General features: G+C 65.0%; 48 protein-coding genes, 1 pseudogene and 1 riboswitch. Of the genes and pseudogenes, 26 read left to right on the top strand and 23 right to left on the bottom strand.

Going from position 1 to position 50,432, the window contains the following annotated elements:
• Positions 1 to 236, top strand: a pseudogene (locus EN857_RS31680) (cobalamin-binding protein); the annotation flags it as partial.
• Positions 237 to 320: 84 nt separating this feature from the next.
• Here the strand turns inward: EN857_RS31680 and EN857_RS31675 are convergent.
• Positions 321 to 461, bottom strand: a complete 141-nt coding sequence (locus tag EN857_RS31675; RefSeq protein ID WP_127393868.1) for an entericidin A/B family lipoprotein — start codon at positions 459 to 461, stop codon at positions 321 to 323.
• A gap of 64 nt (positions 462 to 525) precedes the next feature.
• Between EN857_RS31675 and EN857_RS31670 the strand changes: the two genes are divergently transcribed.
• The 7 genes from EN857_RS31670 (at position 526) to EN857_RS31640 (ending at position 5,959) form a co-directional block, all read left to right on the top strand.
• Positions 526 to 1,155: a DUF1638 domain-containing protein gene (locus EN857_RS31670; protein WP_127393869.1), complete on the top strand. Its 630-nt coding sequence runs from the start codon at positions 526 to 528 to the stop codon at positions 1,153 to 1,155.
• A gap of 25 nt (positions 1,156 to 1,180) precedes the next feature.
• Positions 1,181 to 1,759 (top strand): DUF4893 domain-containing protein, encoded by a 579-nt coding sequence (locus EN857_RS31665; protein ID WP_127393870.1) that lies wholly within the window; start codon positions 1,181 to 1,183, stop codon positions 1,757 to 1,759.
• 143 nt (positions 1,760 to 1,902) lie between these two features.
• Positions 1,903 to 2,685, top strand: a complete 783-nt coding sequence (locus EN857_RS31660; protein ID WP_127311104.1) for a formyl transferase — start codon at positions 1,903 to 1,905, stop codon at positions 2,683 to 2,685.
• A gap of 239 nt (positions 2,686 to 2,924) precedes the next feature.
• Positions 2,925 to 3,227 (top strand): virulence factor, encoded by a 303-nt coding sequence (locus EN857_RS31655; protein ID WP_127285133.1) that lies wholly within the window; start codon positions 2,925 to 2,927, stop codon positions 3,225 to 3,227.
• Complete coding sequence (locus EN857_RS31650; protein ID WP_127285132.1) at positions 3,220 to 3,819, top strand: methylenetetrahydrofolate reductase C-terminal domain-containing protein; 600 nt, start codon at positions 3,220 to 3,222, stop codon at positions 3,817 to 3,819. Before EN857_RS31655 ends, EN857_RS31650 begins: the two co-directional genes overlap by 8 nt.
• A complete protein-coding gene (locus tag EN857_RS31645) occupies positions 3,816 to 4,907 on the top strand; it encodes a methylenetetrahydrofolate reductase (RefSeq protein ID WP_127285131.1) in 1,092 nt (363 codons plus the stop codon). Before EN857_RS31650 ends, EN857_RS31645 begins: the two co-directional genes overlap by 4 nt.
• 80 nt (positions 4,908 to 4,987) lie before the next feature.
• On the top strand, positions 4,988 to 5,959 hold the full coding sequence (locus tag EN857_RS31640) for a methyltetrahydrofolate cobalamin methyltransferase (RefSeq protein WP_127285130.1): 972 nt from the start codon (positions 4,988 to 4,990) through the stop codon (positions 5,957 to 5,959).
• 79 nt (positions 5,960 to 6,038) lie between these two features.
• Here EN857_RS31640 and EN857_RS31635 read toward each other — a convergent pair whose 3' ends face one another.
• Positions 6,039 to 6,299: a hypothetical protein gene (locus EN857_RS31635; RefSeq protein ID WP_127393462.1), complete on the bottom strand. Its 261-nt coding sequence runs from the start codon at positions 6,297 to 6,299 to the stop codon at positions 6,039 to 6,041.
• Between the two features lie 71 nt (positions 6,300 to 6,370).
• Here EN857_RS31635 and EN857_RS31630 point away from each other — a divergent pair, with 71 nt between their 5' ends.
• The 3 genes from EN857_RS31630 to EN857_RS31620 all read left to right on the top strand — a co-directional run bounded on the left by EN857_RS31630 (position 6,371) and on the right by EN857_RS31620 (position 10,000).
• On the top strand, positions 6,371 to 8,440 hold the full coding sequence (locus EN857_RS31630; protein WP_127393461.1) for an ASKHA domain-containing protein: 2,070 nt from the start codon (positions 6,371 to 6,373) through the stop codon (positions 8,438 to 8,440).
• Positions 8,441 to 8,624: 184 nt separating this feature from the next.
• Positions 8,625 to 8,810, top strand: a complete 186-nt coding sequence (locus EN857_RS31625) for a hypothetical protein (RefSeq protein WP_127393460.1) — start codon at positions 8,625 to 8,627, stop codon at positions 8,808 to 8,810.
• 242 nt (positions 8,811 to 9,052) lie between these two features.
• Positions 9,053 to 10,000, top strand: a complete 948-nt coding sequence (locus tag EN857_RS31620) for an alpha/beta hydrolase (RefSeq protein ID WP_127393459.1) — start codon at positions 9,053 to 9,055, stop codon at positions 9,998 to 10,000.
• A 26-nt stretch (positions 10,001 to 10,026) separates the two neighbouring features.
• Here the strand turns inward: EN857_RS31620 and EN857_RS31615 are convergent, their stop codons facing one another.
• Positions 10,027 to 10,926 carry a LysR substrate-binding domain-containing protein gene (locus EN857_RS31615; protein ID WP_127284690.1) on the bottom strand — a complete coding sequence of 300 codons (900 nt, stop codon included), beginning with the start codon at positions 10,924 to 10,926 and terminating at the stop codon, positions 10,027 to 10,029.
• A gap of 208 nt (positions 10,927 to 11,134) precedes the next feature.
• On the opposite strand from EN857_RS31615, the gene EN857_RS31610 reads away from it, so the two are divergent.
• From EN857_RS31610 to EN857_RS31600, 3 genes are all read left to right on the top strand, one after another.
• A complete protein-coding gene (locus EN857_RS31610) occupies positions 11,135 to 11,320 on the top strand; it encodes a hypothetical protein (RefSeq protein ID WP_127284691.1) in 186 nt (61 codons plus the stop codon).
• A 198-nt stretch (positions 11,321 to 11,518) separates the two neighbouring features.
• Positions 11,519 to 11,812, top strand: a complete 294-nt coding sequence (locus EN857_RS34995; protein WP_187331318.1) for a hypothetical protein — start codon at positions 11,519 to 11,521, stop codon at positions 11,810 to 11,812.
• Between the two features lie 341 nt (positions 11,813 to 12,153).
• Positions 12,154 to 13,092, top strand: a complete 939-nt coding sequence (locus EN857_RS31600) for a GlxA family transcriptional regulator (protein WP_348627112.1) — start codon at positions 12,154 to 12,156, stop codon at positions 13,090 to 13,092.
• Positions 13,093 to 13,102: 10 nt separating this feature from the next.
• Here EN857_RS31600 and EN857_RS31595 read toward each other — a convergent pair whose 3' ends face one another.
• Complete coding sequence (locus EN857_RS31595) at positions 13,103 to 14,446, bottom strand: PLP-dependent aminotransferase family protein (RefSeq protein ID WP_135859619.1); 1,344 nt, start codon at positions 14,444 to 14,446, stop codon at positions 13,103 to 13,105.
• 280 nt (positions 14,447 to 14,726) lie between these two features.
• On the opposite strand from EN857_RS31595, the gene EN857_RS31590 reads away from it, so the two are divergent.
• Together EN857_RS31590 and EN857_RS31585 are read left to right on the top strand one after the other, a co-directional pair.
• Positions 14,727 to 14,870: a DUF1127 domain-containing protein gene (locus EN857_RS31590; RefSeq protein WP_127393168.1), complete on the top strand. Its 144-nt coding sequence runs from the start codon at positions 14,727 to 14,729 to the stop codon at positions 14,868 to 14,870.
• Between the two features lie 45 nt (positions 14,871 to 14,915).
• Entirely contained in the window at positions 14,916 to 15,767 is an 852-nt protein-coding gene (locus tag EN857_RS31585) for a TSUP family transporter (protein WP_127393163.1), read from the top strand.
• A gap of 45 nt (positions 15,768 to 15,812) precedes the next feature.
• Here the strand turns inward: EN857_RS31585 and EN857_RS31580 are convergent, their stop codons facing one another.
• From EN857_RS31580 to EN857_RS31495, 18 genes are all read right to left on the bottom strand, one after another.
• Positions 15,813 to 16,160 carry a peptidase inhibitor family I36 protein gene (locus EN857_RS31580; RefSeq protein WP_127393164.1) on the bottom strand — a complete coding sequence of 116 codons (348 nt, stop codon included), beginning with the start codon at positions 16,158 to 16,160 and terminating at the stop codon, positions 15,813 to 15,815.
• 96 nt (positions 16,161 to 16,256) lie between these two features.
• Positions 16,257 to 17,102: a DUF1194 domain-containing protein gene (locus tag EN857_RS31575; RefSeq protein ID WP_127393165.1), complete on the bottom strand. Its 846-nt coding sequence runs from the start codon at positions 17,100 to 17,102 to the stop codon at positions 16,257 to 16,259.
• Positions 17,103 to 17,183: 81 nt separating this feature from the next.
• Positions 17,184 to 19,745 carry an FAD-dependent oxidoreductase gene (locus EN857_RS31570; RefSeq protein ID WP_127393166.1) on the bottom strand — a complete coding sequence of 854 codons (2,562 nt, stop codon included), beginning with the start codon at positions 19,743 to 19,745 and terminating at the stop codon, positions 17,184 to 17,186.
• 158 nt (positions 19,746 to 19,903) lie between these two features.
• Positions 19,904 to 20,662 carry a hydroxymethylpyrimidine/phosphomethylpyrimidine kinase gene (locus EN857_RS31565; protein WP_127393169.1) on the bottom strand — a complete coding sequence of 253 codons (759 nt, stop codon included), beginning with the start codon at positions 20,660 to 20,662 and terminating at the stop codon, positions 19,904 to 19,906.
• Positions 20,653 to 21,258, bottom strand: coding sequence for a thiamine phosphate synthase (locus tag EN857_RS31560; RefSeq protein ID WP_135859618.1), 606 nt, complete (start codon positions 21,256 to 21,258; stop codon positions 20,653 to 20,655). Before EN857_RS31560 ends, EN857_RS31565 begins: the two co-directional genes overlap by 10 nt.
• The gene (locus tag EN857_RS31555; protein ID WP_128275380.1) at positions 21,255 to 22,028 is read right to left on the bottom strand and encodes a thiazole synthase; all 774 of its coding nucleotides are present in this window, start codon (positions 22,026 to 22,028) and stop codon (positions 21,255 to 21,257) included. The genes EN857_RS31560 and EN857_RS31555 overlap by 4 nt, the downstream gene beginning before the upstream one ends.
• 2 nt (positions 22,029 to 22,030) lie before the next feature.
• Positions 22,031 to 22,228 carry a sulfur carrier protein ThiS gene (thiS, locus tag EN857_RS31550; protein WP_095783628.1) on the bottom strand — a complete coding sequence of 66 codons (198 nt, stop codon included), beginning with the start codon at positions 22,226 to 22,228 and terminating at the stop codon, positions 22,031 to 22,033.
• A complete protein-coding gene (gene thiO / locus EN857_RS31545) occupies positions 22,149 to 23,198 on the bottom strand; it encodes a glycine oxidase ThiO (protein WP_128346605.1) in 1,050 nt (349 codons plus the stop codon). The genes thiS and thiO overlap by 80 nt, the downstream gene beginning before the upstream one ends.
• Positions 23,195 to 25,030 (bottom strand): phosphomethylpyrimidine synthase ThiC, encoded by a 1,836-nt coding sequence (gene thiC / locus EN857_RS31540; RefSeq protein ID WP_128346606.1) that lies wholly within the window; start codon positions 25,028 to 25,030, stop codon positions 23,195 to 23,197. The genes thiO and thiC overlap by 4 nt, the downstream gene beginning before the upstream one ends.
• A gap of 103 nt (positions 25,031 to 25,133) precedes the next feature.
• Positions 25,134 to 25,250: riboswitch (TPP riboswitch) on the bottom strand.
• A 95-nt stretch (positions 25,251 to 25,345) separates the two neighbouring features.
• Positions 25,346 to 26,098 (bottom strand): FkbM family methyltransferase, encoded by a 753-nt coding sequence (locus EN857_RS31535; protein ID WP_128275080.1) that lies wholly within the window; start codon positions 26,096 to 26,098, stop codon positions 25,346 to 25,348.
• Complete coding sequence (locus tag EN857_RS31530) at positions 26,095 to 27,336, bottom strand: hypothetical protein (protein WP_127393024.1); 1,242 nt, start codon at positions 27,334 to 27,336, stop codon at positions 26,095 to 26,097. Before EN857_RS31530 ends, EN857_RS31535 begins: the two co-directional genes overlap by 4 nt.
• A gap of 18 nt (positions 27,337 to 27,354) precedes the next feature.
• On the bottom strand, positions 27,355 to 28,821 hold the full coding sequence (locus tag EN857_RS31525) for an aspartate aminotransferase family protein (protein ID WP_187331316.1): 1,467 nt from the start codon (positions 28,819 to 28,821) through the stop codon (positions 27,355 to 27,357).
• A gap of 34 nt (positions 28,822 to 28,855) precedes the next feature.
• Positions 28,856 to 29,863: an NAD(P)-dependent oxidoreductase gene (locus tag EN857_RS31520; protein WP_127393026.1), complete on the bottom strand. Its 1,008-nt coding sequence runs from the start codon at positions 29,861 to 29,863 to the stop codon at positions 28,856 to 28,858.
• Positions 29,860 to 30,294 carry an EamA family transporter gene (locus EN857_RS31515; protein WP_127283745.1) on the bottom strand — a complete coding sequence of 145 codons (435 nt, stop codon included), beginning with the start codon at positions 30,292 to 30,294 and terminating at the stop codon, positions 29,860 to 29,862. The genes EN857_RS31520 and EN857_RS31515 overlap by 4 nt, the downstream gene beginning before the upstream one ends.
• A gap of 121 nt (positions 30,295 to 30,415) precedes the next feature.
• Positions 30,416 to 31,762: an FAD-binding oxidoreductase gene (locus EN857_RS31510; RefSeq protein WP_127283744.1), complete on the bottom strand. Its 1,347-nt coding sequence runs from the start codon at positions 31,760 to 31,762 to the stop codon at positions 30,416 to 30,418.
• 2 nt (positions 31,763 to 31,764) lie between these two features.
• Positions 31,765 to 33,198: a UbiA family prenyltransferase gene (locus tag EN857_RS31505; RefSeq protein WP_127393027.1), complete on the bottom strand. Its 1,434-nt coding sequence runs from the start codon at positions 33,196 to 33,198 to the stop codon at positions 31,765 to 31,767.
• Between the two features lie 220 nt (positions 33,199 to 33,418).
• Positions 33,419 to 33,682, bottom strand: coding sequence for a hypothetical protein (locus EN857_RS31500; protein WP_187331283.1), 264 nt, complete (start codon positions 33,680 to 33,682; stop codon positions 33,419 to 33,421).
• Positions 33,683 to 33,976: 294 nt separating this feature from the next.
• Positions 33,977 to 36,466 carry a mechanosensitive ion channel family protein gene (locus EN857_RS31495; RefSeq protein ID WP_127394064.1) on the bottom strand — a complete coding sequence of 830 codons (2,490 nt, stop codon included), beginning with the start codon at positions 36,464 to 36,466 and terminating at the stop codon, positions 33,977 to 33,979.
• Positions 36,467 to 36,670: 204 nt separating this feature from the next.
• Between EN857_RS31495 and EN857_RS31490 the strand changes: the two genes are divergently transcribed.
• The 5 genes from EN857_RS31490 to EN857_RS31470 all read left to right on the top strand — a co-directional run bounded on the left by EN857_RS31490 (position 36,671) and on the right by EN857_RS31470 (position 43,470).
• Positions 36,671 to 37,930, top strand: coding sequence for a sarcosine oxidase subunit beta (locus EN857_RS31490; protein ID WP_128346366.1), 1,260 nt, complete (start codon positions 36,671 to 36,673; stop codon positions 37,928 to 37,930).
• Positions 37,931 to 37,941: 11 nt separating this feature from the next.
• On the top strand, positions 37,942 to 38,238 hold the full coding sequence (locus tag EN857_RS31485) for a sarcosine oxidase subunit delta (RefSeq protein ID WP_128274969.1): 297 nt from the start codon (positions 37,942 to 37,944) through the stop codon (positions 38,236 to 38,238).
• Entirely contained in the window at positions 38,235 to 41,228 is a 2,994-nt protein-coding gene (locus tag EN857_RS31480; RefSeq protein ID WP_127393905.1) for a sarcosine oxidase subunit alpha, read from the top strand. Before EN857_RS31485 ends, EN857_RS31480 begins: the two co-directional genes overlap by 4 nt.
• Positions 41,221 to 41,823: a sarcosine oxidase subunit gamma gene (locus EN857_RS31475; RefSeq protein ID WP_127393904.1), complete on the top strand. Its 603-nt coding sequence runs from the start codon at positions 41,221 to 41,223 to the stop codon at positions 41,821 to 41,823. The genes EN857_RS31480 and EN857_RS31475 overlap by 8 nt, the downstream gene beginning before the upstream one ends.
• A 264-nt stretch (positions 41,824 to 42,087) precedes the next feature.
• A complete protein-coding gene (locus EN857_RS31470) occupies positions 42,088 to 43,470 on the top strand; it encodes an MFS transporter (RefSeq protein WP_245493365.1) in 1,383 nt (460 codons plus the stop codon).
• Between the two features lie 25 nt (positions 43,471 to 43,495).
• On the opposite strand, the gene EN857_RS31465 is transcribed toward EN857_RS31470, so the two are convergent.
• Positions 43,496 to 44,200, bottom strand: a complete 705-nt coding sequence (locus EN857_RS31465) for a nitroreductase (protein WP_127311983.1) — start codon at positions 44,198 to 44,200, stop codon at positions 43,496 to 43,498.
• A gap of 236 nt (positions 44,201 to 44,436) precedes the next feature.
• On the opposite strand from EN857_RS31465, the gene EN857_RS31460 reads away from it, so the two are divergent.
• The 5 genes from EN857_RS31460 to EN857_RS31440 all read left to right on the top strand — a co-directional run.
• Entirely contained in the window at positions 44,437 to 45,024 is a 588-nt protein-coding gene (locus tag EN857_RS31460; protein WP_127393625.1) for an XRE family transcriptional regulator, read from the top strand.
• Positions 45,025 to 45,039: 15 nt separating this feature from the next.
• On the top strand, positions 45,040 to 47,493 hold the full coding sequence (locus tag EN857_RS31455) for an FAD-dependent oxidoreductase (protein WP_128276167.1): 2,454 nt from the start codon (positions 45,040 to 45,042) through the stop codon (positions 47,491 to 47,493).
• Positions 47,490 to 48,389, top strand: coding sequence for a homocysteine S-methyltransferase family protein (locus EN857_RS31450; protein WP_128346364.1), 900 nt, complete (start codon positions 47,490 to 47,492; stop codon positions 48,387 to 48,389). Before EN857_RS31455 ends, EN857_RS31450 begins: the two co-directional genes overlap by 4 nt.
• Positions 48,389 to 49,570, top strand: coding sequence for a pyridoxal phosphate-dependent aminotransferase (locus EN857_RS31445; protein ID WP_127284947.1), 1,182 nt, complete (start codon positions 48,389 to 48,391; stop codon positions 49,568 to 49,570). The genes EN857_RS31450 and EN857_RS31445 overlap by 1 nt, the downstream gene beginning before the upstream one ends.
• Positions 49,567 to 50,432, top strand: an 866-nt coding sequence (locus EN857_RS31440; protein WP_135859617.1) for an FAD-binding oxidoreductase, incomplete at its 3' end; no start/stop codon positions are given. The genes EN857_RS31445 and EN857_RS31440, both read left to right, overlap by 4 nt.

The following is a 50,432-nucleotide window of genomic DNA, read 5'->3' as shown; positions in this document are numbered from 1 at the left end:
TCATCGGCATGTCGGCGCTGCTCACCACCACCATGCCCTACATGAAGGTCGTCATCGACACGATGAAGGAAAAGGGCATCCGCGACGACTATGTCGTGCTGGTCGGCGGCGCGCCGCTCAACGAGGAGTTCGGCAAGGCGGTCGGCGCCGACGCCTACTGCCGCGACGCGGCGGTGGCGGTCGAGACCGCCAAGGACTTCATGAAGCGCAAGCACAATGTGCGGGCTTCGGCTTGAGCCCAGCGGCTTCGCAATGAACAATGAAAAAAGCCGCGCCTTGCAGCGCGGCTTTTTTGTTCCCAGATTCTGGAAGACCGTGGATCAGGGATTCTTGACGGTGTCCTCGACGGCATTGGCGGTCGATTTGACGTCCTTGCCGACACCGCGGATCGTATTGGCGCAGGCCGAAAGGGCCAGCGCGCAGGCAAGAATGGCGATGGGGCCAAGGCGCGACAGTTTCATGGACGGTGTCTCCCTCGTTCTGTAGGTAAGAAGATAACGCAACCAAATCGGTTCGGCTGGTTCTATGAGTGCCGTGCGAAAAGCGCAACCCGATCAAGGCGAAAGGCTGCTCGTCATCGCCTGCGGGATGATTGCGCGCGAAGTTCTGGCCGTCAAGCAGCAGCTCGGGCTCGACCATCTCGACCTGACCTGCCTGCCGGCGGAGTTCCATTTCTATCCGGACCGCATCCCGCCGGCGATGGACAAGGCGATCGAAAAGGCCAAGGCCGAGGGCTACCGGCACATCTTCGTCGGCTATGCCGACTGCGGCACCGGCGGCATGCTCGATCGCATCTGCGAGAAGCACGGCGTCGAGCGCATGGCCGGGCCGCACTGCTTCGCCTTCTACCAGGGCATGGACGCCTACGCGAAGCTCGCCGACGACGACATGATGTCGTTCTACATGACCGATTTCCTATGCCGCCAGTTCGACGCCTTCTTCATGAAGCCGCTTGGCCTCGACAGGCATCCCGAACTGATCAAGGACTATTTCGGCAATTACCAGAAACTGGTCTATATCGCCCAGACCGACGATCCGGAGCTCGACAGGGTTGCGGAGAAGGCAGCGGCGCTGCTCGGCCTGGCCTATGAGCGCCGCTCGACCGGCTATGGCGATCTGACGACGGAACTGGCCGAGGCCGCCACACGCGGCTGACCTGCTGATCAAGAGGGGGGAATCGATGCGTTTTCGGGCTTTGCTTCTGTCTGTGTGCCTGGGTGTCGGCTTGACCCTGCCAGCTCACGCCGATGGCGAGGTGCAGAAACTGATCACCGCCGCCGACAAGGCGCGGCTCGACAAATATGGCGAGACGCGCAAGGCCGCCCTCGAGGAGGCCAAGGCCGGCGACCCGGCCGAGGTCAAGCAGTTGGATACCCTCCTCGCCAAGCCGCTGGTGGCGTTTTCCGAAAAGGACCTGACCGGCACCTGGAAATGCCGCACCATCAAGGCCGGCGGCTTGAGCCCGCTCGTCATCTATGGCTGGTTCAATTGCAAGGTGAGCGATGACGGCTCCGGCTGGAGACTGGAAAAGATCAGCGGCTCGCAGCGCACCAAGGGCCGCTTCTTCGACGAGAGCGAAAAGCGCGCCATCTATCTCGGCTCGTTCACCGTCAACGAAGATCCGGCCAAACCTTATGGCAGCGGCCCGCAGAGCGACCAGGTCGGCTATGCCTTCCGCAACAGCGCCGCCGAATGGCGCATTGAATTCCCGGCGCCCTACTACGAATCGAAGCTCGACATCATGGAATTCAAGCGCTGATTCCACCCAGAGACCTTTGGTCTCGCGCCGTCACCAAGGATTAACCCCACCAGCCTAGCATGCCGCGCGTTTGCGCAGGCCGCTCCCATCCGGGCGCGCCGGGCGCTCCGACACCAGGTGTTCCCCAGGGGGTGGCACGAACCATGGCAGCGCCAATGGCAGATCCACGACCGATCGTCGTCGTCACCGAGGGCGGTCCGCACATCTGGGCGATCGTCAACGCCATCGCCGATCGGCTCGGCCCTGTCAGCGTCGTCCTCGAAACACCTGAATCCAAAAAGCAATTGCTTCTCGGCCGGGCTCGGCGCCAGGGCTGGATCTCGGCCATCGGACAACTTGGCACCATGGTGCTGACGCGGCTTGGCAAACGGTTCTTTTCCGGCCATGCGGCACGATTGATCGCCGAGCAGAAACTGGAGACCGAACCCCGCCCCGGCCAGACCATCATCGACATCCCCTCGGCCAATGGGCCGGAGTGCCTTCGGGCGATCGCCGACCTCCAGCCGGGTGTGGTACTGCTGGCCGGCTGCCGGCTGCTGTCGCGGCAGACGCTGGCGAAGATAGCCTGTCCGGTGCTTAACTATCATGCCGGCATCGCCCCCAAATATCGCGGCATGAATGGCGGCTACTGGGCGCTGGCCTCGGGCGACGCGGGCAATTTCGGCAGCACCGTGCATCTGGTCGATGCCGGCGTCGACACCGGCGGCGTGCTGCGACAGGCGCGCGGCAAGCCTGAACCGGGCGACACCATCTCAAGCTACGCGCTGCGGCAGGCGGCATTCTCGCGCGACATCTGCGTCGAAGCGGTCGGTGACGCACTGGCGGGCAAGCTCGCCACATTCGATCCCGGCCTGCCCTCGAAACAGTGGTATCATCCGACGATCTGGTACTACCTTTGGACCGGCTTGACGAAGCGCATCTGGTAGCCGGCCGGCCGCGCTATTTCACCTTTCTTTTTGCGACCTCCAATAGCGTCGCTTTTGAATGCGCGCGCGTCGTCCCATAACAAGCGGCCCCAGTGCGCATGCGGCAATGCTCGCAGCTGCTGCATCGGCCCGAAGTCGGACTCGATCTTTGGAAAGCACGATGCAGCGAAGTTAAAGTGGTAGAGCGTCCTTTGTGCGTCCAAAAAGGACGCACGGCGCTCTACGGGAGTGAGAAATTTATGGCCGATCTGATCGTCGTCTACTGGCGCGACATCCCCGCCCAGGTCATCGTCAGGAAGGGCCGGCAGAACGCCAAGCGCGAACTGCCGCTGCGCTTCACCGAGGCGATCGACATGTGCGCCATGCGCACCGGCGCTGGCGGCACCGATGACTATCTGGCCGAATGGCGCAAGGCCGACCCGGTTCCGGTCGGCGACGACCTCGAGGCCGAGGTCGAAAGGGCCTTCCACGAGCTCGACACGAAATACGACCGCGAGCGGCTGGTCGCTCTGGTCAAGGCGGGCGGAAAAGAAAATGTCTGAACAGCAACCGGCGGTTACCCAGGCCACTCTGGTCAAGAAGGCAGCGCCGAAATCCGACTACAAGCCGGCCGACGTGTCGCCGCAGCGGCGCGTCCAGCGTTCCTTCGCGGTGAGATTGTGGTCTATCCGGCACTCACGATTGCTCGAATGGTTCTACAGCCGCTTCGCCGACATCTTCCTGCTGTTGCATCCATTGTGGAAAGGCATCGGCTACGGTCGCGTCGAGGCTCCGGTCAAGTTCGTCGAGAAGCGCGTCAAGGGCTTCATGTTCGACTGTCGCATGTGCGGCCAGTGCGTATTGTCGTCGACCGGCATGTCCTGCCCGATGAACTGCCCGAAGCAGCTCCGCAACGGCCCGTGCGGCGGCGTGCGCGCCAACGGCAATTGCGAGGTCGAGCCCAACATGCCCTGCGTCTGGGTCAAGGCCTGGGAAGGTTCGCGCAACATGGTGCATGGCGACAAGATCCTCGACGTGCAGAAGCCGGTCGACCAGTCGCTGCGTGAAACCTCCGCCTGGCTGCGCGTGACCGCCCAGGCAGCCGCCGCGCGCCAGCCGGCTGACAATGCAACCAAGACCGGAGCGTCCGCATGACCATCCGCCAGCGCGACGAGAACCCGGCCGGCATCCACCTGCCGCTCGATCCCTTGCCCGGCCACACCTCGCGCGGCCGTCTGGAGCGCGTGCTGAGGCGCGGCGAGTTCGCGGTGACCACCGAGCTCAACCCGCCGGACAGCGCCGATCCGGAGGACGTATACAACCGCGCCAAGATCTTCGACGGCTGGGTCGACGCCATCAACGCCGTCGATGCCTCCGGCGCCAACTGCCACATGTCCTCTGTCGGCATCTGCGCGCTGCTCACCCGCATGGGCTATGCCCCGATCATGCAGATCGCCTGCCGCGACAAGAACCGCATCGCCATCCAGGGCGACGTGCTGGGCGGCGCCGCGATGGGCGTCGCCAACATGCTCTGCCTCACCGGCGACGGTGTGCAGGCCGGCGACCAGCCCGGCGCCAAGCCGGTGTTCGACCTCGATTCCATGTCGCTGCTCGAGACCTGCCGCATCATGCGCGACAACGGCAAGTTCCTTTCGGGCCGCAAGCTGACGACGCCGCCCCAGATCTTCCTCGGCGCCGCCGTCAATCCCTTCGCCCCGCCCTTCGACTTCCGCCCCATCCATCTCGGCAAGAAGATCGCCGCCGGCGCCCAGTTCGTGCAGACGCAGTACTGTTTCGACGTGCCGATGTTCAAAACCTTCATGCAGAAGGCGCGTGACCTCGGCCACACCGAAAAGGTCTTCGTCCTGTGCGGCGTCGGGCCGCTGGCCTCGGCCAAGACGGCCAAGTGGATCCGTTCCAACGTGCCGGGCATCCATATCCCCGACGCGATCATCAAGCGGCTGGAAGGCGCCCAGGACCAGAAGAAGGAAGGCAAGCAGCTCTGCATCGACATCATCAACGAGGTGAAGGAAATCCCAGGCGTCGCCGGCGTCCATGTGATGGCCTATCGCCAGGAGGAGTACGTCGCCGAGATCGTCGATGAATCGGGCGTGCTGAAGGGCCGCCAGCCCTGGAAGCGCGAAATCCGCCGCGACGACCAGCTTGTCGCCGACCGGCTCGATCACATTCTGCATGACGAGATTACCGAAACCCAGGTGGACATGGTGAAGACCGCGCATTGAGAGCCGGGGCGATCACCATTCGCTTGAACGAAATCAGATAACGATATAAAGAACTCTTTATATCACGACGGAGAGATTGCATGACCCGCACCATCGTCGCGTCCGCGACCAAAGAAATCATCATCGGCTTCGACCAGCCCTTCTGCGTGATCGGCGAGCGCATCAACCCGACGGGCCGCAAGAAGCTCGCCGCCGAAATGGTGGCCGGCAACTTCGAGACCGTCATCAAGGATGCGCTGGAGCAGGCCGCGTGCGGCGCCACCATGCTCGACGTCAATGCCGGCGTCACCGCCGTCGACCCTAACGCCACCGAGCCGGCGCTGCTGGTGCAGACGCTGGAGATCGTCCAGGGTCTGGTCGACCTGCCGCTGTCGATCGACAGTTCGGTCACCGCCGCCATCGAGGCGGCGCTGAAGGTCGCCAAGGGCCGGCCGCTGGTCAATTCCGTCACCGGCGAGGAAGAGAAGCTCGAAGCCATCCTGCCGCTGGTCAAGAAGTACAATGTCCCGGTCGTCGCCATCTCCAACGACGAGACCGGCATCTCGATGGACCCGGATGTCCGCTTCGCCGTCGCCAAGAAGATCGTCGAGCGCTGCGCCGATTTCGGCATTCCCGCCCATGACGTCGTCGTCGACCCGCTGGTGATGCCGATCGGCGCGCTGGGCGATGCCGGCCGCCAGGTGTTCGCGCTGCTGCGTCGTCTGCGCGAGGAGCTCAAGGTCAACACCACCTGCGGCCTCTCCAACATTTCGTTCGGCCTGCCGCACCGCCACGGCATCAACGCCGCCTTCATCCCGATGGTGATCGGCGCCGGCATGACCTCGGCGATCATGAACCCGGTGCGTCCGCAGGAAATGGAAGCGGTGCGCGGCGCCAATGTGCTCAACGGCACCGACGAGAACTGCACCAACTGGATCCGCACCTACAAGGACTACAAGCCGGCCGAGGGCGGCCACGCCGTCGCCGCCCCCGTGGCGGTTACCGCTCCTGGCGAAGGCGCCGCTGGCGGCCGCCGCCGCGGTGGCCGTGAAGCCCGGATGGCCAGGGGATAAGCGCGCAATCGTGAGCCTTTCCGCAAACCTCGCTGAACCGATCGCACCTTTGGTGTGGTCGGTTCAGTCTGCTTTGCGCTCAGGCCAGGCCCAGGATCGCGTCGAACACGGCCATCCCCGCCCACGACCCGAAAATGCCGGTCACGCCGCCAACGATGAAATCATCGTCGGCGGCAGGCCAGAAGGCGTGCAGCAGCAATGCCGCGACGATCGCGCCGACAATGCCGGACGCCAGATATTGCGGATTGCGCAGCCAGCGGCCCTTCAGCACCCGCACCATCGTGAAAGCGGTGAATATGGCGGACAGCAGGAGATCGGACATGATTGGCCTCTGGACCATCAAACACTCCACCCAACAGTGAAACGATCCGTTAAACGGCATCGACAATCATCACCGAGACCGATGCAGGCATGAACTCGCACACCAACATCACCGACCCGCTCGTGCTGTTCATGCCGTCCGGCAAGCGCGGCCGGTTCCCGGTCGGCACGCCGGTGCTCGATGCCGCGCGCCAGCTCGGTGTCTATGTCGAGAGCGTGTGCGGCGGGCGCGCCACCTGCGGACGCTGCCAGATCGAGGTGCAGGAAGGCAATTTCGCCAAGCACAAGATCACCTCCTCCAATGACCACATCTCGGCCAAGGGCGCCAAGGAAGAGCGCTACGAACGCGTGCGCGGTCTGCCCGAGCGGCGGCGCCTGTCCTGCTCGGCGCAGATCCTCGGCGACCTCGTCATCGACGTGCCGCAGGATACGGTCATCAACGCCCAGACCATCCGCAAGGACGCCGACACCAGGGTCATCGCCCGCGATACCGCGATCCGCATGTGCTATGTCGAGATCGAAGAGCCCGACATGCACAAGCCGCTCGGCGATCTCGATCGGCTGAAGATCGCGCTGATGAAGGACTGGGGCTTCAAGAGCCTCGAGTTCGACTTCTATCTGCTGCCGCAGGTGCAGGGCATCCTGCGCAAAGGCAACTGGGCGGCCACCGCCGCCATCCACAAGGATGCCGACAGCGACATCGCGCGCGTCATAGCGCTTTGGCCGGGCCTTAAGAACGAGGCCTACGGGCTGGCCTGCGACATCGGTTCGACCACCATCGCCATGCATCTGGTGTCGCTGCTGTCGGGCCGCGTCGCCGCCTCGTCGGGCACGTCCAATCCGCAGATCCGCTTCGGCGAGGATCTGATGAGCCGCGTCTCCTATGTGATGATGAACCCGGACGGCCGCGAGGGCATGACGGTCGCCGTGCGCGAGGCGGTCTCCGGCCTCGTCGACAAGGTCTGCGCCGAAGGCAATGTCCATCGCAACGACATCCTGGATTCCGTCTTCGTCGGTAATCCGATCATGCACCATCTCTTCCTTGGCATCGATCCGACGGAGCTTGGCGGCGCTCCCTTCGCGCTCGCCGTATCGGGCGCCGTGCGCATCAAGGCCTCCGACATCGGCCTGAAGCTGAACCAGGGCGCGCGCCTTTACATGCTGCCCTGCATTGCCGGCCATGTCGGCGCCGACGCTGCGGCCGTCACACTGTCGGAAGGCCCGCACCGCCAGGACGAGATGATGCTGATCGTCGACGTCGGCACCAATGCCGAGATCGTGCTCGGCAACTCGACGCGGGTGGTGGCGGCCTCCTCGCCGACCGGCCCCGCTTTCGAAGGCGCGGAGATTTCTGGCGGCCAACGGGCGGCGCCCGGCGCGATCGAGCGCGTGCGCATCGATCCCGAGACGCTGGAGCCGAAATACCGCGTCATCGGCTCGGAGCTTTGGTCCGACGAGCCGGGCTTCCTCGAAAGCGTGCAGGCGACCGGCGTCACCGGCATCTGCGGCTCCGGCATCATCGAGATAGTGGCGGAGATGTACCTTGCCGGCATCATCTCCGAGGACGGCGTGGTCGACGGCTCGCTCGCCGCGCGTTCGCCGCGCGTCGTCGCCAATGGCCGCACTTTCTCCTATGTGCTGAAGGACGGCGAACCCAGGATCACCATCACCCAGAACGACGTGCGCGCCATTCAGCTCGCCAAGGCAGCCCTTTACGCCGGCACCAAGCTACTGATGGAAAAGCAGAACACCGAGCATGTCGACCGCATCCATTTCGCCGGCGCCTTCGGCTCCTTCATCGATCCGAAATACGCCATGGTGCTGGGCCTGATCCCGGACTGCGATCTCGACAAGGTCTCGGCAGTCGGCAACGCCGCCGGCGCCGGTGCCCGCATGGCTCTGCTCAATCGCGGCTACCGCCGCGAGATCGAGGAGACGGTAAGCCGCATCGAGAAGATCGAGACCGCGCTTGAGCCGAAATTCCAGGAGCACTTCGTCTACGCCATGGCGCTGCCGAACAAGGTCGATCCGTTCCCCAAGCTTTCGGCTGCGGTGAAATTGCCGCCGCGCAAGACGGTCAGCGAGGACGGTGTTGCCGGCGACGCCACGCCGCGCCGGCGCTCGCGCGAGGGCCATGCGGCAAGGCGCGGCCGGGAATAGCAGCCTCTCGCCGCCTCCCAAAGTCTCCCATTTTCATTTGCATGCAAATGTTTCCGGATCGCCCTATCCGGAAACCGAAACGCTGTTTTCGTGAAATCCGCTGGAAACACGCCGGGCGCATTTAGGCACCCGTCGAACGGCCGGCCGGAAATGTCTTCCCGCCGCCGCTTCCGGAGGAAACACCATGTCGATGTTCGAAAGCCTCGGCCGCTATGGGGTGGCCATCAAGCTTGCGCACAGCAGGAACAAGTCGATCCGGGCCCTGAACAGTCTGCCCGTCGACATCCAGAAGGATATCGGCTGGCCGGCGTCGCCGCCGAATGATCCGCAGGCCGTGCTTTCCCAATTGCTCCTGGGCTCGGCGCGCTGATGACGTTCGCCGACAAATGCAAGCTGCTGGCCAAGCGCCGGGGCCGTGATGCGGCTCCGGCTGCCGGCGACAACAAACTGCGCGTCGCCTTGCTGCCGCGCCGCTAGACTGGACGCAGCGGCACGGCAGGATCACACAAGCGTGTTGCACCCGGCGCAAATCTTGACATTTCCGCCCAAGACACGATCTTCGGATTAGAGGGGAATTCTCTTAGTCGGCTCCGCCGAAGTTCGTGTATCCGCATGCCCAGCTTCAAAAGTCACGTCGTTTCTTTTGTCCTCAGGCATAGCCGCAAGCAGGCCTTTTCCAGTCCGGAAAACCTGCAGCGCTGGATCGCCTATGCGCGCAAGACCGAGGATCACCATCCGCCAGCCTCGCTGCGCACCCGCTTCGATATCGCCGAGCGCATGGTGAACGGCTTTCCCGTTTATGAGATCGCGCCAAGGACCGGCGAGCGCAAGCGCATGCTCTATCTGCATGGCGGCGCCTTTGTCTTCCAGATCACCTCCTACCATTGGGGCCTGATCGCCGAGATGGCCGAGCGGCTGGGCTTCGGCATCACCGTGCCGATCTACCCGATCGCGCCCGAGCACGACTTCCACGCCATGTTCGGCATGGTCGGCAAGGTCTACCGGCAGATGCTCGAGGATACGGAAGCCGCGGACATCGTCTTCATGGGCGATTCCGCCGGCGGCAACATGGCCGTGGTGCTGACCATGATGGCGGCCGAGGACGCCTTGCCGCTCCCCTCGCACCACGTCCTGATTTCGCCCGGACTCGACATGTCGCTCTCCAACCCCGAAGTGTTCGAGGCCGAGCGCAACGATCCGTGGCTTGGCATCGCCGGCGGGCTGGAGGCGATCCGGCTCTACAGTGCCGGCATCGATCGCGCGGACTGGCACATCAGCCCGCTCTACGGCGACCTTTCGGTATTGCCGAAGACGCTGCTATTGACCGGCTCGCACGACCTGCTCACCCCCGACAACCTGATCTTCGCCGAGAAGGCGCGGGCCGCCGGCGTCGAGGTGGAGGTCGTCTACGAGGAAGGCATGTTCCACGTCTGGCCGCTGATCGAGATGCCGGAGACGCGGCGCGCGCGCAACAGCATCGTTGCCTTCCTGACTGGGGAAACCAGAACGCGGCCGGTCAAGGCTCGTGGCTGGTCGCTTGAGGGTCACGCCGCGACCTGACCCTTAGCCGGACTTGCCAGCCAAGCTCAGAACTTGCCGGTTTCCTTGAACACTTCGAAAGTAGCGCGGATATGGTCCGCGACCGCCTTCACCGGCGCACTGGCGTCCGGCGTCACCACCATGGCCAGGTTGTAAGTGCCGATATCGGGCATGCCGTCCTTCGGGCTAAGCGCGACCATCTCGTCGCCGAGGAACGATCGCGGCAGCGGCGCGACCGCGAGGTCGGCCATAATGGCGGCGCGCTGGCCGGCCGTGTGCGCGCTCATATAGGCGACGCGGTAGTTGCGGCCCTCGCGGCCGAGCGCCTCGAGGGCGCCGGCCCGCCACACGCAGCCCTCCTCCCACAGCGACACCGGCAGCGGCTCGCGCAAATGCGCGCAGCCGCCCTTGGCGCCGGCCCAGACGATCGGTTCGGTCAACAGCACCTCGGCGCCGAGCGCGCTGGTCTTGTAGGAGTTGGTGAGCAGAGTGATGTCGAGCGCCCGGTCGTCCATGCGCCGGCGCAGATTGATGCTCTGGTCGATGGTGACGTCGACGGCGATCGAGGGATGCGACTGTGCGAAGCGCTTCAGGACATGCGGCAGCACGCGTTCGCCGTAGTCGTCCGGAGAGCCCAGCCGCACCACGCCGACAATGTCGGGGATGATGAACTTCGACACCACCTCGCGGTTGATCGACAACAGCCGGCGGGCATAGCCGAGCAGCATCTCGCCGTCAGTCGTCAGCGTCACCGAGCGCGCGTCGCGCGCGAAGACGGAGCGGCCGAGGATGTCCTCCAGCTTCTTGATCTGCATGGAGACGGCCGACGGCGTACGGAAGACGGCGGTGGCGGCCGTGGTGAAGCTGCCGGTTTCGGCAATTGCCACGAAGGTGCGCAGGACATCGAGATCGAGCAGCGGCAGCGGATGATTGAGTGGGGCGTTCATCGGGGTCAGCCTTCAATTTTTCTGATGCGAACGATCATTCCATTTCGTTTGATTGAACATCAGTTTGGTAGGATAGTCAACTCCATCGAAGCAGGCTGTTGCCACAAGCAGCCATCAAACGACCCCGGCACGGACCTGCATTCGACAGAAATGAAGCTGAAACAGACTGCCGCCGGGCAACTCCCGGCCCAACGCAAAGGAGAATGAAATGTCCATCCTTTCCTCCATCGGCCGGCTTGCGACCGAATTCACCGCGGCCCGCGCCCGTTACCAGACCGAACGCGCCATCCATGCGCTGCCGATCGAACTGCAGAAGGATATCGGCTGGCCGGAAGCCGCCGATGCCAGGACCGGTGCTCGCCACGGTGTGGGATCCTGGGCTGGAGCAAAGTAAATCGTGTGTATCAAAACCTGAAGGCCTGCCCGGCGGACCCAGCCCGGCAGGCCTCTCTATTTTGTCCAACCGCCTGTTTTGTTTGCATTCAAATGATTTTTCCGAGCCATGCTACGGCTGCATGACGCATATGAACCAATCGCATAACGCTGCTTTTTCGATTTAACGCGTTGTAAACAATCGTAAATCCTGGGCACATTGCCCAAAAATGTCGCAATTGGTGTCGCTTTTCATAACAAGCGCTTCGCTTTTGCGATTTCGTTTTCGTTCGCACAAGCCTATATCAACGCCAGCAAACGAGCTGCCCCACTCCATCACGCGAAGGCGACCCGTCTGAGCAACCGAATGGAGATGATTATGAAGCTTCTTGCCCGCCTGTTCCACCGCCGCGAAATGAACCTGACGACCGCGCTCGAGCGCCAGCGCCTTTCCAAGACCATGCCCGGCCAGACCGGCGCCCTGGCCGCCGCACGCCTCGGTTTCGTCGCCTGATATTGAGACTTTAGGCGCGGCGCCTCCCAGCCGACGCTGTGAAGTTGACCTCCCCGCCGCTTCGGCAAGACCGAAGCGGCGTTTCTTTTGCCCAGGGGCCGTTCTGCCCGCTCCGGTAGCACATCGGGGCCTATTCCCCAGGCGATTGCCCATTTGCGACCCATGTCGCAAATTTAATTGTCCCAAACCTCTCTAGGCGATTGACAGGAATGGTTTTTCCTGATGTCGCTATGCTATTCGCGACATCCTGTTCGCGTCATGGCCGCGTGAGGTTTCCCGTGAATGCCGTAAAGCACCCGATCAAGAGATCGTTTGTATTTTTCCTCGTCCCCGACTTCACCATGATCGCCTTCGCGACGGCGCTCGATCCGTTGCGCTCGGCCAACCGCATGCTTGGCTACGAGGCCTATAGCTGGCGCCTGGCGAGTATCGACGGCAAGCCGGTGCGCGCCTCGAACGGCGTCGAATGCGCCGTCAACACCTCGCTTGAGGAGGAGCGCAGGAAGATGGCCGGACCGGACCGGCCGAACATGGCCATCGTCTGCAGCGGCGTCAATGTGGAGCGCTACCAGAACAAGTCGGCCTTCGCCTGGCTGCGCGAGGAATACAATCGTGGCGTCGCCGTCGGCGGGCTGTGCACCGGCGCGCATATCCTTGCCGCCGCCGGCCTGTTGTCCAACAAGCGCTGCGCCATCCATTGGGAGAATCTGCCCGGCTTTTCCGAAGCCTTCCCCAAGGCCAACGTCTTTGCCGACCTGTTCGAGATCGACCAGAACATCTACACCTGCGCCGGCGGCACCGCCGCGCTCGACATGATGCTGAAGCTGATCGGCGACGATTTCGACGAGAGCCTCGTCAACCGCGTCTGCGAGCAGGTGCTGACCGACCGTGTGCGCAGCCCGACCGACCGCCAGCGCCTGCCGCTGCGCGCCCGTCTTGGCGTGCAGAATTCCAAGGTTCTGACCATCATCGAACTGATGGAAGCGAACCTCTCCGAGCCGCTGTCGCTGATCGAGATCGCCGACCATGTCGATCTCTCGCGCCGACAGATCGAGCGCCTGTTCCGCACCGAGATGGGCCGTTCGCCCGCCCGCTACTACCTGGAGATCCGGCTCGACCGCGCCCGCCATCTCTTGATCCAGTCGTCGATGCCGGTGGTCGAGGTGGCGGTGGCCTGCGGCTTCGTCTCCGCCTCGCATTTCTCCAAATGCTACCGCGAGCTCTATGCCCGCTCGCCGCAGCAGGAACGCGTCGACCGCAAGCAGCTGCTGGCGGCCTGAGGCGGAGCGGTCATTCCACGAAGGCGAAGTCCTGCTCGCTCGCGTGCAGCATGCCTGCCAAGGTGCGCAAGGCCTCCTCGAGCCGCTCGATCGGCGGCGCCGCAAGCGCCAGCCGAACGGCATTCGGCGCGTGTCCGGGGCCGACGGCGAAGGCGCTCGACGGCGTGATCGCGATGCCGCGCCTCGCGGCGACGGCGACGAAAGCCTGCGAGCGCCAGTGTTCCGGCAAAGTGAGCCACAAATGGTAGGAACGCGGGTCAGCCTGCACCTCGAACCCTGAAAGGCAGTCGGCGGCGAGACGCTGGCGACGGCTGGCATCCTCGCGCTTGGCTGCGACGAGTTCGCCGACAACGCCGTCGGCGATCAGCCGCTGCGCGGCGTTGAAGGCGAAGCCCCCTGCCCCCCAGCCGCCGGAACGGATGCAAGCCATGACGCTTTCCCTGAGCCGCGGCGGCGCACTGACGAAGCCCAGCGTCAGCCCCGGCGCGACGCGCTTCGACAGGCTGTCCAGCACCACGCAATGGTCAGGCGCCAGCGCCGCCAGCGGCGCCTCGTCGGCGAGGAAGCCGTAGACCGCGTCCTCGATCATCACCAGGTCGAGGCTTTCCGCGAGCCGGGCCAGGTCTTCGCGGCGAGCGGCGGGCATGGTGATGCCGAGCGGGTTGTGCAGCACGGGCTGCACGTACAGCGCGGACAGCCGCGCCTCGCGATGCGCCTTCTCGACGGCGTCCGGGCGCACCCCGTTCTCATCCATGGCGAGCGGCACCAGATTGACGCCGAGCCGCGCCGCGATGCCCTTGACCAGCGGATAGGTCACCGCCTCGACGCCGCAGCGCGCACCGGTCGGAACCAGGGTGGCGATCGCGGTGGCGATCGCTTGACGGCCGCCGCCAGTGAAGGCGAGCCCATCGGGCCGGGGCGACCAGCCGCCGCGGGCGAGGAAACGGGCGCTTAGCTCTCGCGCCGCCGGCGTGCCGCCGCTGGTCGCCGGCCTCAGTGCAATCTGCATTGCGTCCGTATCGCCAAGTCCGGCAAGGCTCTGCGACATCAGTTGCGCCTGCCCCGGTAGAATTGGGAAATTGAACTCCAGGTCGATGCGCGGATCGCCGGGATCCGTGGTCGCCGCGGCACCCCGGCGCGATTGCCCCGACACATAGGTGCCGCGACCGACCTCACCGACGACCAGGCCGCGCCTCAATAGCTCGGCATAGACGCGGGTCGCGGTCGATGCCGCGATGCCGCGCTGGTAGGCGAAGCTGCGCTGCGGCGGCAGCCGCTCGCCGGGCCTCAGGCGGCCCTCTGCGATCTCCAGGGCGACGTCATCCGCGAGCTTCAGGTATTCGTTTGCCGACATAATTGCACCGAGAGCAATGTTTCGATTGCACCGAGGCAATTAGCATGCGATTTCCTAGGTCGCAAGGCAAACATTGCACCGAGGTCGAGCCAGCTCGAGGACAGGTGCAGCCGAAAAACCCGGATGAACCGGCCGGACAGCGGTCAATCAGCGTCGTGCTAGCGCACGCGCAACCCCCGCGCTCGCCCGAACGGCGGCGCCGACAGCAAAGGAGACAGAGATGACCTCGATCGTTCAGGCCACCACCAATCACCATCCGCAGCACCGGCTCGCGCACTCGATGCGGCATGGCTTCGGTGCAATCCGTAAGGAGATGCGAGCGCGCAAGGCAATGCGCGCGCTGCGGCAACTCGACGATCACCTGCTGACCGATATCGGTCTGGCGCGCGGCGAGATCGCGTTCGCCGTGCGCGAGGGCCGCTAGGAGGCGCGACGTTCGACCAACCGTTCGAGAACCCGCGAGGTCGCCATGATCACCTTGCTTTTTGCCGCCGAGCTTGCCGCCGCCGTGCTCGCCACGTCGTTTATTTCCGGCATCTTCGGCATGGCCGGCGGCATGATCCTGATCGTGGTGCTGATGGCGATCATGCCGTTGACGGTGGCGATGGTGCTGCACGGCCTCACCCAGCTCACCGCCAACAGCTGGCGGGCCTGGCTCTGGTGGAGCGCGATCCGGTGGCGCATCGCTGCCTTCTATGCCGTAGGCGCACTCGCCGCCGCCCTGTTGCTGGCGGCGATCGAGCTGGTGCCGAGCAAGCCGGTCGCGCTGATCACGCTGGCGCTGCTCTCCTTTCCCGGGCTGTCCGTGCCGCGCGCCATCGCGCCCGACATCCGCCGCGGCGGCCACGGCGTCTGCTGCGGCTTCCTCTGCACGACGCTGCAGCTCACCGCCGGGGTCTCGGGGCCGATCCTCGACGTCTTCTTCATACGCACCGGACTAGACCGCCGGCAGACCGTGGCGACCAAGGCCGCCATCCAGGCGCTTGGGCACTTCCTCAAGGTCGTCTATTTCGGACAGTTGCTGGTCACCGGCACCGACGTCCTGGCGCCGACGGCGGTGGCGCTGGCTATCGCGCTGGCGGCAATCGGGACGCAGCTTTCGCGGCGCGCCCTCGATGCCATCAGCGACGCGCATTTCACGCGCTGGAGCCGGTGGCTGATCGTCGCCACCGCCGCCACCTGCCTGGTCCAGGGCATTGCCCAGCTCGGCGGACCGCGAGCGCTTGCGGCAGCGACGCCCGCGGAACAGCAGACCGACCAGAACGAGCGCATGCAGGCGGCAGTCCCAGCGCCGGGTGCAAAGGCCCGGTCGGAGTCTTGAATCTCCGCTTGACGTCGGGCAGTCTTGGCTCAGATCACGGCCGGCTCAATACCGCTCGCCGCAATAGCATTCGGCTGATGAGATGCGATCGTTCCAGCCGGTATTGCTGAAATCGCGGACCCTGCGATTGAGCTCGATCGACCGGCCTCGCATCCTCGTATCCGAATAGGCGACGAGGGTGCAGCCGCGGCTCACGATCACCGAGGAGACGCGATCGTTCCAGAACTGGCCGCCACGAAAGCTCACCGAATCGTCCGCCCCCAATTCCAGCGCGCGGCCGCGAAAATTCGAGTGCTCGAACATGACGCAGCCCGCATCGCCGTAATACTGAGCACTGGCGCTGCCGGCGCAAAACACCGATGCGGCCGCCATCAGGATTGCGACAGATTTCATGGGACGTCTCCTCGTTTGCGCATGGAAGCCGTATGATCGGCACGGCGCGACGACTTTGCATGGCCGGCACCGGACAGGCAAGCCGGGGCATGACAACTAGCGGCTGTCGAACATCCAGCTGCGGTCGCGCCACATTTTCTCGCCGACCTGACAATCCACGATCGGCTTGTCCTGGGCGAGCACCATCGGCGGATGGGCTGCCTCATCGGCCGCCCATTGCGGCGAACCGGGACCTGCAAGCTCCAGCACCAGCTTGCGGCGGATCGCTTCCGGAAACTGCGTCCAGTCGTTGACCGGGATCATGAAGGCGCCGGGACCACCGATGACGCAGTCGCTGTAGTAGCGGTCGAGATCATTGACGTCGTAGGCGCCGGTGAAGCCGCCGCGCGTCATCAACGGCAGCCCGTTGATGGTGATGCCCTGGCTCACCACGATATCGCGCGCGAGGTTGACGGGCGCGCCCTGGTTGTTGGGCCCGTCGCCGGAAATGTCGATGACGCGCTTGACGCCCTGAAAGCCGCTTTCGGCGAAAAGATCGCTGCCGAATTCCAGCGCGCCGGAAATCGAGGTGCGCCTGGCGCTGTCCGGCGGGTGGGCGTTGAGCTGCTCGACCACGCGCTCGGCATCGGCCCGGTTGGCGATCGCCGTCCACGGCACGATGACCCGCTGCCAGTTGCTGCCCGCCCATTCGACGTAGGTGACGGCGATCTTGCCATAGGCGCCGTCGGCAATGGCTCGCAGCACCAGATCGTGCGTCAGCGCCGCCGCGTAGCCATGGCGCTGGATCTCGAGCTCTTCAGGCGACATCGACAGCGAGACGTCGACGGCAAGCACCAGCTCGATGTCGACGGGTTCCGCGGAGGATGCGGGCGTCGCGCAAAGCGCCGACGCCAGCGCGGCGCCGAACGGAAGGAGATGTCTTGCACTGGCAAAAGCAGACATGCCGCGACGGTAAGCGAGAATCGCGGCCGGACAAAGCGAAAAGCCCGGCGGGAGCCGGGCTTCTCGTGCGCTAGAAAGAACTCAGCTTCGCGGCTTCAGACTCTCCGGATCGTAGAGCGGCTTGTAGCCGACGCCGGCAACCTCGACCGGATAGGTCTCGCCGAAATACTCGACCTGCAGCTTGCGCCCTTCCTGGGCGTAGGCCCAGGGCAGATAGGCAAGCGCGATGTTCTTGCCGATGGTCGGGCCGTAGGCGACCGAGGTGGTGAAGGAGCGGCGGCCGAGTTCGTCGACCAGCGTCTCGCCGGTCGCGGGGTCCAGCACCGGCATGGTGCCGACCGGATAGCGCGCGACGCCGTTCGCATCGATGTTGTCGGTCATCACCAGCGTGCACAGCATCGCCGGCTGATGCTCGCGGGCGCGATACTCCACATGCTTGGCCTTGCCGCAGAAATCGTTCTCCTTGACCTTCGGACGTGCAAGGTCGGCCTCGAGCAGATTGTACTCGGTCAGCAGGTCGGCGTTCTGCAGCCGCAGGCTCTTTTCCATGCGGCGCGTGTTGGCATAGGTCTCGACGCCGAACGGCATGACGCCGGTCGAGCGCAGCGCGTCCCAGACGGCCAGGCCATCCTCGTAGCGCATGTGCAATTCCCAGCCCTGCTCGCCGACATAGGAGATGCGGAACGCCGTCACATCCTTGCCGCCGATCCGGATCGGCTTGATCGCGGCGAAGGGGAAATTCTCCGGCGTCAGCCCGTTCGGATCCTCGACCACCTTCTGCAGAGTGGTGCGCGCGTTCGGGCCCCAGATGCCGATGGTGACGTATTTTTCGGTCACGTCGGTGACGGTGACGTCGAAGCCTTTGTCCTGCGCGGTGCGCTGCATGTAGCGGAAGTCGCGCGGACCGGCGTCGGCGCCGTCGATCACACGGCAGCGGTCGGCCATGCGGATGACGGTGAAGTCGGCGCGCACCATGCCTTCCTCGTCGAGGAAGTGGGTGTAGATGCCCTTGCCGATGTTGTTGTCGCCGCCGATCTTGGCCGCGCACAGCCATTCGAGCAGCGCGACATGGTCGGGCCCTTCGACGTCATACATCGAGAAATGCGACAGGTTGACGATACCGCAATCCTCGCTCATCGCCAGATGCTCGGCATTGGAGACGCGCCAGAAATGGCGGTTGTCCCATTCGTCCTGGCGCACCGGCACGCGGTTGCCGTATTTCTCCAGCAGATGCTCGTTGGCGGCATAACCGTGGGCGCGCTCCCAGCCGCCGAGTTCCATGAAATAGCCGCCGAGTTCCTTCTCGCGCTCCCAGAACGGCGAGCGGCGTATGTTGCGGCCCTTCGAGAACGGCTCGCGCGGATGCACAGCCGGATTGTAGACCTTCATCGCCGTCTCGGTGCAGCGCTCCCAGATGAACTCTTCCTTCGTCTGGTGCGGGTAGAAGCGCGCATAGTCGATGGCGTGATGGTCGATCGAGGTGCGGCCGTCGGTCATCCAGTCGGCGATCAGCTTGCCCATGCCGGGGCCGTCCTTGACCCAGATGGCGACGGCGTACCAGAGGCCCCTCACCTTCTGGCTCTCGCCCATCGACGGGCCGCCGTCGGTGGTCACCTGCAGCAGGCCGTTGAAGGAATGGCTCTCATTGTAGCCGAGCTCGCCCAAGATCGGCGTCAGCTCCATGGCGCGTTCCAGCGGCGCCAGGATCTGCTCCATGTCGAGATCGCGCTGCGACGGCGACAGCCGCGCCTGGTCCTTTTCGAGCAGGTCGCGCGGGTGGCAGAGACGCGGATTGTTCTCTTCGTAATAGCCCCACTCGATCTGTCCGCCCTCGGCGGTCTTCGGGTCGCCGGTGTCACGCATATAGGCCGAATTGCCCTGGTCGCGCAGCAGTGGCCAGCCGATCTCCTTGCCGGTGCCGGCGAACTCGTTGTAGGGGCCGAAGAAGGTCAGCGGATGGTCGATCGGCATCACCGGCAGGTCCTCGCCGACCAGCGCCGCGGTCAAACGGCCCCAGATGCCGGTGCAGACGACCACATAGTCGGCCATGATCGTTCCGCGCTCGGTCACCACGCCCTTGATGCGCCCGTTCTCGACGATCAGCGACTTGGCCGAGGTGTTGGCGAAAGACTGGAGCTTGCCGGAGGCCACACCCTGGTCGACGAGCTTGCCGGCGACCGTCTGCGAGCGCGGAATGACCAGGCCGGCATCCGGATCCCACAAGCCGCCCTGCACCATGCTCTCTTCGATCAGCGGAAACTTTTCCTTGATCTCGGCCGGCTCGATCAGCCGCGCCCGGGTGCCGAAGGATTTGGCGGAAGCGATCTTGCGCTTGATCTCCGCCATGCGGCTGTCGTCGCCGACGCGCGCGACTTCGAGGCCGCCAATGCGCGCGTAATGGCCCATCTTCTCGTAAAAATCGATCGAATAGAGCGTTGTCCAGCAGGACAGGAAGTCATGGCTGGTCGTGTAGCAGAAGTCGGACGCGTGCGCCGTCGAGCCGATATCGGTCGGGATGCCGGACTTGTCGATGCCGACAATGTCGTCCCATCCGCGCTCGATCAGGTGATGGGCGATGGAAGCGCCCACGATCCCGCCCAGCCCGACGATGACGACCTTCGCCTTTTCCGGAAACCCTGCCATTGCCCGTGACTCCAAAGTGGTAAAGCGGGCGGACTATAGGGCGGAGCGGTGTCGCGATTGAAGCCTGTTTGCGACATTACGAAAAGACCGAGCGACCCTAACGGCTGAACATGCTTCCTTCGGACACCACAGGCGAGGATTTTTGCCATGCGCCGGAGTCAGTCGGACCGCTCCATGAGTTTCTGGAAGACAAGCTGCTTACCTTCGCGCACGCTGTCTTCAAGCGGCTTCGCCTTCGCCAGATGCGCGGCGATCGCGCTGGCCAGCATGCATCCCGTCCCACGCATCGATACTGTAAGGCGCGGTGTGTCGAAGCGGAGTGGGTCTTGGTTCGAGCGCAACAGAATGTCGGTCGATCGCGGTCCCGATGCATGACCGCCCTTGATCAGCAGGGCCTGTGCACCTGCGCCGAGCAATTCCTGACCCTGCCTGATCGCGCCATCCTCGTCGGTAGCGCATTCCGCCGCGACAAGAAGCGCCAGCTCGATGAGATTGGGCGTGACCAAGCGGCAAAGCGGCATCAGGTCATGCTTCATGGCCGCGACCGCGTCAGCTTCCAGCAGCGCCCGGCCTGAGGTGGAGGCCAACACCGGATCGAGTATTGCCGGCACCCGCGGATTTTCGCGCAGCACGGCCGCAACGGCAACGACGGTCTCGGCAGTCGCCAGCATGCCGATCTTGATGGCGACCACCTCGTTGGCCTGCAGCGCGGCGCGCATCTGGTCGGCCACCAGGCGTGGCGATGAGCGGTGTATTTGCGCCACGCTTTCGTGCGTCTGAACTGTCAGCGCGGTGACGGCCAGGCAGGTGCGCACGCCAAGCGAAGAGATCGTCTCGATATCGCGTGCAAGTCCGGCACCCCCGCTGGAGTCGGATCCGGCAACGACAAGGACGTGCGGTTCTTGCCTCAGCGCCATCGCTCCGTCCTTGCGATCCATTCCCGCGTGCGCGCCTCGGGATCGGCATTCAACGTGATATCGGTCACAACCGCGGCGCTGTCGGCGCCCGCGTCGAGAACGCCGTCGAGCCGGTCAGGGTTGAGGCCGCCGATGGCGACCAAGGGGATGGGCGCGACCCGGCGCTTCCACTCGCCGATCCGCTCCAGCCCTTGCGGCGCCCATTTCATCTTCTTCAGGATGGTGGGATAGACGGGGCCGAGCGCGATGTAGTGGGGCTTGGCGGCGATGGCCGTTTCCAGTTCGGCATGATCATGCGTGCTGAGCCCGAGCCTCATACCGGCTGCGCGTATCGCCGAGAGGTCTGCGGTCTGCAGATCCTCCTGGCCAAGATGGATGAAGTCGCAGCCTTCCTCGATCGCCAGTCGCCAGTGGTCGTTGACGATAAGCTGGCATTGGTGCTCGGCGCACAAGGCTTTCGCCTTGCGGATTTCGGCGCGCAGTCCGGCCTCGTCCATAGCCTTGATGCGCAACTGAACCAGCCTGACGCCGAGGGGCGCCAACCGTTCGATGCAGGCGGCGCTGTCGACGATCAGGTAGAAGGGATCGAGCTTCATACGAAAACCGCCCTGCCGAATGTCGGCGTCGACGGCATCGCGACCTCGCGCGGTTCGAGCATTCCCGAGCGGAACGCCTCATGGCCGGCTTCCACCGCCTTGCCGAATGCCCGCGCCATGCCGACCGGGTCGGCAGCCTTGGCGACCGCCGTATTCAGGAGCACCGCATCGAAGCCGAGTTCCATCACGGTCGCGGCATGTGATGGCCGGCCCAATCCCGCGTCGACGATCAGCGGGATGCCAGGGAAATGTGCGCGCATCGATCGCAGCGCCGGGATGTTGACCGGCCCCAGCGCCGAACCGATGGGCGCGCACCACGGCATCAGGACCTTGCAGCCCGCCTCAAGCAGCCGTTCGGCGACGACGAGGTCGTCGGTGGTGTAGGGGAATACCGAAAAGCCGTCCTCGCTGAGGATGCGCGCCGCCTCGACCAGGCCGAACACATCCGGCTGCAGCGTGTCGTGGTTGCCGATCACTTCCAGCTTGATCCAGTTCGTGCCGAACAGTTCGCGTGCCATCTTCGCGGTCGTGACCGCTTCCTTGACGGAATGGCAGCCGGCGGTGTTGGGCAGGATTTTCGTGCCAAGCGTGCTGATCAGCGCCCAGAATTTCTCGCCGGCCTTGCCGCCCGCCATCTCCCGCCGCAAGGAGACGGTCAGCACCGATGTGCCCGAGGCCTTAACCGCATCGGCAAGGATGGCTGGCGACGGATATTGCGCCGTTCCGAGAAGCAGGCGAGAGGGAAGCGTCGTCCCGAAAAGCTCCAGCATCGCTAGCCTCCCTGCATGGGCGAGAGGATTTCGATCCGGTCACCGTCGCTCAAATGGAATTCCGCCCGATGGGCTTTGTGCACGAGGTCGCTGTTGACGGCCGTTGCCAGCCAATCGCCCTCATAGTCGAGCGCCGCAAGCAGCGCCGCCAGGGTTGTCGCCGTGATCTCGAGCGCTTCGCCGTTGACGATCAGTTTCATGTGTAGACTCCACAGGTTCGTGCTGCCTGAAGACAATTTCGGCTGCTTGCCGTGCCACGGCGGGCGCCAGAAGAAAGCCATGACGATAGAGGCCGTTGATCCTGACGGTGTCGCCGCTCGTTTCGACGCGCGGCAGGTTGTCTGGAAAGGCCGGGCGAACGCCGACGCCGGTCTCAAGGACCTCAGCCTCGCCAAAGGCCGGATGGAGCGCGCAGGCAGAGCTTAGCAACTCCATGATCGAACGGGCTGTGATCGATCCCCCGGACTGGCTTTCGATCATCGTCGCGCCGATCATGAAACGGTGGTCGGCGCGCGGCACGATGTAGAGCGGAAAGCGCGGATGAAGCAGCCGGACCGGCCGCGACAGCGAGACGTCGGGCGCACGCAGGATCAGCATCTCGCCGCGCACGCCGCGCAGCCTGTCGTCGACAGCGGCCATTCCCGTGCAGTCGATCCGGCGATCGAAACCGGAAACCTGCCTGATATCGGCGCCGAAGCGGAATGCGACGCCCATGGCCGCGAGCCGGTCATGAAGTTTCGCCATCGCCTCGCGCGGGTCGAGGTGGGCCTCGTCGGGGAAGAGCAGTCCACGACGGAAGCTGCCGGCGAGGTCGGGCTCGAGGCGCGCGACTTGGTCTTCATCGACACGCCGGTGACCCGTCGTGCGGCTGGCGAAGCGGTCGAGCTCGCCCGCATCGCGCGGCGCGGCCACGACCAGCGTTCCGGCCCGCGTCACCTGGCCGGGCGTCGCCGCATCCCACCAGTCAGCGGCGTCGCGTCCGAGATCCAGCACCGGCTGCTCGGCGCTTTCACGCTCGCACCAGGGCGCCAGCATGCCGCCGGCGAACCACGACGCATTGCCGCCAAGGCCGTGCCTTGTCTCCGCAACCGTCACCGTCGCGCCGCGCGTGGCGAGTTCGAAGGCGGCGGTGAGGCCGGCGACGCCGGCCCCATTGACCAGCACCTTCATGACGGCTCACGCCCCTGTGGTATGAGCGGTGCGCCGGTCTCGTCCGCCGGCACGTAGAGATCGCCGCCCTCACGGTATTTCGCCGCCATCGCCGCCATGCCTTCTTTCTGTGCCTCGGCGCGGATGTCGTGGGAAATGCGCATGGAGCAGAATTTCGGCCCGCACATCGAGCAGAAATGCGCCAGCTTGTGCGCCTCCTTGGGCAAGGTCTCGTCGTGGAACGAGCGCGCCGTTTCGGGGTCGAGCGACAGGTTGAACTGGTCTTCCCAGCGGAACTCGAACCGCGCGCGGGAAAGGGCATCGTCCCTGACCTTCGCCGCAGGGTGGCCCTTGGCGAGATCCGCGGCATGGGCGGCGATCTTATAGGTGATCACGCCGGTCTTGACGTCATTGCGGTCGGGCAGGCCGAGATGTTCCTTCGGCGTGACGTAGCAGAGCATGGCCGTGCCGAACCAGCCGATCATGGCAGCACCTATGCCTGAGGTGATGTGGTCGTAGCCCGGCGCGATGTCGGTCGTCAGCGGCCCCAGCGTATAGAACGGCGCCTCGCTGCAGACGGCGAGCTGCTTGTCCATGTTCTGCTTGATCTTGTGCATCGGCACATGACCGGGCCCCTCGATCATCACCTGGCAGTCCTTGGCCCAGGCGATCTGAGTCAGCTCGCCTAGCGTTTCCAGCTCGGCGAACTGCGCGGCGTCGTTGGCGTCGGCGATCGAGCCCGGACGAAGCCCGTCGCCGAGCGAGAAGGACACGTCGTAGGCACGGCAAATGTCGCAGATCTCGGCGAAGTGTTCGTAGAGGAAGCTCTCCCGGTGATGGTGCAGGCACCATTTGGCCATGATCGAGCCACCGCGCGAGACGATCCCGGTCACCCGGTCGACGGTCAGCGGGATATAGTGCAGCCGCACGCCGGCGTGGATGGTGAAATAGTCGACGCCCTGCTCGGCCTGCTCGATCAGCGTGTCGCGATACACCTCCCATGTCAGGTCCTCGGCGATGCCGCCCACCTTTTCCAGTGCCTGGTAAAGCGGCACCGTGCCAATCGGGACTGGCGCATTGCGCACGATCCATTCGCGGATGTTGTGGATGTTGCGGCCCGTCGACAGGTCCATCACCGTGTCGGCGCCCCAGCGGATCGCCCACACCATCTTCTCGACCTCTTCGGCCATCGACGAGATGACAGCGGAGTTGCCGATATTGGCGTTGATCTTGACCAGGAAATTGCGCCCGATGATCATCGGCTCGCTCTCGGGATGATTGATGTTGGCGGGAATGATCGCCCGCCCGCGCGCCACCTCGTCGCGCACGAATTCTGGCGTCACGAAGTCGGGGATTGCCGCGCCGAAGGCTTCTCCGTCGCGCTCGAGCTTACCGCGCAGGGCCTCGCGGCCCAGATTCTCGCGGATCGCGACGAACTCCATCTCGGGCGTGATGATGCCGGCGCGCGCATAGGCAAGCTGGGTCACCGCCTTGCCGGCTTTCGCCCGCAGCGGACGATTGCGGATCGGAAATTCCGGCGTCAGGCGCTCGCCTGTCGCGAACCCGTTGTCTTCCGGACGCACATGGCGGCCGTCATAGGCTTCGACATCGCCGCGTGCTGTAACCCATTCCTGGCGAAGCCGGGCAAGGCCCTTTTCGATGTTGGTTTCGACAGCCGGGTCGGTATAGGCGCCGGATGGATCGTAAACGGTAACGGGCGGCTCGCCGGCCGTCGGATGGACGGAGATCTCGCGCATCGGCACTTTGATCTGGGGGTGGAGGCTGCCTTGCTTGTGGACCTTGCGCGAGGCGGGCAACGGCCCCGTCGACACGGTGGGGGTAAGGGCATTCATCTTGAGGCTCCTTTGCTCATGCATTGGAGACCCAGTTCTGTGCCGGAAGGATGAAAAGACGCTTTGGTCGCCCTGCCGAAACAGGACCTCGGGCATAGACTCCCGCAAAGCGCTTGCACCGTCCCTACGCCAGCATGAACTGGATCAGGTTCAACGGGTCACTGCGCCGCGAAAGCCAGCAGTATCTCAGCCCCTTGCCGGGACTCCCCTGGTGAATGCCTCAGGTTGGAGGGGCCGGCGCCGCTTTGTCAAGCCGTGTTCTGCCGGCGCGGCGGCGGGAGAGACTTGCCCTTGTGGACGGGGGGTCGGCGAAACTCAGGCGAAAGCCCAGACGTCCTCGGCCTGGAAGCCGACCTGGTAGCCAGCGGTCTTCAGTTTGACCACCACCTGGCCGATCTCGGCCGCCGGCAGCGCGCCGACTTCGATCTTGATCATGCCGGGACGGTAGCGCTTGAGGTCCAATTGGTCGAACACCATCCAGTCGGCGCCCTCGCAATCGACGAGGAAGGCGTCGATATAGGCAATGCCGTTGCGGTCGAGCAGCGTCTGCAGTGTCTCCGACGGCACCTCGATGTCCTTGAGGTGCGGCGCGAACTTGTTGAAGTTGGCGTCCGCCTCGCCCCAGGCGTTCTTGCCCGACATCAGATTGGTGTCGGTTACCGACGAGCAGCCGATGAACTCGATCGGCAGCGTGCCGTCTTCGAGCGCGGCGGCGTCAAATGTATGAACGGTGATCGTCCCCCTGGTCCGCGTCACCGCCACAGGCTCGATGATGAAGCGCCCGGTATCGGGATAGTTGGCGCGCAGGCGCTTCTGATTGTAGGGGATCGGTTCGACCAGCATCGCCCGCGCCCTTGGAATGCGATGCAGCCAGGGCGTGACGTCGTCGAATAGGGCGCCGTCGCAGGCGCCGACATTGACCATCTGGAACGGCCTGCCGCCGAAGCGTGCCATCAGCGCCGCCCGGGCGAGGAACTTCGTGCCGCGCAGCGCCGGCCCGCGATCGAGCAGCCCGGCCGGAAGGCCGAACGAGAGCGCGATGCGCGCCAGGTTGGAAACGGAACTCATTGCGTGTCTCCGGGCTTGTCTCCGCCAACGACGAGCGGCGCGGCGCGGCGTTGGCCGACCGAGGCCCACAGCGCCATCAGCGGGCCGCCCAGCAATAGGAAGGGCGGCAGCAGGTTGGGGAAATAGATGCGTGTGTCGTGGATCGGGAACACCGTGAACTTCGCCAGCACGCCGAGCACCAGCGCCGCAAGCAGGATACCGGCGCGGCGCTCGAGGCGGAAACCGGCGCGGCCAAGCGCGTACCATCCGGCCAGCGCCAGAACCGAGACGCCCACCCAACTGTTGGCGTTGATCGCACGCAGCAGCGAGACCGCGAAGGCCTTGAGGTAGGCCGCGAGCGAGAATGGTGGTTCGAAGCCGTCCATGTTGTAGTGCTGCTCGATCGTGGAGAACCACAGATGCGGCCACCAGCCGGGATGCTGGGCCCAGTGCGAGATGGCGAAATAGGCAATGAAGGAGGCGGCAAAGCCCGCCAACGCACCCCAGGCCTTTTGCCGGAAGACGATGATCAGCACAGCGAAGATCGCCAGGAAGACGATGTTGTCCGGCCGCGCCATGAAGGCGAGGAACAGCAGGATCGCGGTCGCCGCCTCGCGTCTGCGCACATAGGCGAACAGGCCGCCGAGGAACAGCGCCGCGCAAAGGAGGTCTGGCGTCGAGGCGCGCGCCGCATCGCCGAAATCGGCCATGATCAGCACCGCGCCGACTATCGGAGCCAGGGCCAGCGCGCCTTCCGAACGCAGCCAGATGAGCGTGATGCCGCCGAACAGCAGCACCGAGACCACGGAGACTAGCCGCATAGCCTCGACCGGCGACACGACATGGCTGAGGCCGGACAGGATCTCGGCATAGAGGAACTTGATCCGGTACATGCCGAGCAGCGAATGGAAGTCGGCGGCATTTTCCGCCATATGGCTGCGGTAGCCGCCGCCATCGTCGGTCAGCGTCTTGTAGTCGGCGGCCGAGACGCCCGCCTTAACCGTGCTGTAGGCATAGTCGTGCAGGACCTGCGGATCGGGATAGGTGCCTTCCTCGGCGACCGCCAGATAGGGCAGCATATCCCAGTTGGCGTCGGGCATGATCCAGGCCGTTGCCGCCGTCAAAAGGATGTAGAGCGAGAAAGCCGCCGCGCCGATGGGTGCCGCCAGCCGCGCATAGGTGCCCTCGCCCCAGGCGAGACCAGCCCCGGCGAACCGGTCGAGCGGATTGGTCGGGACAGTCGGCGGCCTGGTCAGCATCGTTCTGCTCAGCGCCCTCTACTTGCCGACCTGGCTTTTGACGAAATCCTTCACGATCGCCACGATGCCGCGCGACAGAAGGTTGTCGAAGGCATCGACGAAGCGGTCGACATGCTCGCGCTGGCAGATCAGCGGCGGCTCCAGCCGGATGACGTTGCGATTGTATTCGGTGAAGGCCACGAGCACGTCGTAGTCGCGCAACAGCAGCGAGCCGACGAAGCCGGACAGCGAGCCCTTCAGCTTGTCGTCGAGCACGCTGACGATCGGCCGCAGCACCATCGGCAGGGTCTGCGAGAAATCGTGGAACTCGAGCCCGATCATAAAACCCTTGCCGCGCACGTCCTTGATGATCTTCGGATACTTCTCCTTGAGCGCCTGCAGGCGCTGCAGAAGGTAGTCGCCCGTCGCGGCCGCATTGTCGATCAGGCCTTCGTCGTAGAGCACGTTGAGCCCCTCGATCGCGGTGACGCAGGCTTCGCCCATGCCGCCGAAAGTCGCCATGGCATGGATCATCGCCGTCTTCGGCGTGCCATAGGCCTTCATGTAGACGTCGCGCCTGGCGATCATGGCGCCGACCGCCGCCTTGCCGGCGCCGAGCGATTTCGCCAGCGCCGTCACGTCCGGCACGACACCGTAGTGCTCGAAAGCGTAGAAGCGGCCGGAGCGGCCATAGCCGCACTGCACCTCGTCGGCGACCCACAGCACGCCGTACTGGTCGCAAAGCGCGCGCAGCTTCTGCCAGTATTCGCCAGGCGCCTGGATGATGCCGCCGCCGCCCTGGATGGTTTCGAGCACGATGACGCCGATCTCGGGATCGCTCCTGAACAGGCGCTCGACCGCATCGATGTCGGCGAAGGGCACCCGCACCACATTGTCCGCCACCTTGAAGTCGGCGCGGTAGAGCGAACCGTCGGTGATCGCCAGCACGCCCTTGGTCTTGCCGTGGAATGAATTCTCCGCATAGACGACCTTCGGCCGCTTCGGGCCGGCGGCGCGCTCGGCAAGCTTCACCGCCGCTTCCATGGCTTCCGAACCGGACGAGCCGAGGAACACCATGTCGAGGTCGCCGGGCGAGCACTTGGCGATGTTGTGCGCAAGGGCCGCTGCATATTGCGACATGAAAGCGATGGCGATTTCCTGCCGCTTCTCCTCCTGGAATTTCTTGCGTGCTTCGAGGATGCGCGGATGGTTGTGGCCGAAGGCCAGCGAGCCGAAGCCGCCGAAGAAGTCGAGGATCTTGCGGCCGTTCTGGTCGATGTAGAACATGCCCTCGGCGCGCTCGATCTTGACCTTGTGGAAGCCGAGCAGCTTCATGAAATGCAGCTGGCCCGGATTGAGATGCGCCTTGAACAGGTCGGTGATGCGGGCGACGTCCATCGCCTTGGCCTGCTCGACGCTGATCAGCTCGGGCTTGGCGATGGTGGCGGGCGACAGCGCCGGCGCCTCGACCAGCGTGCGCGTGCCCGTGTGTTCCGGCTTGGCCATGACGGTCATCTGAAAAATCTCCCCTTCGTCGCCTTTATTCGGCAGGAACGTGTTTGGTGGCGACGGCGTGGCCGTCCTTCTTGGCGCGGTACTCGCTGTAGGCGGCGATCAGCATGTCCTCGTCGCGATATTGCGGCACCCAGCCGAGCTGGCGCTCGGCCTTGGACACGTCGAGCACGCACTCCTCGTCGGCGATCAGATACTGCTCCGGATCCATGATCGGCATGTTCATGAGGTCGAGCAGGTCGAGCGTGCGCTTGACCGCCCAGCCCGGTGTCGGGATCAGGACCGATTTCGAACCGGCATGCCGGATCAGGTCGCCGAGCAGCTTCTTCACCGGCGGCGGGTTGAGGGAGCCGAGATTATAGGCCTCGTTCGGCACGCCGGCCTTCCAGGCCGCGCGGGCAGCTTCCGCGCAGTCGAAAACAGAGATGAACTGGTAGGGATTCTTGCCCGAGCCGATCATCGGCACGGGCAAATTCCAGTCGATCAGCTTGAACAGTTTTTCCAAAATGCCGAGGCGGCCGGGGCCGATGATCAGGCGCGGCCTGAACAGCGAGATCGACATGCCGCGCTTGCGCCGTTCGGCAGCCAGCTCCTCGGTCCTCAACTTCGACAGGCCGTACTCGCCGAGCGGCGCGACCGGATGCTCCTCGGTCATCGGCATCGTCACCGTGTGCCCGTAGATCATGTCGGTCGTGTAGTGGACGAGCTTCGAGGCGCCGGCCTTGTCCATCGCCTTCATGATGTTCTCGGTGCCGTGGAAATTCACCGGGAAGAAGAAGTCGTGCCGCTTGGCGCGCACCTGGATCGGCGACAGCATCTTCGCCGACAGGTTGTAGACCATGTCCTCTCCCCTGAGCCCGACGGTCGCGACAGAGGCCGGATCGGTGACGTCACATGTGACGAAACGAGCCGAGCGATAATGCGGCAGATCGCTCTTGACGATGTCGGCGACAACGACCTCTTCGCCGTCGGCAACAAGCTTGGGGGCAAGGTGGCGGCCGACGAAACCGTCGCCGCCGAAAATCACATGTCTCATCGAACGATCTCGCTTGTGCCGATCTTGTCTTGGGTGATGGAAGCGGTCCGGTCCTCGTGCCCTCGCCCACTTTGGGCGATCAGCACCGTGCCGACGCAGATGCAGGCGATGCCAGCGACGCGCCAGCCATTGAGGTCCTCGCGGAAAACGAAATAGGCGAAGACGGCGACCGCGACATAGGCGAGGCTAAGAAATGGATAGGCGAAGCTGAGCTCGACTTTGGACAGCACATAGAGATGCGAAGCCATCGAGATGACGAAGGTGCAGAGCCCGAGGAACACCCACGGGCTGAAGACGATCTGCAGCAGCTTTAGCAGCGGATTGGTGCCCTCGAACGAAATTGGCCCGAGCGACATCATGCCTTGCTTCAGCATCAGCTGGGCCGCCGCATTGGTCATGACCGTGAAGAGAATGAAGACGATGTATTTCATTGTTGCCACCCCGCCCGCAGCGGTCCTATTACAAACCTGCAAACATTTCGTGAAGTCACGTGACTGTTTGAGTAAACCCTGGCTTTAACGCTTCTTTTACCAAGATTTATTCGAATTCTACCTATTCCGCCGCTTGCGCAGCTCCCTGCCGTTCATCCAGTTTCTTTGCCGTGCGCGCCCAGAAGTCGGACATGAAGGCGGGATCGCGCACAGCTTCCAGCCGCGGCCAGTCCGGGAAGGATGCCGCGAAGGTCTCGGCGCCCATGCGCGCGTCCTTGTATGGGTTGACCGCGCCGCCCGCCTCGATCGTAATGCGGTCGAGTTCGGCAAGCAGCCTGAGCGTCTTTTCGCCCCGGTTGGGGAAGTCGAGCGTCAGCGTGAAGCCTGGCCTCGGGAACGACAGCAGCGCCGGCGAGTGGACCTTGCCAAAACGCTTCAGCACGGTGAGAAAGGACCCCTGCCCGGCGCGCCTTGCCGCTTCCAGCAGCGCCGGCACGGCATGCCGCGCCGGCCCCTCCGGCACCACGCTCTGGTGCTGGAAAAGGCCCTTCGGTCCATAGAGCCGGTTCCAGTCGCCAACACCGTCGAGCGGAAAGAAAAAGCCCTGGTAGCCGACCTGGCGCGGCGCCGCCGATCGCCCCTTCTTCCATCGATAGGCAGCATTGAAAGCAGTCAGGAACGGCCGGTTGAGCACATTGAATGGCGGCTGCAGCGGCACCGAAAGGCGCGCGCCGGCACGGGACGCGGCATGCAAACCATGCTCGGCATGGTTGCCGGTGAACAGCAGGCCGCGCCCTCGCCCTCCGGCGAGCTGGTCGATCCAGGCGACGGCGTACTCATTGGCCTGGTCGGCCGCTTCGGTCAGCTCGAAGAATTCGCCGAGATCGCCAAAGGGCGTCGCCTTCTCGACGATGTCGAGCGAAGGCACCCGCATGAGCCGGATCGACGCCGACAGGATCAGCCCGGTCAGCCCCATGCCGCCGATGGTTGCCCGAAACAGCCGGGCATTGCTGGTCGCCGAGCAGCGATAGGTCTTGCCGTCCGAGCGCAGCAGCGTCAGCGATTCGACATGGCAGCCGAAGGTGCCGCGCCGGTGATGGTTCTTGCCGTGGACGTCGTTGGCGATTGCCCCGCCGAGCGTCACGAACTGCGTGCCGGGAACCACCGCCGGGAAAAAGCCGTGGGGTGCGGCGTGGGCGATGATGTCGCACAACAGAACGCCGGCATCCGCCTCCAGCACACCCGTCTCGGCGTTGAACGCGCGGACGCGGTTGAGCGGCCGCATGTCGACCACCGAGCCGGCCTGGTTCTGGCAGGTGTCGCCATAGGAACGGCCATTGCCATAGCCGAGCAAGGAACCGTCCTTCGCCGCGCCGCTCTTCAGCAGCGCGATGGCGTCTTCCGCAGGGATCGCATGGCGCGCCGCCGGCGTGGCGCGGCCGAAACTTTGGAAACTGTAAGCGGCCATGCTCACCAGCCTCCGGCAACCAGGAACGCCGCGCCGATGGCGACGACGATCTGGCTGCGCCAGTCGCGGATGATGAAGACGACCGGATCGTCATGCATCTCGTCGCGGCGGGCGAGGATCCAGACGCGCATGGTGAGATAGAGCACGATCGGCGCCAGTGGCCAGACCAGCCACGGATGCGGATAGAGTTCGCGCACCGAGACGCTGTCCATGTAGAGCGCCAGCACCAGCGCCGAGGAGAAGGCCGAGGCCATGCCCGCCTGGGCGACGATCTCCTGGTCCTCGGTGCGGTAGCCGCGGCCGGCAATGCGCTCGCCGGCCGGGATGGCGGTGGTGCGCAATTCGACGAAGCGCTTCACCAGCGCCAACGACAGGAAGAAGAAGATCGAGAAGGCGAGCAGCCAGAACGAGACGTCGACGCCGGTCGCCGCCGCGCCCGCCAGCACCCGGATCGTGTAGAGGCCGGCGAGCGTCAGCACGTCGACCAGCAGCATGCGCTTGAACGACAGCGAATAGGCCGTGGTGACGACCATGTAGCCGCCCAGCACGCCGAGGAATTCGATCGGCAGCGCCAGTCCGGCGGCAATGCCGATGGCGATCAAGGCCACCATCGCGCCGAAGCCGAAAGGGATCGACAGCGCGCCGCTTGCGAAGGGGCGATAGCGCTTGGTCGGATGCTTGCGGTCGAGCGCGAGGTCGAAGAAGTCGTTGAGGATATAGATGGCCGAGGCCACCGCGCTGAAGGAAATGAACGCCAGCACGCATTCCCAGATCATGTCGATGTTGAAGTACTCGTGCGACAGCACCATCGGTACCGCGATCAGCGCGTTCTTCAGCCATTGATGCACGCGCAGCATCTTGACGAATGTCTTCAAGGTCGGCTTCGGCGCCGCAACCGTTTCGCCGCCATGCGCGGCCTGCCAGCGCGCCGCATGACGGTCGGGCGCCACGATGATCGCGCTACGCGCGGCGTCGAAGACCTTGAGGTCGTGCCGGCTGTTGCCGGCATAGTCGAAGCCGCCGTCGCCATAAGCGGCGACCAGCGAGTCGCGTTTCCTGCCCGAGGTCATGTTGTGCGGGCCATCGGTCGCCAGCACGCGATCGAAAATGCCGAGATGCGAAGCGATCGCCTCCGCGAACTTGCGCGGCGTGCCGGTCGCCAGCACGATCAGGCGGCCCTCGTGGTGATCGGTGCGAAGCCGCTCGAGCAGCACCTCACGATAGGGCAGCGAAGCCGGATCGATATCGATGCGGGCGGCGATCTCCTGCTTCAAGCGCGCCGGGCCGCCTGCCAGCCAGAACGGCACCATGAAGACATAGAGCGGGTTCTTCTTGAGAAGGATGAACAGGCCTTCCCACAGAAGATCGGTTGCAATCAGCGTGCCGTCGAGATCGACCGCAAGCGGAATTGCGTTCCTATCCGACCGCGCGTCCATGATTCCCTGCCTGCCTGATCCTTCGCGCCGCGTTTGGGCGTCTTCGCGACCGGTATAGCGGGGAACGGCGTAGCGAACGTTAAAACGCCCGGTTGCATCCGGTGTGTACGGTGGTATTTCCCCCGTCATTGTTAAACGACTGCTACCGGAAACAATAAAAGGCCGGGCAATGTGCCCGGCCTTCGCAAGAGATGCTGCCTTGGTTACTTGATGCGGACGACTACTTGATGCGGCCGACGCCGCCCGAGATCTCGACCGTCTCCGAGCCGGTCAAGGCTTCGAGGTCACCATTGGGCAAAGTGACGAAACAGCCGTTCGGGCAGAATTCCACGGTTTCGCCGGCGGCCAGCGCCAGCTCCGTCTTGCCGCCGCCCTCGGTCACGATCAGCGTCCTGGTCTCGGCGTCCTTGTTGACCGCGCTGGCGGCAAAAGCCGACCCGCTCACGGCCAGGAAAGCGATGGCGGCGACGACAGACTTCCACATTTTGCAATACCGGTGTTTCCACACCGCCTCTTGTTGCATTTCGCAAGGCATTCTCGCCCTTTGCATGCGAGCTTATATGAGATCGAAGCTGAACCGCAACTGAATGCCGCATTCATGCCGCAATTGGTTTGCGAGCACGCTGCGGCGTCTCCAAGGTGTACTGAGATTCAGGTCAGGCCGTGTCGAAAACGGTGGGTTCCGAGAACCGGAGCGGAGCGTACATAAAGTAGGTGAGCACCGGAAGCGCAGGCAGCCGCCGTTTGCAGGCCGGCCTCACCTGAATATCAGCCCACCTCAATCCGGGTCGGGCTTGCTGCCCTTGCGCCTGGACTTCGCCAGGCGCGCCTTCTCTACCGCGGCTTCGGCCTCCGCTTGCTCCTTGTCGGCGAAGTCGGCCTCCATCTTGTCGTCGTCGAGCGGCCATGCCTCGGGCTTCTTCGTCTCGACCACGGCGCGCGGCGTCGACGGGATCTCGATGTGCTCGCTGTTGAACTCATCGAAGATGGCGAAACGGATGTCGTTCTGGACGATGTTGCCGTTGAGGATGTCGGCGAGGAAGACGCGGATCTCGAATTCGAGTGCGGCGGCGCCGAAATTGGCGAACAGCACGAACGGCTCGGGGTTTTTCAGCACCAGCGGATGGCTGCGCGCGATGTCGAGCAAAAGGGCATGCACCCGCTTGACGTCGCTGCCATAGGCGACCCCGACCTTGATATCGACACGGCCGAGCTTGTTGCGGTGCGTCCAGTTGCCGACCGCATTGTTGATCAGGTTCGAATTGGGCAGGATCACCGACTGCCGCTGGAACGTCTCGATCTCGGTGGCGCGCACGCTGATCTTCCGGACCGTGCCCGTGGTGTCGCCGGCGACGATCCAGTCACCGACCTTGAACGGCCGCTCGGCGAGCAGGATCAGGCCGGAGACGAAGTTCGACACGACATTCTGCAGGCCGAAACCGATACCGAGCGACAGGGCGCCGGCAACGAGGGCCAGGTTCGACAGGTCGATGCCGGCCGCCGAGACGCCGACGAGGCCGGCAATGGCGACGCCGGCATAACCAACCGCCAGCCGTATCGAGTTGCGCACGCCGGGATCGACCCTGCCGCGCGCCATCACTGAGCCGTCGAGCCAGCCCTGGAACCAGCGCGTCAGGAAATAGCCGATGACGAAGACGACGATGCCGCTGAGGATGCCGGTGAACGAAATCGTCACCGAGCCGATGGTGACGCCCGTCGCCAGCTTGTAGGCCCAGGCCTGGATGTCGCCGGGCTGGAATCCCCACATCAAAAGGATCAGCGGCAGGAACACCAGCACGATCATCAGGTTGATGGCGATGCTGACGACCAGGCCGAGCTGGTCGAGCGCAGTCTCGTCATAGCTGGAATTGGTGGTCAGCCAGCGCCCTATCGATGTGTCGGCGAAGCCGCCCTCCTCGCCGATCGCCCGCGCCGACAGGAAGCCGATATAGGCGGTGACGAGGACAGTGCCGGTGACCACCACCTGCAGGGAGACGAAGAGCGCAAGGCCGATATAGCCGAGCAGCGCCGCGGCGATGGTGAACAGGCCGAGCGCCACGGCGGTGACGCGAAGCCAGGCTGGCCACGGGCGCCATGTTCCATCCCTCGCCCGGAATGGCTTCAGCAATGCCATCAGGATCAGGATGACGCCTACGATGATGGTGGCGACGAAGCTTCTGGCAATGGTCAGCGACAGCGGCGAGCCCATCTTGTCGTTGACGACCGCCAGGAAATTGTTGAAGCCGATGACCACAGCCATCGCCGTGGTCAGCCGCACCAGCCAGCGCGCCGGGCCAGTTGCGACCGGGATCAGGCGCCAGTTCGGCAGGCGCGGCTCGAGTGCGGCATTGGTCAGCCGGTTGACGCAGAACACCACCGCGATGACGGCCAGCAGCGCATTGAGGAAGACGCCGATGTCGCCGCGCAGCACATTGTAATAATTGAAGAAAAACACAGTCGAGGCGAGGAACACTGTGAGCGCCGCGGACGGCAGCAGCGTCGACCAGAACGCCACGGAAAGCCGGCTGAGATAGGACGGCTCCTCGATGGACGGGTCGGGTTCGAAGATCCGCCCGAACAGTCGCCGGCCGCCGACCAGCAGCACCGCCGCCAGCCCCAGCGCCATCAGGGCCGCCGCGAGCACGGCCTGGAGCTTGAATTTGAAGGCGAAGCTCAGCCAGGACACCACCGCCTTGTAGAGGCCGGTGAACTGATCGTGAGCATCGGAAAAGGCCTGCGGGCTGAGTGCGTCGGTCAGCTCGTAGCGTTTGGTCAGAACGTTGCGGAAAAGCTCGCTGCGCATGATGCCGATCTTGTCGATCAGCCCGTTGATGCGGATCGACAGGTTCTGCGCGCCGGCGATGACGGCGTTGATCTCCGCCTTTTCGGCGGCAAGCGCACTGCGCTCGTTGGTGACGATCGCGGGCTCCGGCGGCTGTCCCTGCGCCGGCGGCGGCCCCAGCACCTCGATGCGATTGTTGATGTCGGTGAGGCGCGACCGGAAGGCCAGCGCGCTGTTCAGCGCCGCCCGCGACATATCCTCGAGCTGCAGGCGGATGTCGACGAGCGCGGCGTCGTCCTCGGCATCGTCGGTGACCTTCTTTTCGAGACCATCGGTCTTGGCCGTCAGGTCCTGGACGACCTTCTGCTGGTCGGCGATCAGCTGGGCGGAACCCTGGCCGATCGCCTGCGCCATCGCGTCGAACGACGGCTGCGCCGACACGACGAGCATGAAGACCAGGATCAGGCGAAGCAACCGGAAGAGCATGACGTTGTTGGCGACTCGCTGCCGAAAGACTTGGAAAAACTCCGTTCTTGATAAAGACCGCCATACCATGCGGCAAGCCGTCCCCGTCCAGAGCCGCCGAACGGACCGGAGTCGGCCAGTCGAAAAGCGATGGCGCAATCTTGGCTTTGCGCCCGCCGCCTGCTCTATAGTCTGCCGCATCGCACAAACCGGACGACATGAAACATGGCGGAATATTCGGCCTTTTCGCTCCTCAAGAACGCGCTCAGCGGAAACCAGGACTGGAAGCCGGCCTGGCGCAAGCCGGACCCGAAGGCATCCTATGACGTGATCGTCATCGGCGGCGGCGGGCACGGCCTGTCGACCGCCTACTACCTCGCCAAGGAGCACGGCATCACCAACGTCGCGGTGCTGGAAAAGGGCTGGCTCGGCTCGGGCAATGTCGGCCGCAACACCACCGCGGTTCGCTCGAACTACCTTTTGCCGTCCAACACGCGCTTCTACGAGCATTCGATGAAGCTGTGGGAGAACCTGTCGCACGACCTGAACTACAACGTCATGTTCTCGCAGCGCGGCTGTCTCAACCTCGCGCATACGCCGGCCCAGTTCGATGACTATGCCAGGCGCGGCAACGCCATGCGCCATCTCGGCGTCGATGCCGAACTGATGACGGTCGACCAGATCAAGCGGCTGGTGCCTGTGCTCGACGTCTCCGGCTCGGCGCGTTTTCCGGTCATCGGCGGACTGATGCAGCGGCGCGCCGGCAGCGCCCGCCACGATGCGGTGGCCTGGGGCTATGCGCGCGGCGCCGACCGCCGCGGCGTCGACATCATCGAGAATTGCGAGGTCACCGGCTTCCTGCGTGACGGCGACCGCATCACCGGCGTGTCGACGACGCGCGGCGAAATCCGCGCCAGGAAGGTTGCGCTTGCCGTCGCCGGCAGCACCGGCCGCGTCATACAACTGGCCGGCATCGACAAGATGCCGATCGAGAGCCACGTATTGCAGGCCTTCGTGTCGGAATCGCTGAAGCCGATCATCGACACCATCCTGACCTTCGGCATGGGCCACTTCTACATCTCGCAGTCCGACAAGGGTGGCCTGGTCTATGGCGGCGACCTCGACGGCTACAACAGCTATGCCCAGCGCGGCAGCCTGCCCATCGTCGACGAGGTGATGAGCGAGATGCTGGCGCTGTTCCCGGGCCTGGCGCGCGTGCGCATGCTGCGCTCCTGGGGCGGCCTCTGCGACATGACGATGGACGGCTCGCCGATCATCACAACCGGCCCGCTGCCCGGCATGTATCTCAATTGCGGCTGGTGCTACGGCGGCTTCAAGGCGACGCCTGCCTCCGGCCTGTGCTTTGCCTGGACCATCGCCAAGGACGAGCCGCACGAGCTCAACGCGCCCTTCACGCTCGACCGCTTCTATCGCGGCCTCGTCATCGACGACAAAGGCCAGGGCGCGACGCCTCGGCTGCATTAGGGTTTAGATAAATGCTCATCACCTGTCCCTATTGCGGCCCGCGCGACGTCATCGAATTCACCTATCAGGGCGACGGCAACCGCGAGCGCCCGCAACCTGCCTCGCAGGACATCGACGCCTGGAACGCCTATGTCTACGACCGGCTGAACCCCGCCGGCGACCACAATGAGATCTGGCAGCATTCGGGCGGCTGCCGCGCCCATGTCAGGGTCGTGCGCAACACGCTGACGCATGACATCTCCAGCACCGCCTTCGCGCATGGCGGCCACAAATCCGCCGCGCGGCACAGGACGGAGGCGAAGTCGTGAGCCCGCGCCGCACTGAGACCGGCGGTCGCGTCGACCGCCTGCGCACCATCCGCTTCAGCTTCGACGGTGCTTCGTACACAGGCCATGCCGGCGACACGCTGGCCTCGGCGCTGCTCGCCAATGGCGTCACGCTGTTCGGCCGCTCGTTCAAATACCACCGCCCGCGCGGCGTGCTCACCGCCGGCGTCGAGGAGCCGAACGCATTGGTGACGGTGCTGCGCGGCGAGGTCCGCGAGCCGAACATCCCGGCCACCATGGTCGAGATCTATGACGGGCTCACCGCCGTCAGCCAGAACCGCTTCCCCTCGCTCGCCTGGGACGTCAGCGCGGTCAATCAGCTCGGCGGCAAGCTCCTGTCGGCCGGCTTCTATTACAAGACCTTCATGGGGCCGGTGATCGGCCCACTCAAGGGCACGCGTTTCTGGATGTTCTGCGAGCATTTCATCCGCCGCGCCGCCGGCCTCGGCAGGGCCGGCACCGCCGCCGACACGTCGCGATACGAGCGCATGAACGCCTTCTGCGACGTGCTGGTGGTCGGCTCAGGTCCGGCCGGCCTGATGGCCGCCAAGGCTGCCGCCGACCAGGGCGCGCGGGTCATCCTCACCGAGCTGGAGCCGCGCTTCGGCGGCTCGGCCAACTGGTCCGGCGAGACCATCGACGGCATGCCGGCGGCCGACTGGGCGGCGCGCGCAGCCGGCCAGCTCGAAGGCAACGACAATGTGCGGCTTTTGCCGCGCACCACGGTCTGGGGCTACTATGACGGCAACACGCTTGCCGCGCTGGAGCGTGTCACCGACCACAAGGAGAGCCCCGCCAGGGGCGAGCCGCGCCACCGCTACTGGGCGATCCGCGCCAGGACCGTGGTGCTCGCCACCGGTTCCTTCGAACGGCCGCTCGTCTTTCCCGGCAATGACCGGCCGGGCGTCATGCTGGCGCATGCGGCGGAGCGTTACGCCAATGAATATGGCGTGCTGCCAGGCGAGCGGATTGCCCTCTTCACCAACAATGACAGCGCCTACCGCTCCGCCCAGGCATTGAAGCAGGCAGGGGCCGCGATCGTCGCCATCATCGACGTTCGCGCCGAGCTGTCGGATGAGATGCGCAGGCTGGCCACCGAAGCCGAGGCGGAAATCCTGTCCGGCCATGCCGTGATCGCGACGGAAGGCGGCAAGGCGCTCAACGGCCTCAAGGTGCAGCGCTTCGACATGCTGAGCGGCGCGCTCACCGGCGATGCGCGCAGCATCCACGCCGACTGCCTGCTGATCTCTGGCGGCTGGTCGCCGACCATCCACCTCGCCAGCCAGGCCGGCGCCAGGGCCGAGTGGGACGCTTCCCGCCAAGCTTTCCTGCCGCCCAAGCCGACGCAGCGCTGGGTCGGCGCCGGTGCCTTCACCGGCAGTTTCTCGACCGCCGAGGCCATTGCCGAAGGCCGTGCCGCGGGTCTCGCCGCCGCCGGCAGCCCTGGCACGCCGGCGGCGTTGCCGGACGTCGAAGCAGCGCCCGGCGAGCCCGATCCGGCGCCGGTGTTCGAGATCAAGGCGAAGGGCAAGAGCTTCGTCGATTTCCAGCACGACGTGACGGCGGAAGATGTGCGGCTGGCGCATCGCGAGGGCTTTGTCTCGGTCGAGCATCTGAAGCGCTACACCACGCTCGGCATGGCCACCGACCAGGGCAAGAGCTCAAACGTGCCGGGCCTCGCCATCATGGCCGAGGCGCTCGGCAAGCCGATCCCCGAGGTCGGCACGACGCGCTTCCGCCCGCCCTATACGGCGGTGTCGATCGGCTCGCTGGCGGCCGAGCGTTTTGGCGACGTCAAGCCCGAGCGGCTGACGCCGATGCATGACTGGCACATCGCCAATGGCGCGAGGATGTATTCGGCCGGACTCTGGTACCGGCCGATGATCTACGGGCTCGCCGGCGAGACGGTCGAGCAGGCCTATGTCCGTGAGGCCAAGGCCACCCGCGACAGCGCCGGCATCGTCGACGTCTCGACGCTGGGCAAGATCGCGGTGCAGGGGCCGGACGCGGCGGAGCTCCTCGACCGCGTCTACACCAACATGTTTTCCACGCTTGCCGTCGGCAAGGCGCGCTACGGCCTGATGCTGCGCGAGGACGGGCTTGCCTTCGATGACGGCACCACCTGGCGGCTTGGCGAACAGGACTTCCTGATGACCACCACCACCGCCAATGCCGGCAAGGTGATGCAGCATCTGGAATATTTCCTCGACGTCATCTGGCCGGAGCTGAAGGTCACCGTCACCTCTGTGACCGACGAATGGGCTGGCGCCGCCATCGGCGGGCCGAAGGCGAGAGCCATCCTTGCGGCCTGCGTAACCGGCAGCGCCGTCGACAACGCCACCCTGCCCTTCATGGGCATTGTCTACGGCCAGATATCAGGCGTGCCGGTGATGATCTGCCGTCTCTCTTTCTCCGGCGAGATGGCCTTCGAGGTCTATTCCGGCGCCGGCTACGGCACCCATGTCTGGGAGGCGCTGATCGCGGCCGGCAAGCCGTTCGGCCTGGTCACCTACGGGCTCGAGGCGCTGGGCACGATGCGCATCGAGAAGGGCCATGTCACCGGCGCCGAGATCGACGGCCGCACCACGGCGCGCGACCTGCATCTCGACTGGATGCTGTCGAAGAAGAAGCCCTTCATCGGCTCGGCAATGATGGACCGCGAAGGATTGATCGCGCCTGACCGGCTGCAACTGGTCGGCCTGGTCTCGCTCGACAACCGCCCGCTCAACGGCGGCGCCCATATCGTCGAGGAATTGGACGAAGCCAATCCGCACAATTCGATCGGCCACATCACCGCCTGCTGCTACTCGCCGGCGCTCGGCAAGCATATCGCGCTGGCGCTGGTCAAGGGCGGCAAGGCCCGCCACGGCACGCGCGCCTTCGTCTCCGACCCATTGCGCAACCGGTTCGGTCCGATCGAGATCGTCTCCAACCACTTCTACGACCCGGACGGGAGCCGCATGCATGGTTGAACGCCAATTACCCGTGCGCTTGTCTCCGCTCGAGCCGGAGTACCATCCGGGCTCGCACGGCAATTTCGAACAAGGCGTCGACGTCATCCTGTCGGAGACGCGGCCGGGGTCGATCCTGCAGCTCGCCGCTTGGCCGGGCGAGGAGAAGCGGCTGATGTCGGCCATATATAAGGTTGCGGGCCTTGCCCTTCCGGACGGCGCAGGCGGCGGCGTCGCCAACGGCGTAAGAGCGGCGTTCGGCTTCGCCCCGGGCAAGTTCACCGTCGTCGACGAAGCCGAGGGCCTTGCGGCCGCGTTCTGCGGCGTCGTCACGCCGGACGTAGGCACCGTCACCGATCTGTCGCACGGCCGCACCGCGATCCGCATCGCCGGCCCGAAGGCCGAATGGGTGCTGGCGAAGTTCTTCGCCATCGATTTCGCCCTGACGGCCTTCCCGGTCGGCGCCGGCCGCTCGACAACGCATCACGACGTCTTCGCGCAGATCCAGCGCAGCGGCGGCGACCAGTTCGACATCTACGTCTTCCGCTCCTTCGCCCGCTCGTTCTGGAAGGCGCTGTGCCACGCCAGCGAGGAAGTCGGCTACGAGGTGCAGTAGAGCAATTCCAGGAAAAGTGTGCAGCGGTTTTCCATCCGGAATTGCGTAAGACAAGAGGACAATTCTGGAAAAACACGCAGCTGGCACTACGGACGGCTGCAACTGCTGCTTGAGCCTTAGGCCAGCCGGGACGATAGATAGGAAATCACGGGCTCCTGTCGGGGCAGGTGCCCGTCCAGGCAACCCGTTCGACCATATCCTCCAATGACCGCAGAGACTTCGGCGACAGCCACAACCCGCTTTGCCCCGGCGGGCGAAGCGTCGATGCTTTTGCCGGCGACGGTCGCCTGCGGCGTCTTCATGACCAGTCTCGATCAGAATGTAGTGGTGACTGCGCTTCCCGGCATCGGTGAAAGCCTGGCCCGTCCGCCGAGCCAGCTTGGCCTGCTGATCACCGTCTATGTCGCCAGCCTCATCATCTCGATGCCGCTCGGCGGCTGGGCCGCCGACCGCTTCGGCCTGCGCAACGTCTATTGCTTTGCCCTGCTGGTCTTCGCCAGCGCCTCCGCACTTTGCGGCCTCTCGGAGAACATCTGGATGCTGGTCGCCTCGCGGGCCATGCAAGGTTTCGGCGGCGCGCTGATGGGCACGCTCGGCCAGGTGGTGATCCTGTCGAGCTTTCCGCGCGACCGCACGCTGAAGATCAACATGTACATTTCGCTGGCCGGCCAGTCCGGACCATTGGTCGGCCCGCTGGTCGGCGGCGCGCTCACCACCTACGTCTCGTGGCGCTGGATCTTCTACATCAACATCCCGATTGCGCTCATTGCCGCGCTGCTCGCCGCCTCGCTGTTCCCCTCCGCGACCAAGCCGGTCCGCACGCCGTTCGACTTTCCGGGCTTCCTGCTGGTCGGCAGCGGCATGGCGCTGCTCGTCTTCGGCATGGATTCGCTCGCCGCCAAGGACGCCGCCGCCGGCATCATCGCCGCCGAGCTCGGGCTGGCGACCGCCATCCTGACCGTCGCGTCCTTCTATTGCCTGCGCGTCCGCAATCCGCTGCTCGACCTCAAACTGCTGCGCATCCGCACCTTCCGCGTCAGCTTCCTGACCGGCGGCGGCCTCGATACGATCGGGCTGAGCTCGGTCGTCTTCCTGTTGCCGCTGATGTTCCAGCTCGGCTTCGGCATGAGCGCGGTGCAGGCGGGATCGCTGACCTTCGTTGCCGCGATCGGCTCGCTGCTGACGCGCTTCATGATGCCGCGCATCCTCAACCGCTTCGGCTTCCGCCGCGTGCTGGTCGCCAACACGCCGATCGTCGCCTGTCTGGTCGCTGGCTTCGCCTTGATGCAGGCAAGCCTGCCCGCTTGGATCGTGCTCGCCTATATCTTCATCTTCGGCATCTTCCGCTCGGTGCAATGGGCCTCGACCGGCAACCTGTCCTACTCGGACATCGCGCCCGAGCAACTCGGCCGCTTCAGCGCGCTCTACTACATCCTCTGGCAGCTCGCGGTGGCGGTCAGCGTCGGCCTGGCGGCGGCACTTCTGTCGCTGCTCGCAGGCGGCGGCCAGGCGAGCGTCAACGATTTCCGCATCCTGTTCGTTATCGAAGGCCTGATCACGCTCTGCGCCTTGTTCGCCTATCTGCGGCTGACGCCGCAGGACGGCGCCCATGTCAGCGGCCATGGCGTGCGTATGAACACCGAGTAGGCTGCAGGCGTGGCGGTCGCGAGCCTTACTCGCTGAACGTCACCCATTCCTCGAGCGGCGCGCGGTCGGTGCGGAATTCGTTCTCCGGCTTCGACGTGTCCTCGTAGCCCAGCGCCATGCCGCAGACGACGATCTCCTCGTCCGGGATGTTGAGAACCGGGCGGATCTGCCGGTGATAAGGCGCGAAGGCCGCCTGCGGGCAGGTGTGCAGGCCCCTGCCCCGCGCCGCCACCATGATGTTCTGCAGGAACATCCCGTAGTCGATCCACGAGCCCTTGTTCAGCCGCCGGTCGACGGTGAAGATCATGCCGACGGGTGCATCGAAGAAGACGAAGTTTCGGTCGTGCTGGGCACGCATCCTGTCGACCTCGCGCCGGCCAATGCCGAGCGCGCCGTAGAGGCCGAAGCCGTTGGCGCGGCGACGGGTGAGATAGGGTTCGAAGAACTGGTCGGGGTAGTAGCGATATTCGTCCCACTCCGCCTTCTCGGCGCGAATGCCGGAATTGAGGATGGCGTCTGAGATGCGCTGCTTGACCTCGCCCTTGGTCACATAGACCCGCCACGGCTGCATATTCGTGCCGGAAGGCGCGCGCGAGGCAACGGAAAGGACGTCGCGGATGGTCTCGTCGTCGACCATGTCGGGCAGGAAGGCGCGCACCGAGCGGCGCGACGTGATCGCCTCGTCGACGATCGCCGCGTCCTTGGCAATCCGGCTGTTGTTCTCCAGCATGGGTCGTCCCTTTGCGCGTGGCCGGAAACCGAAACCGGTTCCCGCGAAGGACCACGCGCAGACTGCTTGAAACCTGGTCCACGACCGGACGTCCCCACCCGCCGTTCGTGGCCGAGCCTTTGCATGAACCGCAAAAAACGCGCAAGCAAATCTTGTGGGAGTATGAAAATACTCTTGATTTTTTCATGCGGCTGGCCTCTCATGAAATTAATCTGAATTTTTTCACCGGGAGGCCGATGACCCCGACCACCCTCAGATCGGAACAGGACAATGGCGAGCGGCTGCTGGCCGGCGACATCCGTGCGCTGCGCAAGGCGCGCGGGCTGACGCTGGCCGAGATCGGCCTGAAACTCGGCCGTTCCGTCGGCTGGGTCAGCCAGGTTGAGCGCGGCCTGTCGGTCCCTTCGCTCGGCGACCTCAGGGCCTTCGCCGAACTGTTCGGCGTGCCGCTCAGCCTGTTCTTCGGCCACGACGTGCCTTCCGAGAAGGAGCGCGGCGTGGTCGTGCGCGCCGGCAGCCGGCGCTCGCTTGGCACAAGCGAATCCGGCCTCGTGGAGGAGCTTCTGTCACCTGATCTCGGCGGTAGCTTCGAGATGTTGCGGTCGGTCTTCGCGCCGGGAGCGGAACTGAAGACCGAGGCGCGCCGCCCGACGGAAGAAGCCGGCTATGTCGTGTCGGGTGTTTTCGAGATCGAGATTGCCGGCGTCTGGCACCGGCTCGGCGAAGGCGACAGCTTTCGCTTCGAGGGCAAGCCGTTCCGCTGGCGCAATCCGGGCGCCGAGCCGGCGGTGGTCATCTGGGTGGTTTCGCCACCGGTCTATTGATTGAAGGGGAAGAACATGGCGGGTTTGCCGAGCACGGCACGCGTGGTGATAATCGGAGGAGGTGTCGTCGGCGCCTCCTCGCTCTACCACCTCTGCAAGGCGGGCTGGACCGACTGCGTGCTTCTGGAAAAGAACGAGCTGACCTCGGGCTCGACCTGGCATGCCGCCGGCAACGTCCCGACCTTCTCATCCTCATGGTCGCTGATGAACATGCAGCGCTATTCGACCGAGCTCTATCGCGGGCTTGCCGAAGCAGTCGACTATCCGATGAACTACCACGTCACCGGCTCGCTCAGGCTCGCCCATTCGAAGGAGCGCATGCAGGAGTTCCAGCGCGCCAAGGGCATGGGCCGCTACCAGGGCATGGACATCGACGTCGTCGGGCTCGACGAGATCAAGCGCCGCTATCCGTTCATCGAGACGCATGAGTTGAAAGGCGCGCTCTACGACCCGAGCGACGGCGACATCGATCCGGCGCAGCTGACCCAGGCGCTGGCCAAGGGCGCGCGCGACATGGGCGCCAGAATCATCCGCTTCTGCCCGGTCACCGGCGTGCGCCGCGAGAACGGCGAATGGGTGGTTGCGACGCCGCAAGGCGACATCCGCTGCGAGATCATCGTCAATGCCGCCGGCTACCGCGCCGCCGAGGTTGGAAAAATGTTCGGCCGCGAGGTGCCGATGATGGTGATGAGCCATCAATACATATTGTTCGAGGAAATCCCCGAGCTTGCCGCCTGGACCAGGGAACAGGGCAAGAAACTGCCGCTGCTGCGCGACGTCGACACCTCCTACTATCTGCGCCAGGAAAAGAGCGGCATGAATCTCGGCCCCTACGAGCGCAATTGCCGCGCGCACTGGGCGACCCACAACGACCCGATGCCCGAGGATTTTTCCTTCCAGCTCTTCCCCGACGATCTCGACCGGCTGGAGCACTATCTCGCCGACGCAGTCGCCCGGGTGCCGATCCTTGGCACTGCCGGCCTCTCCAAGGTGATCAACGGACCGATCCCCTACGCGCCGGACGGCAACCCGCTGATCGGCCCGATGCCCGGCGTGCCGAACGCCTTCGAGGCCTGCGTCTTTACCTTCGGCATCGCCCAGGGCGGCGGCGCTGGCAAGGTGCTGGCCGAATGGATCACCGAGGGCCAGACCGAATGGGACATGTGGTCCTGCGACCCGCGCCGCTTCACGTCCTTTGCCGCGGCGCCCGACTATTGCGTCGCCAAGGGCATGGAGATCTACGGCAACGAATACGCCATCCAGTTCCCGCGCCATGCCTGGCCGGAGGGGCGCAACCGCAAACTGTCGCCGCTGCACGATCGCATCAAGGCGCTCGGCGGCCAGTTCGACGCCTATAATGGCTGGGAGCGCGCCACCTGGTACGCGCATCAGGGTGACGACACATCGGAGCAATCGACGCTGACCTTCCGCCGCGACGGACCGTGGCAGCACCGCGTGCGCGAGGAATGCCTGGCGGTGCGCGACGCCGCCGGCATCCTCGACCTGCCCGGCTTCTCCCGCTTCAATCTCGAGGGCCCGGGCGCCGCCGACTGGCTGGCGCTGCAGGTCACCGGCCTGGTGCCGAAGCCCGGCCGCATCGGCCTCGTCTATTTCTCCGACGACAAGGGCCGCATCGTCACTGAAATGTCGGTCGTGCGCCACGGCGAGGAGCAGATGACGCTGATCACCGCCGCGGTCGCCCAGTGGCACGATTTCGAATGGCTGAAATCGCGCATGCCGAAAGACGCAGCCTTCACCCTGACCGACCGCACCGAGGACTATTCGACGCAAATCCTCGCCGGCCCCAAGTCGCGAAAAATCCTTGCCGAGGTCTGCGCCGCCGACCTGACGCTTCCGTGGCTGACGCATCAGGAAACGACGATCGCCGGACGCTGGGCGAAGCTGGTGCGCGTCTCCTTCGCCGGCGAGCTCGGCTGGGAGATCCACACCAAGGTCGCAGACACGGCGACGGTGTTCGATGCTGTCTGGGCCGCCGGCCAGAAGCACGGACTGAAGCCCTTCGGCATGTACGCGCTCGATTCCCTGCGTCTGGAAAAGGGCTACCGCGCCTGGAAGGGCGACCTTTCGACCGACTATACGATCCTGCAGGGCGGGCTGGAGCGTTTCGTCAAATGGGACAAGCCAGACTTCCGCGGCAAGGCGGCACTGCTCAACGAGAAGCAGCAGGGCGTGAAGAAGCGTTTCGTCACCCTGGTCGTCGAGAGCCCCGGCGAATGCGACGCGCCCTATATGTCGACGCTCTGGCATGACGGCAGGGTCGTCGGCGAGACGACATCGGGCGGCTATGGCCACCGGGTCGAGAAGTCGATCGCGCTCGGCATGCTGCGCGCCGATCTCGCCGAGCCCGGCGCCTCGGTCGAGGTCGAGATCTTCGGCGACCGCTTCAAGGCCGTGGTGCAGAAGGACGAACCGCTCTGGGACCCGAAGAACGAAAGACTGCGGACATGAAATCAGTGATCCTCACCGACGGCGGCATGGGCCAGGAACTGGTCCGGCGCAGCAAGTCCGAGCCGACGCCCTTGTGGTCGGCCAGGGTGCTGATCGACGAACCGGACCTGGTGCGCGACCTGCATGTCGAGTTTATCCAGGCGGGCGCCCGCGTCATCACCCTCAACACCTATTCCGCGACGCCCGAACGCCTGGCGCGCGAAGGCGCGGAAGACCTGTTCAAGCCGTTGCAGAAGCGCGGCGTCGAGCTTGCCAGGCAGGCTTGCGAGCAAGCCGGCGATGCAGCCGTCGCCGGCTGCCTGCCGCCTCTGTTCGGCAGCTACGCGCCTGCGCTGACCATTTCCTACCAGGAGACGCTCGACACCTACCGCCGCATCGTCGCCGAGCAGGCCGATGGCGTCGACCTCTTCCTGTGCGAGACGATGGCCTCCGCCGACGAGGCGCGCGCCGCCGTCACGGCAGCGTCGGAAAGCGGCAAGCCGGTCTGGGTGTCGTGGACGCTCGCCGACCACGGCACGCCGCGCCTGCGCAGCGGCGAGACGATCGCCGCGGCGTCGAGCGCGCTCGGCGACCTGCCGGTCGCTGCCAGGCTGGTCAATTGCTGTCGGCCGGAAGCCGTGAGCGCCGCACTGCCCGAGCTGATCGCGCTCGGCGGACCGGTCGGCGCCTACGCCAACGGCTTCACCTCGATCGAGGCGCTGAAGCATGGCGGCACGGTCGACGTGCTGCATGCCCGCCACGACCTCGACCCGCAGGCCTATGCCGACCAGGCCATCGGCTGGGTCGAGGCCGGCGCCCTCATCGTCGGCGGTTGTTGCGAGGTTGGCCCCGCCCACATCGCCGCCCTGCGCGACCGGCTCGATGAGGCCGGCCACCGGATTTCGGGAGTTCAATGATGCCCAGACCCTCATCGCGCATCGCCGGCATCGTGCCTTCGGGCAAGGACGGCTGGGAGGTGCATTTCGCCGCCTGGACCCGCAAGCAGGCCGGCGAGGACATTATCATGCTGTCGGTCGGCGACCATGATTTCGACACGCCCTCGCAGACGATCGAAGCCTGCGTCAGCGCCGTTCGCGCCAGCAACCACCACTACACGCCGCTGCCCGGCCTGCCGCGACTGCGCAAGGCGATGGCGGCGGCTTCGACCGCTTGCACCGGCGTCCTGACGGAACCCGACCAGGTCATTGCCACGCAGGGCGGACAGGCGGCTCTCTACGCCGCCGTGCAGGCCGTGCTCGATCCCGGTGACCATGCCATCGTCGTCGCGCCCTACTACGCCACCTACCCCAACACGTTCAGTGCGGCGGGCGCCGAATTCACCGTGGTCGAAACCCCGGCCGAGAACGGCTTCCAGCCGCGGGCCGACATGATCCGCGAGGCGCTCAAACCCAACACCCGCGCCATCCTCATCAACACACCGAACAACCCGACCGGCGCCGTGTATTCGCGCGAGCGGCTGGAGGAACTGGCGCAAGTTTGCCGCGAGCATGACCTCTGGCTGCTCTCCGACGAGGTCTACTGGACGCTCGGCGGCGGCGAGCACATCTCGCCGCGCTCGCTGCCCGGCATGGCCGAGCGCACGCTGGTCATCAATTCGATGTCGAAGAGCCACGGCATGACCGGCTGGCGCATGGGCTGGCTGACCGGCCCAAGCGAGATGATCACGCTGCTCATCAACCTCAATTTGGTGACAACCTACGGCCTGCCGGCCTTCATCTCGATCGCCTGCGCCGAGGCGCTTGAAAACCACTACGGCGTCAAGGAGATCGCCGAGCGTTACGCGGGGCGGCGCACGCTGTTCCTCGAAGCGATCCGCGGCATGAACGATGTCACCGTGCGCGGCTCCGAAGGCGGCATGTATGTGATGCTCGATATCTCGGCCGTCGAACGCGACGACGAGAAATTCGCCTGGGCGCTGCTCGACAAGGAAAAGGTCGGCGTCATGCCGGGCTCGAGTTTCGGCGAGGCCGCCGCCGGACATATCCGCATCAGCCTCTGCCAGCCGGAGCCCATCCTCAAGGAAGCAGCGCTTCGCCTGCGCCGCTTCGCTTCCGCTTACCGCCGCGAGGCCGCATGACCAAGAGCATTCCCAGCAAGGCTCGCGCTGTCATCATTGGCGGCGGCGTCTCCGGCTGCTCGGTCGCCTATCATCTGGCCAAGCTCGGCTGGACCGACATCGTGCTGCTCGAACGCAAGCAGCTCACCTGCGGCACGACCTGGCATGCCGCCGGCCTGATCGGCCAGTTGCGCGCCTCGCAGAACATGACCCGGCTGGCGAAATATTCGGCCGACCTCTACGTCAAGCTCGAAGCCGAGACCGATGTCGGCACCGGTATGCGCCAGGTCGGCTCGATCACCGTGGCGCTGACCGAAGAGCGCAAGCACGAGATCTACCGGCAGGCCTCGCTGGCCCGCGCCTTCGATGTCGATGTCCGCGAGATTTCGCCCAGCGAAGTCAAGCAGATGTATCCGCATCTCAACGTGTCCGATGTCGTCGGCGCGGTGCACCTGCCGCTCGACGGCCAGTGCGACCCCGCCAACATCGCCATGGCGTTGGCCAAGGGCGCGCGCCAGCGCGGCGCGACAGTCATCGAGAACGTCAAGGTGACCAAGGTCCACACCAAGGGAGGCCGCGTCTCCGGCGTGTCGTGGGCACAGGGCGACGAACAGGGCACGATCGAGACCGACATCGTCGTCAACTGCGCCGGGATGTGGGCGCGCGAACTCGGCCGCCAGAACGGCGTCACCATCCCGCTGCACGCCTGCGAGCACTTCTATCTCGTGACTGAGCCGATCCCGGGGCTGACCCGCTTGCCCGTGCTGCGCGTGCCGGACGAGTGCGCCTACTACAAGGAAGATGCCGGCAAGATGATGCTCGGCGCCTTCGAGCCGGTGGCCAAACCCTGGGGCATGGACGGCATTCGCGAGGATTTCTGCTT

The sequence above is a fragment of the Mesorhizobium sp. M4B.F.Ca.ET.214.01.1.1 genome, assembly GCF_004791545.1.
Lineage (GTDB): Bacteria > Pseudomonadota > Alphaproteobacteria > Rhizobiales > Rhizobiaceae > Mesorhizobium > Mesorhizobium abyssinicae.
This window is presented reverse-complemented; position numbering and strand designations above follow the sequence as displayed.

Bases quoted from the DNA above. Each gene is read 5' to 3' on its own strand.
- EN857_RS31675 (WP_127393868.1), bottom strand. From the start codon at position 461: ATGAAACTGTCGCGCCTTGGCCCCATCGCCATTCTTGCCTGCGCGCTG.
- EN857_RS31670 (WP_127393869.1), top strand. From the start codon at position 526: ATGAGTGCCGTGCGAAAAGCGCAACCCGATCAAGGCGAAAGGCTGCTC.
- EN857_RS31665 (WP_127393870.1), top strand. From the start codon at position 1,181: ATGCGTTTTCGGGCTTTGCTTCTGTCTGTGTGCCTGGGTGTCGGCTTG.
- EN857_RS31660 (WP_127311104.1), top strand. From the start codon at position 1,903: ATGGCAGCGCCAATGGCAGATCCACGACCGATCGTCGTCGTCACCGAG.
- EN857_RS31655 (WP_127285133.1), top strand. From the start codon at position 2,925: ATGGCCGATCTGATCGTCGTCTACTGGCGCGACATCCCCGCCCAGGTC.
- EN857_RS31650 (WP_127285132.1), top strand. From the start codon at position 3,220: ATGTCTGAACAGCAACCGGCGGTTACCCAGGCCACTCTGGTCAAGAAG.
- EN857_RS31645 (WP_127285131.1), top strand. From the start codon at position 3,816: ATGACCATCCGCCAGCGCGACGAGAACCCGGCCGGCATCCACCTGCCG.
- EN857_RS31640 (WP_127285130.1), top strand. From the start codon at position 4,988: ATGACCCGCACCATCGTCGCGTCCGCGACCAAAGAAATCATCATCGGC.
- EN857_RS31635 (WP_127393462.1), bottom strand. From the start codon at position 6,299: ATGGTCCAGAGGCCAATCATGTCCGATCTCCTGCTGTCCGCCATATTC.
- EN857_RS31630 (WP_127393461.1), top strand. From the start codon at position 6,371: ATGAACTCGCACACCAACATCACCGACCCGCTCGTGCTGTTCATGCCG.
- EN857_RS31625 (WP_127393460.1), top strand. From the start codon at position 8,625: ATGTCGATGTTCGAAAGCCTCGGCCGCTATGGGGTGGCCATCAAGCTT.
- EN857_RS31620 (WP_127393459.1), top strand. From the start codon at position 9,053: ATGCCCAGCTTCAAAAGTCACGTCGTTTCTTTTGTCCTCAGGCATAGC.
- EN857_RS31615 (WP_127284690.1), bottom strand. From the start codon at position 10,926: ATGAACGCCCCACTCAATCATCCGCTGCCGCTGCTCGATCTCGATGTC.
- EN857_RS31610 (WP_127284691.1), top strand. From the start codon at position 11,135: ATGTCCATCCTTTCCTCCATCGGCCGGCTTGCGACCGAATTCACCGCG.
- EN857_RS31600 (WP_348627112.1), top strand. From the start codon at position 12,154: ATGATCGCCTTCGCGACGGCGCTCGATCCGTTGCGCTCGGCCAACCGC.
- EN857_RS31595 (WP_135859619.1), bottom strand. From the start codon at position 14,446: ATGTCGGCAAACGAATACCTGAAGCTCGCGGATGACGTCGCCCTGGAG.
- EN857_RS31590 (WP_127393168.1), top strand. From the start codon at position 14,727: ATGCGGCATGGCTTCGGTGCAATCCGTAAGGAGATGCGAGCGCGCAAG.
- EN857_RS31585 (WP_127393163.1), top strand. From the start codon at position 14,916: ATGATCACCTTGCTTTTTGCCGCCGAGCTTGCCGCCGCCGTGCTCGCC.
- EN857_RS31580 (WP_127393164.1), bottom strand. From the start codon at position 16,160: ATGAAATCTGTCGCAATCCTGATGGCGGCCGCATCGGTGTTTTGCGCC.
- EN857_RS31575 (WP_127393165.1), bottom strand. From the start codon at position 17,102: ATGTCTGCTTTTGCCAGTGCAAGACATCTCCTTCCGTTCGGCGCCGCG.
- EN857_RS31570 (WP_127393166.1), bottom strand. From the start codon at position 19,745: ATGGCAGGGTTTCCGGAAAAGGCGAAGGTCGTCATCGTCGGGCTGGGC.
- EN857_RS31565 (WP_127393169.1), bottom strand. From the start codon at position 20,662: ATGGCGCTGAGGCAAGAACCGCACGTCCTTGTCGTTGCCGGATCCGAC.
- EN857_RS31560 (WP_135859618.1), bottom strand. From the start codon at position 21,258: ATGAAGCTCGATCCCTTCTACCTGATCGTCGACAGCGCCGCCTGCATC.
- EN857_RS31555 (WP_128275380.1), bottom strand. From the start codon at position 22,028: ATGCTGGAGCTTTTCGGGACGACGCTTCCCTCTCGCCTGCTTCTCGGA.
- thiS (WP_095783628.1), bottom strand. From the start codon at position 22,228: ATGAAACTGATCGTCAACGGCGAAGCGCTCGAGATCACGGCGACAACC.
- thiO (WP_128346605.1), bottom strand. From the start codon at position 23,198: ATGAAGGTGCTGGTCAATGGGGCCGGCGTCGCCGGCCTCACCGCCGCC.
- thiC (WP_128346606.1), bottom strand. From the start codon at position 25,030: ATGAATGCCCTTACCCCCACCGTGTCGACGGGGCCGTTGCCCGCCTCG.
- EN857_RS31535 (WP_128275080.1), bottom strand. From the start codon at position 26,098: ATGAGTTCCGTTTCCAACCTGGCGCGCATCGCGCTCTCGTTCGGCCTT.
- EN857_RS31530 (WP_127393024.1), bottom strand. From the start codon at position 27,336: ATGCTGACCAGGCCGCCGACTGTCCCGACCAATCCGCTCGACCGGTTC.
- EN857_RS31525 (WP_187331316.1), bottom strand. From the start codon at position 28,821: ATGGCCAAGCCGGAACACACGGGCACGCGCACGCTGGTCGAGGCGCCG.
- EN857_RS31520 (WP_127393026.1), bottom strand. From the start codon at position 29,863: ATGAGACATGTGATTTTCGGCGGCGACGGTTTCGTCGGCCGCCACCTT.
- EN857_RS31515 (WP_127283745.1), bottom strand. From the start codon at position 30,294: ATGAAATACATCGTCTTCATTCTCTTCACGGTCATGACCAATGCGGCG.
- EN857_RS31510 (WP_127283744.1), bottom strand. From the start codon at position 31,762: ATGGCCGCTTACAGTTTCCAAAGTTTCGGCCGCGCCACGCCGGCGGCG.
- EN857_RS31505 (WP_127393027.1), bottom strand. From the start codon at position 33,198: ATGGACGCGCGGTCGGATAGGAACGCAATTCCGCTTGCGGTCGATCTC.
- EN857_RS31500 (WP_187331283.1), bottom strand. From the start codon at position 33,682: ATGTGGAAGTCTGTCGTCGCCGCCATCGCTTTCCTGGCCGTGAGCGGG.
- EN857_RS31495 (WP_127394064.1), bottom strand. From the start codon at position 36,466: ATGCTCTTCCGGTTGCTTCGCCTGATCCTGGTCTTCATGCTCGTCGTG.
- EN857_RS31490 (WP_128346366.1), top strand. From the start codon at position 36,671: ATGGCGGAATATTCGGCCTTTTCGCTCCTCAAGAACGCGCTCAGCGGA.
- EN857_RS31485 (WP_128274969.1), top strand. From the start codon at position 37,942: ATGCTCATCACCTGTCCCTATTGCGGCCCGCGCGACGTCATCGAATTC.
- EN857_RS31475 (WP_127393904.1), top strand. From the start codon at position 41,221: ATGGTTGAACGCCAATTACCCGTGCGCTTGTCTCCGCTCGAGCCGGAG.
- EN857_RS31470 (WP_245493365.1), top strand. From the start codon at position 42,088: ATGCTTTTGCCGGCGACGGTCGCCTGCGGCGTCTTCATGACCAGTCTC.
- EN857_RS31465 (WP_127311983.1), bottom strand. From the start codon at position 44,200: ATGCTGGAGAACAACAGCCGGATTGCCAAGGACGCGGCGATCGTCGAC.
- EN857_RS31460 (WP_127393625.1), top strand. From the start codon at position 44,437: ATGACCCCGACCACCCTCAGATCGGAACAGGACAATGGCGAGCGGCTG.
- EN857_RS31455 (WP_128276167.1), top strand. From the start codon at position 45,040: ATGGCGGGTTTGCCGAGCACGGCACGCGTGGTGATAATCGGAGGAGGT.
- EN857_RS31450 (WP_128346364.1), top strand. From the start codon at position 47,490: ATGAAATCAGTGATCCTCACCGACGGCGGCATGGGCCAGGAACTGGTC.
- EN857_RS31445 (WP_127284947.1), top strand. From the start codon at position 48,389: ATGCCCAGACCCTCATCGCGCATCGCCGGCATCGTGCCTTCGGGCAAG.